A 56995-nucleotide genomic window follows, 5' to 3' on the forward strand; every position below is an offset into this window, starting at 1 on the left:
TTCCAGCTTCCAGCTTCCAGCTTCCAGCTTCCAGCTTCCAGCTTCCAGCTTCCAGCTTCCAGCTTCCAGCTTCCAGCTTCCAGCTTCCAGCTTCCAGTGCTTCTAAAGTCATACAAATAGACACAGTTATTTTGTAGTCCGCGCACTAGAATAGGGGCAGTCATTTTTAAGCCAGAGACTCCCGATATGCCAGATCCGGTTGACCCCCGCAGGGTGTCAGAGTTACCGCTGGACGAGTTAGTGGCTTGTCATGAATGCGACCTACTGATGCGCAAGCCGCATCTCGCACTCGGCGAAAAAGCCCAATGCCCGCGCTGCGGTTACGAGCTTTATGCTCATAGACACAATGTTGTTGAGCGTAGTCTCGCCTTGGTCATTGCCGCGCTATTGCTCTACATACCCGCGAACTTTTTGCCCATCATGCAACTCAATTTACTGGGCCAGACGTCACAAGACACCGTCTGGAGCGGTGTACTCGGCTTGTTCAACACCGGCATGCAAGGTATTGCCATTGTCGTGTTCCTGTGCAGCATGGGTATTCCATTGCTCAAACTGCTGTGCCAACTCGCCGTGCTACTGAGTATTCGCTGGAATATTGGACGCAGCTACGGTTTGCTCATTTACCGCATTTATCACCACCTACGTGATTGGGGCATGCTTGAGGTGTACCTGATGGGCGTATTGGTCGCGATTGTTAAATTGGCCGATCTGGCACAGTTGAGTCTTGGGCTCGGCTTAACCTGCTTCGTCAGCTTGTTATTGGTCCAACTCTGGCTGGAGGCGGTGATGTCGCCTCATCAGATTTGGCAGGCACTGTCCGGGGAGGATCTACATGCGGGCGATTGATGCGGGCATTCTGATCTGTGGCGAATGCCACGAGCTCAACAGGCAAGAACCCGACACCGACGAGCAAACATGCACCCGTTGCGCAGCCTTGGTTCATGCGCGGCGCCCTGACAGCCTGATGCGTACCTGGGCATTATTGTTGACCTCGGCCATCCTCTATATCCCGGCTAACCTGCTGCCCATCATGACCGTCAATTCGTTGGGGCAAGGCAGCCCCAGTACCATCATGGCCGGGGTGATTGAATTGGTGCAGCACGGCATGATTCCGATTGCCGCCGTCGTATTCGTGGCGAGTATTTTAGTGCCGACTTTCAAACTGGTCGGCATCGGCCTGCTGCTGTTCTCGGTACAACGCCGTCAGCCATTGTCTGCTCGGCAACGTATCATCATGTACCGTTTCATCGAGTTTATTGGCCGTTGGTCAATGTTGGATATTTTTGTCATTGCCATCCTGGTGGCTGTGGTGAACTTTGGACGAATTGCCAGCATTGAGGCCAATCTCGGCGCAGTGGCCTTCGCCAGTGTGGTGATATTAACGATGCTTGCAGCTGTAACTTTCGATCCCCGACTAATTTGGGATAACACGGAGTCGGACGACGACCATGAGTGATTTGCCAACCGCTAAAACCCGCCCAGCCTCCAACTGGTCTGCCATCTGGGTTCTCCCGCTCATTGCCTTGCTCATCGGTGGATGGCTGGGCTGGCGAGCCTACAGCGAGACCGGGATAGATATTCAGGTCCGCTTCGAAAGTGGTGAAGGCATCGTCGCCAACAAGACCGAAGTGGTCTACAAAGGCATGCCCGTGGGCAAAGTTAAAACACTGGCCTTGGATGACAGTGGTCCCAGCAAAGGGGTTATTGCCACGGTCGAAATGAACAAAGACGTGGAACAATACCTAAAAACCAATACCCGTTTCTGGCTGGTCAAACCCAGCGTGACACTGGCAGGTATTACAGGTCTCGAAACCCTGGTGTCCGGCAACTACATTGCGGTCAGCCCGGCGGACGGTGAGCCCACCCGTAAATTCAAGGCCCTGTCGCAAGAACCGCCACTGTCTGACGACAAACCAGGCTTGCACCTGACACTCAAGGCTGACCGACTCGGTTCGTTGAACCGGGGCAGCCCGGTGTTCTACAAACAGATTCAAGTAGGACAGATCAAAAGCTACGTGCTTTCCGAGGATCAAAACACCGTCGAGATCAAAGTCTTTATCGAACCGACGTACGCCAATCTGGTGCGCAAACACACGCGCTTCTGGAACGCCAGCGGCATCAGCATCGACGCCAACCTCTCGGGTGTAAAAGTACGCAGCGAATCGCTGGCCAGTATCGTCGCTGGCGGTATTGCCTTCGCAACACCCGAAAACCGCAAGGACAGCCCGCCCACCGACTCAAGCCTGCCGTTCCGCCTCTATGAAGACTTCGATGCTGCTCAGGCGGGGATTAAAGTCAAAGTCAAACTCAGTGATTTCGAAGGTCTGCAAGCCGGCCGCACGCCTGTCATGTACAAAGGCATTCAAGTGGGTAGCCTCAAGACCCTGAAGATTGATCCCGACCTGACCAGCGCCAGCGCCGAACTGACCCTGGATCCATTGGCAGAAGACTATCTGGTGCAAGGGACGCAGTTCTGGGTAGTTAAACCCTCGATCTCGCTGGCTGGTATCACCGGATTAGAAGCGTTGGTTAAAGGTAACTACATCGCCATTCGTCCCGGTGACAAAGGCAGTACACCAGAGCGTGAATTCATTGCACGACCAAAAGCGCCGCCACTCGATCTACGATCGCCCGGCCTCCATATGGTGCTCTTCACCGATAACCTAGGGTCGCTAGAAGTCGGCAGCCCGATTCTCTACAAGCAGGTCAAGGTGGGCTCGGTCCAAAGCTATCAATTTTCCCGCACCCAGAAACAACTGATCATCGGCGTGCATATCGAGAAAGAATACGAAAACCTGGTCAACGCCTCGACTCGCTTCTGGAATGCCAGCGGCATCACATTGAGCGGCGGTTTGACCGGCGGCATTCAGGTTAAAAGTGAGTCTTTGCAAAGTCTCATGGCCGGTGGGATTGCCTTCGAAACCCCACAAGCCAAAGCGCCGTTGCAAAAGCGTGTCCCGCGTTTCCGCCTGTTTACCGACCGTGATGCCGCGATGCAGCAAGGCGTGAGCGTGACCATCAAAGTCGCACGCGCAGATGGATTGAGCCGTGGCACACCGATCCGTTTCAAAGGTCTGGATGTGGGCAAAATCGAGAGTGTCGATTTGAGCGATGACCTGCAGTCGGTCCTGCTCAAGGCCCGCATCACTGAAGTACCTGGTCGTATTGCCCGTGTGGGTACGCAGTTCTGGGTGGTCAAACCTGAACTTGGATTGCTCAAAACAGCGAACCTTGAAACCCTCGTCACCGGCCAGTATCTGGAAGTGCAGCCCGCCGTGAAACAACAAGGCCCACAAACCAACTTTGTTGCCTTGGACCAAGCCCCTGAGGCCGTCACTCCCAAAGCCGGGCTAAGCCTGGTCTTGAGTGCGGCACGACGGGGGTCGCTCAAAGAGGGCGTTCCCGTCACCTATCGTGAAGTCACCGTGGGTAAAGTCACGGGTTATGAGCTGGGCAACACCGCCGACCGCGTGTTGGTTCACATCCTCATCGAACCCCGTTACGCACCCTTGGTGCGCAGCGGCAGCCGCTTCTGGAACACCAGCGGCTTTGGTGTCGATTTTGGCCTCTTTAAAGGCGCAACCATCCGTACTGAGTCTCTCGAAACCTTGGTGCAGGGCGGTATAGCCTTTGCTACGCCGGATGACGAAAAAATGGGCAGTCAGGCTCGACCAGAACAAACCTTCCCCTTGTTTGATAAGTTTGAAGAGGAATGGCTGCAATGGGCCCCCAAAATTCCCTTGGCTAAATAAACGCCTTACCTGCCTCTGACACACCGAAGGCCGCGATCCATGATCGCGGCCTTTTTGCATTCAGGGCACGTAGTCCTCAGTCAATAATTTGTGAATCTTCAGGGAATTCCTACGAGCAAATTCGAAAAGCAAGGTTAAAGTCTTCTCAGTTTTCACCAATACAGTTCGATAGGCATCTGAAAAATGAACGCTAGCAACAGTCGACTATATGGGTAAAACGTAACTGTTTCATTTTTAACTGGATAAGTGATCGTAGCGTAATTCGCGTTCGATACTTGTTTGATTAAGGACAATCATTACCTCTTGGGTGTGCAGTTAGGACGGTGCCGCGCTCGACAGTCACTGCGTTGGTGTTGAGGCAGTGCGCGCATTAAAAATGATTCAGTTAATTATCAAATAAACTAAATATGGGAAAAGCTGATGAACTTTGCAATTAAAACGACGCTTGCTTCTTTTGTACTGTTGGCGAGTTCCGGCTCGGCTGTTTATGCTGCCGGTGCGGGCGGCGGTACTGTCACTTTTGAAGGTGCCATTATTGAAGCAGCCTGCTCGATTGATCCAGAAAGTGTTGATCAAACCATTGGCTTGGGGCAAGTCGCCAAGTCGCAACTGGCGGCGGGCGGTAACTCAAGTCCTGAAGAGTTCAAGATCAAACTCAAAGGGTGTGACGTCAGCACCCTGACTGATAAAACCGTCACATCAACCTTTACCGGTGCCGAATCCGCTGCTGTGCCAGGTGCTCTGGGTATTGTGGGTGATGCAAAGGGGGCGGGCATCATGATGGTAGATGGCAGTGGTACTAATGTCGTATTGGGTACTGCAACCAAACCGCAGGTTCTTCAAGACGGTAACAATGAACTGATCTTTGGCGCTTATTTGAAAGGCGCTGCCACGGGGGATATCACGCCGGGTGAGTTCACCGCGGTCACTAACTTCTCTCTGGCTTATCAATAAGTAGTTGTCCTGCCACCGATAGCGCGGTGGCAGGACAACAGTCAGTGGTGATCAGCGTGAAAGTACTTTCAACGTTAGCGGTTACTTCCTCGCTCCTTATCGGCTCAACGCCGTTCCTTATTGCTGATGCGGCCAATCAAGGTAATGGGATTGTGACGCTTGAAGGCCAGATTGTGGACTCTGCCTGTGCCCTGGATACCGGCAGTGCCTATCAACTTATTGAAATGCCCCCCGTGCCTGTCGGGCGGCTTATTCGGGATGGAGACAGTGATCCTCATCCGTTTTCCTTGCGACTCGTGGCGTGCACCTTGACTCGGCCAGACCCTGAAACCCCGGGGGAATACTTGCCGGATTGGCAGCATGTGAGGGTGACCTTTGATGGTTTAACCGACCGTGAGGGTCGTTCGTTTGCGGCTCAAGGTTCTTCGCAGGGCGTGGCGCTGCATATCACCGATATGCAAGGGCGCGAAAGCGTGCCTGGCGTGCCAATGCCCATGGCGCCTATCAGTGCAGATGATCTGTCTCTGCACTACATCGTTCAACTGGTTGGCAATAATCAACCCATGGTTGTTGGAGCACATCGCGCTGCGGTGCGTTTCAGGTTGGAGTATTACTGAAATGTCTCGGCTGTTTTCTCTTATCAACTCGCCAACACTTAAAGTGGTGCTCGGTCCCGGTTTATTGGGTGGGCTAATATCGTTCAGCGTGGAGGCATTTGCTGGCGGGGACGTTCAATTCAATACTGATATTCTTGATTTGAATGACCGCACTAATATCGATTTAAGCCAGTTTTCGCGGAGCGGTTTTATCTTGCCTGGCACTTATCCAATGTCGGTGCAGATCAATAATCAACTGCTGCCTGAACAGCGAGTTGCTTTTTATCCGCCAGAGGATGATCCCAAAGGCAGTGCTGCCTGTGTGTCGCCAGAGTTGGTCGCACAATTAGGGCTCAAACAAGACAGCGAAAAAAATCTAACCTGGTGGAAAGGTGGAGAGTGCCTTGACCTCAACAGTTTGGCCGGAATGGAAGTTGAGGGCGATTTAAGCACGGCCACGCTTTATCTGTCTGTTCCCCAGGCTTATCTGCAATACAGCGCTATCAACTGGGATCCGCCTTCGCGTTGGGATGAAGGTGTTCCGGGTGTGCTGCTCGACTACAACCTGACTGCTCAAGCCATCCATCAAGGGGAAGAATCAGCTCGTAATGAAGTCAGTGGTAACGGCACGGTCGGTGCCAATGCCGGGCCATGGCGCTTACGTGCAGACTGGCAGGGGCGCGTCGAAGGCCGCGAGCAAAGCCATCAAAAGATGGAGTGGAGCCGTTTCTATGCCTATCGCGCCTTACCCGCCATTCAGTCACGCCTCACGCTGGGGGAAAACTATTTGTATTCGGATTTATTCGACAGCTTCCGGTTTACCGGTGCTGCGCTGAACTCCGATGACAGTCAGCTACCTCCCAATTTGCGGGGCTACGCGCCTGAAGTGGTCGGCGTAGCGAAAACCAATGCCAAAGTCGTCATCAGTCAGCAAGGCCGTGTGTTGTATCAGGCATTGGTGGCGGCTGGCCCGTTTCGTATTCAAGACTTGAATGACGCCGTGAGTGGCTCGCTGGACGTGCGAATAGAAGAGCAGGACGGCAGCGTCACCACGTTCAAGGTTGAATCAGCCAGCGTTCCGTATCTGACGCGTCCGGGAACCGTGCGTTACAAAGTGGCCGCAGGTCGGCCGTCAGACCTGAGTGATGGCGGGCAGGGTAATACCTTTGGTACAGGTGAGTTTTCCTGGGGGGTCAGTAACGGATGGTCACTGTATGGCGGCGGCATCACTGACAACAATTACAGAGCACTCTCCCTGGGGGTGGGGCGCGACTTGCTGGCTTTCGGTGCCTTGTCATTCGATGCCACACGGGCTCGAGCCACGCTGCAAGATGAAAATTACTCAGGGGCTTCTTATCGTCTGAGTTATTCGAAAAATTTCGAAGAGTACGACAGTCAAGTGACCTTTGCCGGTTACCGCTTCTCGGAAAAAAACTTTCTCAGTATGAGTGAGTACCTCGATGCCAGTCGCTTTGGCGGCCCTATTGGCGGTAGCAAATCGCTCTATACCGGCACATTCAACAAACAGTTCAGAGATGCGGGACTGTCCGTCTACCTCAACTACAGCAATCAATCCTATTGGAATCGTCCTGACAGTGAGCGCTGGAACCTGTCGCTGTCACGCTATTTCAGTGTAGGAAACATCAAAAACATGAGCCTTTCGATGAACCTGTTTCGTAACCAGGAGCGGGATCAGCGCAGCGGTGTGCAAAACAATAGTACCGGGATGTACCTGTCGGTCAGTTTGCCTCTTGGGAGATCCGGCACGCTCAGCAGCAGCTTCAACAGGACTCAGAACCAAAATCGTTATACCACTCGATTTAGCGACAGATTGGATGCGCGTAACAGCTATCAACTGACGGCCAGTGACTCTTCAGTCAGCGGTTATTTGAGCCATGTTGGTGAACAAGCCGATCTCGACATCAGCGCCAGTATGCAAGAAGACGATTACACCAGCTTGGGCATTTCTGCCCGTGGTGGCGGCACCCTGACGGCCAATGGCGGCGCATTGCACCGCACCAGCAGCATGGGCGGTACTCGCTTGCTCGTCGATACGGCGGGGGTCCCGGATGTTCCTGTGCGCGGTTATGGCATACCGACCCGCAGCAATGCCTTTGGCAAGGCTGTGATCTCGGATGTCAGCAGTTACTACCGAACAGCGGCAAGCGTGGATCTTGAAAACCTGCCAGCCAACGTGGAAGCCACGCAGTCCGTCACTCAGCTGACGCTTACAGAAGGCGCGATCGGTTACCGCAGCCTGGACGTAATTTCCGGTCAGAAAGCCATGGCGGTACTGCGCCTTTCAGAAGGGGGATACCCGCCCTTTGGTGCAACCGTGAAAAACGAAAAACAGCAAGACACCGGCATCGTGAATGAGGATGGAAGCGTGTACCTGAGTGGTATTCAGCCTGGCGAAACCATGAATGTCAGTTGGGGCGGACAGCAACGTTGCACGCTGACCATGCCAGTCAAATTACCGGCTGACGGGCTTACCTCGGCTCTCAACTTGCCTTGCCATAAAACAGTCCCTGACGACTTGTCCGCGCCCAGATCGCTGACGGGCAAGGGCGACAAGACGGAGAAAAAAACCTCATGACTCTCAATGTTCGGCTAACCCCGCTGGCAATAGCGCTGATGGCGTTTTGCTTGATCCGCAACGCTGATGCGGCCATTGGCCTGGATCGAACTCGAGTTGTTTTTGATGGCAGTAAAGACGCTGTCAGCATGAACATTACCAACAACAACACCCAATTGCCCTATTTGGCACAGGGCTGGATTGAAGATGAGCAGGGCAACAAGATTTCAACGCCCCTGACCGTGCTCCCCCCTGTGCAACGTCTGGAACCGGGTAAGAACAGCCAGGTGAAAGTTCAGGCACTGCCAGCGGCCAAGTTGCTCGCGCAAGACAGGGAGACCGTTTACTACTTCAACTTACGAGAAATCCCACCTCGTACTGATAAGGCCAATACGCTGCAAATTGCCCTGCAGACGCGCATCAAACTGTTTTATCGGCCAGCATCGCTCGTGCCCAGCCAACAGGAGCGGTCTAACCCTTGGCAGCAAAAGTTGACGTTGACCCAGGTCGCGGGCCGTTATCAAGTCAACAATCCTACCCCTTACTACGTGACGCTGGTCGATGCCAAAAACAGCAAGGGTGGCAAAACAGCCGCAGGTTTTGAGCCACTCATGGTTCCCCCCAAAGGTTCGCTGACATTGGGGCCGACAGCTGCGGCGCTGGGGGCGACGCCCTATTTGACTTACGTCAATGACTACGGCGGGCGTCCGGTCCTGGCCTTCAGTTGCAGTGGCAACCTGTGCAAGGTGGATCTTGATGCATCCCCGCGTAACGAGTAGCGCATGGCGCTGGAGAGATTCATGAATCCCAACGTTAAGACGGCTTTGGGCAGTTTGTTACTGATGTTTCCAGTGCTCCAGGCGCAAGCCGAGACACCGGGAATGGGCGGTTTATTAGACATCACCGGCTCTTTGCATCATGCCCCATGCGTGCTCGACATGACGTCGGCGTACCAGACCGTAGAGTTGGGCAATCTGCCCCGCAGTCACTTGGAACGTCCTGGCGATCAAGCTGCGCCCGTTGCGTTTCAATTGCGCTTGCAAGAGTGTCGCCGGGCTTCGGGCAGCCTTGAGGATGAGCGCAAAGGTATCTTGGTCTGGAGCGCCTATCAGCCTGTCGTGTCGGTTTCGTTCTTGGCGCCTGCCGATGCTGACGACCCTCGGTTGGTCAAGGTTCAAGGCGTCACTGGATTAGGTTTGCGTCTGACCGATGCCGAGGGGCGCGATGTGCAGTTAGGTTCACGGGGGCATCCATTATTTGTGGCTCATGGCAGCGATACATTGGTTTGGCATGTCCATCCCACGCGCACGGCAGCGGCGCTGACTAACGGTCAGTTCCGGGCTGTTGTGGATTTCAGGCTCAACTATGAGTGAGGGCAAGGTGATGGCCAAATCTGTTACTTCAGGTGGCGTAATCGTCTGCAGTTGGCTGCTTTTGACAGTCAGCCCGGCCGTAATGGCGCAAGTCGATGTGCAAATCCGCGGCGTCATCGTGGCGCCACCAACCTGCGTTATTAACGGTGGCAAAACGCTCAATGTGCCATTCGGGAACGACCTGCTGACGACCCGGATCGACGGGGTTAATTACCGGCGGGAAGTGCCTTACAGCGTGACCTGCACAGGGCAGACCTCCAATGACATGACCTTGAAACTGCAGGGCGCTGGCGCTGCGTTTGATGCCTCGATACTGACAACCAGTCACCGTGATTTAGGGGTCCAGTTATTCATTAATGGGGCTGCCTGGACGCTCAATACCACCACCAAGTTTACCTATCCGACCCTGCCAAAGATGGAAGCAGTGCCGGTTAAAAAGCCCGCCAGTACGCTGAGTGCCGGTGAATTCACGGCCTCGGCAACGCTGGTCGTTGCGCTGCAATGAGAAGGAAGTACAGATGAAGTTCTGGAATCAGCCTGCTCTGTTTGCACTGTTCATTCTTGGATATGGCAACAGCGCCATGGCTAACCTCACCTTTGAAGGCACGCTCAATGAGCCACCGCCCTGCACCATTAATGGTGGTAGTGCGATAGAGATCGACTTCAAAGAGGTGGGGGTTAACAAGGTGGACGGGGCGAACTATCTCAAGTCGATTAATTACACCATCACCTGCTCGCCGGGCACGCTGCCTTGGGAAATGGTACTGACCATCAAGGGTGCCGCCACCTCCTTTGAACCCTCGGCTTTGCAGTCCAGTGTCGCGGATCTGGGTATTCAGCTTCTGCAAAACGGAGTGCCCCTTAATCTCAACACCCTGCTGCCTATAAACCCGTCAACGCCGCCGGTGCTGGAAGCGGTGCCGATCAAGCGCCCGGGTGCCGTGCTCGGACCGGGCGGTTTCGCAGCGTCAGCGACGTTGCTCGCCCAATTTCAGTAAGAGTGCGCATGACATGAACAGTGAAATTAAAAAAACGGGTCTGGGGCCCGTTGTATGGGGCCTTGTGCTGATGCCACTCATGCTGAGCCCCACAGCACAGGCTGCCGACAACTTGGGTTTCAAGGGCAATCTGGTCGCTGAACCCTGCACGCTTCGTCCGGGCGACGATGCGCTCTCGCTGGACATGAAAGAGGTTTCACCCCGAGAGCTGTACGCCAATACCCGTACGGCTGGCCGGGCATTCCAGATCCATCTTGAAGGGTGCGACAGCAGCATAGCCGATTCAGTGACCACCACTTTCAGTGGTACGCCAAATGCTGAATTACCCGGGCTTCTGGCGCTGGATGGGGGGAGTGTTGCCCAAGGCATCGCCCTTGGGCTGGAAACCCCGGCGGACGTGCCGTTGCCCCTTAACGTCACCAGTGACAAACAGGCCTTGAGCGATGGCGCCAATGTCATAGAGTTCAAAGCTTATGTCAGGGCCGAGCCACAAGCGATTGCGGACAAATCAATAAAGGCGGGGGCGTTCACCGCCACGTCAACGTTCATGTTGGATTACCCGTAGCGGCATACACCCTTGATGTCTGAACAAACATGGACACTCAGACGGCCTCTACCCTAGAGATCTCCTCATATGAAATATTTGACGGGCATTTTTCTGCTGCTGCTTATGCAAACTGCTACGGCATCACAATGTCGGGTGGACGGCGGTGGTTGGATTGATGTGACCCAGGACTCCGTTTCTATCCAGGTTCCAGTGAAGACGAATCCCGGGACAGGGCTGATTTTATTGGACGGCTATCAACTGGAGTGTCGATATACCCCTGACGGCTTCCCGGCGCTCTTCAGAGACTATTGGCATACGTGGGACAACGCGCTGATACCGGGGCCGAAATTCACCAGTTATCGAATGGGGCTACGTATCAAAAACACCGATTATCCCGTGCCTGTAGGTCGGCGTATTCATATTGCGACAATGCCCAATAATGGCAGGGGCGTTAACTTGAATACCTATATGTACATTCTTATTCAGGGATCGCCCGGCAATCCCATCGATATCGTTCAGGGCGATCTGCTGGGAACAATGGTCTTGAAACAAACCAATAACACGGGTAACCCGCTGGAACCGATCGTCCGGGTTTATCTTTATGCTGACAATTCATTTGTTGTTGAGCCTTCAACGTGCACCATCAATAACGACCAGGCTATTGATGTTAATTTCAATCAGGTAGACCGCACTCGCATCGGCGAAAGTGTAATCAGTACCCCCATAACAGCAAACATTCGCCTGAATTATTCCTGTCCTGATCCCGGGATTACCCTGCCCATTACCATCACGTTGAAGGGCCCCCCGGCAGGCTTTGACTCAGGTGTCCTCAACATGAGTAATCCGGATCTTGGAACTGGGCTGCTCCGAGCCGGGGTTCAAGTACGTCCCGAAGGAGCATTTCAGACGAATATCTACAACAGTTCAGGGGGCGACGATGTGACGTTCGCTCTCACTCGTCGAGTCGGCAGTACACCGGCTACAGGGGATTTTTCCGGGAGCGCTACATTAGTGATGGGCGTGCCTTAATAGATATTTATTCATGTTTCGATAGAGGGGCGTCACGCAATAAAAGCAGCGCCTTTTATTAAGGCGTGCGCGGGTGGGTTTAAGTGTCTGTCTTGTTGGCTATGTGTGTGGTGACGTTAAAAATTTCTAAGAATACTTAGGTGCCTTAATTACTGTTTGCTCTCAGTCGAGTTCTTTATGAAATATATTGCGGGTCTGTTCGTACTGCTGTTTATACACGCCGTTTCAGCTTCACAATGCCGGGTCAATGGTGGGAAATGGGAAAGTGTGGCAGGGGGGTGGTTTCCTTTAACCGTTCCCTTGATTCCCAACCCCAGTTCGGGACGAATAGACCTTGATGGTTATCGAATGGAATGTCGGTATACGCCTGAGTCTGGGCCTGTAGCACGTAAAGATGTTTTGTCTACAAGAAACAACGGCCTGTATGCCCCTTCTTTGGGCAACTACACCGTTGGTCTGCGTATTGGGGGCGTGGACCGCCCTGTCCCGGTGGGCACTGTCCACCTTGCAACGATGTTCAATAATGGTAAAACCCATGATCTAAACACCTACATGTACATCCTCACCAGGGGATCACCCGGCAAACCGATTAATATCCGCGCAGGCGATGAGATCGCAACGCTTCAGTTATTCCAAAAGGGCTCCCATAGCGATCACCCCGTTGACGTCATTCTCATTGCTGGCAACGACCTTATTACCGAACCTTCAACCTGCACGATCAACAATAACCAGCCCATCGACGTTAATTTCAATCAGGTAGACCGCACTCTCATCGGAGAAAGTGTCAACAGCACACCCATAAGAGCAAACATTCGGCTGAATTATTCCTGTCCCGATCCCGGACTGACTCTGCCCATCACCATCACCTTGAAGGGAGCCTCGGCAGGTTTTGACTCCGGTGTCCTCAACATGAGTAATCCGAATCTTGGGACGGGATTACTGCGTGCCGGGGTTCAAGTACGCCCTCAAGGGACATTTCACACCAACATCTACAACAGCTCAGGTGGCGACGATGTCACGTTCGCCCTCACTCGTCGCCCTGGAAGTACACCGGCGACAGGCGCTTTTTCGGGGAGCGCTACGTTGGTCATGGGTGTTCCCTAGGGGCCCCGTATCAAATTTTGCCAGGCGCTGTTGCAGAGCTTGAGAAGGGAACAACCATTCCCTTCGCTCTGCGCCTTGCCAGGCTAAATCTGACCCAGCGACGCGGCTGCAATGAAGCGGGAACAGACCCTGGCCAGTCAAACTGAAGTCAGGCGCAGGCTGCAATCTTTTGAACGTCCACAGGCATGACCGATCGCAGCCTTCATCCCTCGTCAGCGACAACAAGCACGGGGTCTTGCAGATACCTTCATCACACCCGATAGATCTCGATCACTTCCAGCACCTGCGCCATTGCCTCATATTGCTCATCGACGTGCTGAGCCAATTGATGCCACTCGCATGTCAGGCACGCTTGCTCCAGATTTTCACAACACAGCACCAACTGGGTGGCTTTCACAATCCTTGCGCCACTTTTTACCCGATGGGCTATATCACTCAAGCCCGGTAAATCATGTTTGGTAAAGGCTTGAATCAACGCGGCCATATCGTCCTCAAGGCTACTGATCAACGGCTCCAACAAATGTTTGAGGGCTTTCGCATCACCGTGGCTAAGTCGCTCCAAGCCTTCAAGGTCTATCCGCTTGTGTGTCTCACCGGCTGTCAGTTCGCCACTCACCTCGATAGGCGTCAAGTCTGCTGAGGCCAATCGGGCCTCAAGATTGTGCAGGCTGATAGGTTTGAACAGGCAATCATTCATACCCGCCGCGAGGCAGCGGGCAGTCTCTCCGGCTTCGACATTGGCTGTAAAACCAACAATCAATATGGGCGCCAGACTATGCGCGGATTCCTCTGCTCGTATGCTTTGAGTCAGTTCGTAACCATCCATGATGGGCATTGCACAGTCGGTCATGATCAGATCAAAGCGCTGAGCTCTCCAGAGCTGAAGGGCTTTAGCGCCTTCTTCTGCTTCTACCGCCGAATGCCCCAGATACTCCAACTGTTGTGCCAGTAATCGACGATTGGGCAGGTAGTCATCGACCACCAGTATGGTTAACGGGCGTATTTGCCGCGCCGAGAGCTCCGTCGGGGCAGAGGCGGTGTTTGTATCCAGTACGGTCACGATGTCCAGGCTCAGTTTGACTTGCGTTCCTTTACCCACGGTGCTCGTCAGTGTGAGTGCACCGCCCATCAGCTCGCACAACTGGCGACAGATCATCAGCCCAAGACCTGACCCTCCAGGTTGCTTGTGTGCATGGTTAACTTGAGCAAACGGGCGGAAAAGACTTAATTGATCTGCCTTGGAAATGCCGATGCCAGTGTCCTCGACTTGAACGCTGATTTTTAAGCGTTCTCGGTCTTCACCTGCTTTAACGCGAACGCTCAAGCGTACCTGCCCGCGGTCGGTGAACTTAATGGCATTGCTCAACAGGTTGGACAACACTTGTCTGAAACGTAATGGGTCAATCAGCACATCGGTATTGATTTTAGGGTCCAGCTCAAAACTCATGAGTAACCCTTTCTGTTGAGCCATGGCCTCAAATACCCGAGCAGTGGACTCCACAAGCGTCAGCAAATGAGTACGCTGCTGATTGAGTGACATATGCCCGGACTCAATCTGTGCGACATCCAGGATGTCGCCGATCAGTTCAAGCAGGCCGTGGGCGGCATGTGAGGCCAAGGCGATCGACGTTGCATCTGTTACGCCCTGTTCGGCTTTTTTGGTGGCCAGTTCAAGCATGCCAATGATTGCATTCAAGGGCGTGCGAATCTCATGACTCATGGTGGTCAGAAAGTCACTTTTTGCCAGATTGGCCTGATCAGCATGATTCTTAGCCTCTTGCAGTTGCTCCACCAACTGCTGGCGTTCACTGATATCAATCCAGCCGCCAATAATGCCGACCACCGTTTCATCGCTGGCGCGGTACGGCAAAATCCAGTGGTAGATCGTGATCTCGCTGCCGTTTTTCATGACCAAAGTATGGTCACGCATCAATGGACGGCCTTCGCGCATGACCTTCTGATAGTCAGCATGAAAGCCGTCATGTTGTTGCTTGGGATTGAAGGGCAGTTCCAGCAGGGTTTTACCGATCAACGATTCACGCGTTAAACCCACTGTTTGCAGATAGCCCTCATTGCATATCAACAGGCGTCCCTCTCGATCGCGCACATAAATCGGGTGTGGGGTGCCATCTATCAAGGCACGCATAAAGGCGAGTTGATCGCTGAGTGCGCGTTCGGCCCGGCTTCGCCTGCGGATAAGCTGGCGCAAGTACACAATCCACACAATCGCGACCACTAGCACGCCCCCAGCGGTTGCCGTAATCCTTAACAATGAAGTGAGGTGCGATTTTTCCAGGTTATTATCCAGCACCACGGCACTGCGCCAACGATGGGTCATATCGTCCATTTCTTCGGGGGAAATACGCGCCAGCGCTTTACTGAGTATTGAATATAAGCTGTGAGCGCTCTTATCCATGGCCAAGGAAAATTGAGCTGGAACCTTGCCGACCGTGCTGCTGATTTGCAATTGGTCAGCGTACTGTTGCCTGATCAAATAACGAGCACTGATCAGGGCGTTGATCGCACCTTCCACTTTGCCGTGGGCAAGCATCGTCAAGGCTTGGGCCGAGTTTTTGGCCGGGATGATCTCGACCTCTGGATGAAACTCAGACAGGTAAGTGGCCAGGCTGCTATCCGGTATCACCGCCACTCGTTTGCCCTTGAGTTGCTCCAGGGTGACGGCGCCATTGGGTTGAAGACGCGTAATCAACACGTAGGGCGTTGAAAGGTACGGTTTTGTAAAGCGCAAGTCATTCAAGCGACTGCTGCTGGGGGTAAAGGCGGCTATTAAATCGGCATCGCCCTCTTTTACCGAATCCGTCATGACACTCACAGACGGGCTGCTTATGACATCGAACTCCAATCCGGTACTGATGCTGATCCGGTTTAAAATATCCGCGGCCAATCCACTGAATTGGCCGTGATCATCAAAAAAAGTAAAGGGTAAAAAGTCATCGGTCATGACCACTTTCAAGCGTGGGTTTTGCTCAATCCATTGTTGTTCCGCCGTTGTAAACTTCAGTGGTTGTGCTTGGGTATCCGCCATGATGCTAACGCCCCAGCGGCTGAGAATGGCATTGGCCTCGCTGGAGGGGATCAGCGCCAGCGAGGCATTGATCAAGTTCAATAAAGCCGGATTATCCTGATGGACCGCAAACTGAAATCCCTGGGTTTCCAGGAGCGCCAACTCTTTGAGGTATACCGTATTCAAGTAGTTTTTATTGATCAGATTATGGGTACTGATAGCGTCTCCCAAATAGGCGTCTGCCTGGCCAAACGTGACGGCACTGAGTGCCCCTAACGTGGACTCATATAATTGCAGTTCAGCCTCGGGATAAACTTTTCGTACCTTGTCGGGCGGTTGATAGTGATAAAGCATGGCCAGGCGCAGCGCTGTCCCCGCACTGACCTTGGGGCGATCAATCCGGGTAATCAGCAAGGGAGTATCAAGTGCATAAGTCGTACTGAACATTAATTCAGGTTCTTGTTGTTCATAGGCGTTAGCAGTCGCGAGCAGATCAATTTCACCTTTTTTAAGGGCTGTAATCGCTTCGGCGCGCGAGGCATAACGGTACACACTCAACTCGACTTTCAGTAGCTGGCTCAGCAACCCGGCATAGTCTGCGCTGATACCTTCATAGAAATCGCTACCGGTTGAAATATCAAAGGGCGCGTAGTCAGGAGCGGAAGTGCCCAGCACCAATTTTTTTTTAGCCTTGAGCCATTGTGTTTCACGCACGCTGGGATCCAGATGATACTGGCCTACTTGCGAGCGACCGAGTAAGTGCAGGCTGACGGGCTCCGCCCCAACCGTAGAGGGGAGATAAAGCGATAACAAGGTCACCATGTAGGACAGTGACTTTTTATTCATTCGATCAATTTGTTTCGTTTGGCAAACTCGGCCAGATAAACAACCGATTTGATATTCAGCTTATTCATCACCCGTGCTTTATACGTGCTGACGGTTTTTTCACTGAGTAACATGACTTCGGAGATTTTTTTATTCGACATGCCCGCCACTAAATATTGAAGGGTATGTAATTCGCGGTCTGATAACGTATGAATCAATTCCCCGTCCGTCAAATTTTCATTCCGTGCAGAGGGCAGGTCTACCTTGATATCGGCCAAGTAGATTTGCCCGCTCATCACCACATTAATTGCCTTGCTCAGCGCGTCCACATCCTCCGTTTTTTCAATAAAGCCAATAGCCCCGGCCCGAATACAACGATCAGCAAAGAATGGGGCGCCCTTGGAGGTCAGTACCAAGACCTTGATAGGAAGCCCCAGAATGTGCAGCCGCTTTAAAACCTCAAGCCCATCCAGCTTGGGCATGGAGAGATCCAGGACAATCAAGTGAGGTAAATGTGAGCGCGCCAAGTCCAGTGCTGTCGCACCATTATCGGTTTCAGCGGCAATCTGAAAGTTTGACTGCTCCAGAACTGAGCGAACGATCCTGCGAATAAAAGGGTGGTCATCTACAATCAGAGCTTTTTTCATGATATCTCCTACAACTTCTAGGGAATGTTTTGTAGGTCTAGGGGGCTGATCTTTCTCCTTGGGCGTAAGAGGTGAGCTGTTGTTTTTTTTGCCGCTTGGCAGTTTTTATTGAATGGCTACTAATTTCTTTAACGGCAGCGAGGTCGATATATTGAGGGTTAAATATTAACCGCTGGTCTCAATGCTATAAGCTCTAGAAGTTTGCTGCTTGCCGCTGTAAATGTAGGTAGGAATTTTCCGAAATATTAAAATTAGTTTTTCACTTTGGGTTATATGAGCTAAATGAGCTCGACCCACATAGTGCCTTGGCATGCGTGGTGGCCTACACAGACAACGCAAAAAAAAGCCGCGATCAATGATCGCGGCAGTTGAGGCGTCTCAGACCTTTAAGCGTTGTCCAGTTCGGGCAATGGTGCCGGCGTCGCGGCGTCAGGTTTCACCTCGTCATGACGACGAATGTACTTCCAGTCGTCTTCATCAATGTAGATGCCATTTGGACCGCTGCCGCCTTCAAGGTCGATGGCCACATGGGCACACACCTGCGGCTTCACACTCGCCAGGATTGGCACAAAGCCCAGTTGCAAACTGGTTTCCAGCAGAGCGGTTTGGTTCTTCTCATCAATGTCCGCCGCCTCATCCAGGTAATACGGCAAGCGAATGCGCCCGGCCTGATCACGGTCCATCAAGTGCAGTAACAAATACATGTTGGTGAGCGCCTTGATGGTCATCGTTGTCCCGTTGGACGCTGCGCCGTCGATGTCGGTATGAATCACCGGCTGGCCATTGACCTTGGTAATCTCAAACGCCAGCTCAAACAAATCCTTGAGCCCCAACTGGTTATGGTTGGCCGCTACCAGACGAGCCAGGTACTCCTTGGCTTCTTCGTTCTTGTTGTCCTGTTCAGCGCTTTGGCTGAGGTCGAACACCGACAACGTTTCGCCTTCTTCGTACTGACCGGCACTGTGGATAATCTGGTCAATATGCTTGAGCGCCTCTTTGTTCGGCGCCAGCACAATACGAAAGCTCTGCAGGTTGGACACCTGACGCTTGTTGATCTCACGGTTGAACAGCGCCAGTTGATGCTCAAGGCTGTCGTAGTCACTGCGAATATTACGCAAGGTGCGGGCGATATCAGTGACCGCGGCGCGTCGCGCCTTGCCCAGAGTCAGCGCTTCTTCGCTGCGGTGCGCATAAGCATTGATCAACAGTTGCAGGCGGCGCTCCATGTCGTCCTCGCTGTCGAACTTGGCCACGCCTTTCAAGCGCACCTGTGCGTACAAGGCTTCGATCTGACCGTCGCTGCGCAACAAGCTTTGCCAACTGTCCTGATAGTCGTTGAGCAACGGCAACAGGTTGTCCATCGAATCATCGACCGGGTCCATGAACGGCGTACCGAACGGCAGGTCAGCAGGCAACAATTGGCGCCGACGCAGGCTGTCATCCAGCGTGCGTTGCTTGGCTTCCATATCACCCATCTGGCGAGCCACCAACTGCAACTTGGCGGACAGTTGCTGCACGCGCTCAGTGAAAGCATCGCTGGAGCGTTTCAACTCATCCTGCGCGCCTTCGGCCTGAGCCAGTTGCTCGAGTTTTTCGCCTTCTTCGGCGCTCAAGGTCTGGGCGCGACGAAAATCTTCCAGCGCCTTTTGCGCGTCCAGCACGTGTTGATACAGCGACTCGGCTTCGTTCTTGCTCGCAGCGCGGTCCGAGGTGACAGCTTGTTGGGTTTTCAGTTGCTTGAGTTCTTTTTCCAGACGTTCTTTCTGGTCGCGCAATGCGGCGCGGTCAGCCAGCGCTTGCAGGGCTGGCGGCTCAATGTGGCTGAGGTCGATGGACAGGCCGGGCGCTTCAAAGCGCTCGCCCTTGAAGCCATCAAGGATCAATTCCAGGGATTTGACCCACGCGTCGCCGTCATCGAGTGCAATGCCTTGCTCTCCCAGCGGCAGACTGAACAATGCGCTGTTGAACAGCCGCATCAGGCGTTCCACGTCCTGCTGTGAAAATTCTTCGCGCAGACGGGCGTAGCTGTTGTTATCGGCATGATCGAGTTGCTGCTTGACCGACTTCAGGCGTTTTTCCAGATCGCGCAAACGCTCATCCAGATCCTCTGCACTGAATTGTCGCGACTGCGCCAAGGCACCGGCCAGTTCGTCGTGTGCATCTTTGGCTGCCAGTAATTGCTGCTCCAGCACCTTCACGTCATCCACCAACGCAAAGCGATGCTTGAGCACCGAGAGCTCACCCAGCCAACGCTGAATACCGCTGATTTCGCGCTCCAGACGCATCAATTCTTGCGTGCTGCTGCGCTGATCGTTTTGCAGGGCGTCTTGTTCGTTACGGTAATGCTCGGACTGAATCAGCAACTCTTGCTTGCGTGCCCCGGCGTAGTCCTGCCACGTGCCCAGCAACGAGTCGAGCAGCGGCGAGAGGCGATGCAGCTTGCCGCGCAACAGATCACGCTGGCGAACCCCGGCGGCCAGTGCTTCGACCAACGGGCCGGCGCCGACCAGTGCGTTGTAGTCCAGCTCCATGCGTCGTACATCGCGGAAGGCTTCTTCGCAGGCGGCGATGTAGTCCACGCTGCCCGAACGCAGGCTGTGTTCAAACGCATCGAGAAACAACTGCTTGAGCTTGGCCGCGGTAATTTCGCGCATGTGCAGCAAGTTGATAAACAGGGCGCGGAACGTTTTCAGGCTCTGCTCGCTGGTAGAGCGCAGCGGAATCAGGGTCAGGTCCAGCGGGATCGACGTGTGCCCACCGACCAACAAGCGCCGCAGTTCATCGGGCTTGAGTTCGTAGGCTTTCAGACCGTTACGCTCAAGGTTGCTGAACAGCTCTTTTTGCCGCAGGCAAGTGTCTTCTTTCTGATAATGGGCCAGGTCGAGCTTGCCTGCGTAGGCGAAAAACTGGTGACCGAAACCGCCGCCAGGGCCGCGTCCGACCACGCCAATAACATGCGGTCCGTGGGGCAGCGACACTTCGACGAGGATGTAACTGGTATCAGAAGCAAAGTAGAAGCGGCGCGATTGTTCGAGGGTGTATTTGCCGAAGCTCATGTCTGACATGCGCGCCAGAATCGGGAACTGCAAGGCGTTGATCGACGCTGACTTGCCGAGGTTGTTGGCCCCGTACACCGACAGCGGATGTTCCAGCGGGAACAATCCCAGGCTGTAACCGGCGGTGTTCAGCAGGGCAAAGCGGCGAATTCCGTAGCGTTCCTGGCTCATGCGTCCACCTCCTGTTGCTCGGCGGCAATGGCGCGAGCCAGTGACGCTTCTTCGTCTTCTTGCTCAACCTCGGCTTCATCGTCGATCAGCACCGGCGTTGGCAGCGGCAAGATGCTGTGCAGACTGGCAGCCAGATCACGGTCCTGCTGCACCGACAGGCACACATCGAGGAAGCGGTGCATCGGCGGCAGAAAACGGTAGATGCCGTTGTCTTCGCTGGCAAACCCGAGCTGGGTCATGCGGCGCATGATTTTTTCTTCCAGCTCGTCTTGCGTGGTGACTTCGGCTTGAACAAACAGGTCGCGGTATTTTTCCAGCAGCGAGGGCAACTCATCTCGGCCCAGGCTGCCACCATCAAGCACAGCAATCGGGTCGCGGCCCTGATCGGCCAAATGCTCTACGATAATAAAAGTGAACAGCGCCAGACGTTGCGCGGTCTTGTTGACCTGCGCGGAGGCAATGGCGGTATCGGGGACGAAATAATAAAAACCACGGGTGTCACACACCAGCTCAAAACCCAGTGCCTTAAACAGCGCGCGGTATTGGTCCTGGAAGTTCGACAGTTGCGCGTACAGTTCAGGATCGCGGCGGCTCACGTGATAACCCTTGAACAGCTCACGAAAGATCGGTGCCAGTTGGGACAGTTCAGAAAGATCAAGATGCATGGAGAGGGCTCGCAGAAGTCTCGTTCGCGTCATCGCTGCGTGAAAGCAGGGCGAAGGAACGCAGGCTGACCAGATGTTCGTGGGTGTGGTAATCGCGACGCTCAAGGCGTTCGCGCACGAAGCGTTTTTCGCGTGACAGACGCGAGAACCAGTACAGCAATTCGTCGGTGTCGCCGTTGGGCTCCTGGTCCAGTAGCCAGTTCATCAAGTCCGGCATCGGCAACGCATCGCTGCAACGGTCGAGCATTTCCTTGACCGTGCGCGGAGCGTTGGGGGTTTCGCCGCGGTGAACTTTGTGCGCCTTGGGGAAGCGCGCAGGCTTGGGCTCAAAGCGCGCCAGCGCGTAGACATATGCCTCGACCTGGCTTGCACTGCCCAAAAAAGTGCTTTGCGCACGGGTGAACATTGGCATCGCCGCTTGTGGCACCGCGTCCAGGCCTTTGCGGCGGATGGCCGCCAGGGCCAGCGCCGCGCCACGGGTCACGGCGTTGTGACGGCGCGCTTCTTCACGCAGCGGCAGTAACAACTCTCGGGCATGACGCAACGTCAGTTGTGCGCTGGTTTGCATTTCGAGGATGCGCGCATGGGTGCGCAGCAACATGTCATCGTCCACCAGATGGCCGAGGCGTTGCTGCTCGCTGAGCATACGCAGCAGCACGTTCTCAACTTTACGTACGCCTTGTTCGAAGGCGCCGTCGGCGTTCACCAGCTGGATCATCGGTTCGACGTATTCGTCCCACGTTGCCAGCACCTCGGCGTAACGCTGGCGCAGTGGAATCTGCCGGTCGCTGGTTTTGGCGCGTTCGGCCACAGCCACCAGCGCCTGTTCATCATTGGCCAGCTTCTTCAATACATCGCGTACGCGCATGTCGAGCAAACGCAGCTGGCGCGCCAGGTCATTGCCGTCACGAATATCAAAGGCGTCTTGAATGTAACCGGCCAGCCGCTCCAGATGGCGCAGGTAGGCTTCGATCTCCAGACACAGCCCAAGGCGGTGTTCACGGCGCAAGTACGCCAGAAAGTCGTGAATCTGCGCATTCAGTTCAAAGCGGTTCGGGCTCTTGGCCACCGGCACCAGAATGTCCAGTCGGATCCAGCTGTCGAGCACGTTGGTGATGTCTTGCGGTGTGCTGTCCAACTGATGGGCGGCTAATTGCAGGCGCAACTCGCTCAGGCTCAAGGTGCCTTGGTCGAAGTGTTCACACAAAGGCTCAAGGAGTGCCCAGTGTTCGGCGAGGGCACGTAAAACGCGCTTGGGTTCGATCATGGGAGGGCCGGTCGATTGCCAATGAAAGGTCGCGATTGTACTGCAACACGGGTTTGAGTCATTACTTGGCGATCAGAGGCAAGGTTCATCAAATAACCGTTTAGCCATCTACTGCGGGCGGGAAGGGCAGAAGGGCGGTAGAATCGCCGCTCTTTAGTTATCCACAGATGGCCGACCCTTGTTGAACGAGTCCCGCCGCCGCTCCTATTTGACTGCCATGCAGGTGGTCAGCTGGTTACCGCGTACTGAGCTGCCGTTTGCCGCGCCTTCGCGCCCCGAACTGCTGGTGCTCCCTGAACCGCCTGCCGCGCCTGAAATCATTAGGCCTGCGGCCAAAGTGGCGGTGGCCCCGAGCACGCCCGCCCAGCGGCCCAAGATCGAGGTACCCCGGCCATCGGTCACTGCGCGAGCTGTCAGCAAACCGGTGGTTGAAGCCCAATCGGCGCCTGCTCCAGCCAAAGTGGTGCAACTGCCACCCCCGCGTTTTGCGTTGCAATTGCTGCGCGCAGGGCGCTGCCTGGTGCTGGTGGAGTTACCCACAGGCGGCGCATTCCAGAGCCGCGACCCCGCTTATTTATTGTTAAAAGATATGTTGCGCGCCGCCGGCCTGCCCGACAGCCCGCAAATCATTGGCGAGCCTGTGCGCTGGCCGTTGCTCAAACGCGGCAACGTGGATCAAGGCCCGGAGGCGGCGCGTGAGTTTGTGCAAGGGTTTGTCATGGCCCGTCTGGAAGAAGCCGAATGTGCCTGTTTATGGCTGATCGGCCTGCCTGCTGTGCGCTTTGCCGGTGAAGCCGACGCCGAAGCCTTCAACCGTGAACTTGAAATCGAAGGGCTGGGTTGCGCATGGGCGCTGCCGGGTCTGGAACTCTTAATGGAAGAGCCACACCGCAAAGCGGATGTCTGGCAAGCAATGCGCAAGCTTTTGGCGCGCTGGAAACAAAACGATGAGTGACGCTGTAACCTTCCGCCCGATGATCGAAGCGGACCTTGATGCGGTACTGAAAATTGAATATGCGGCCTTCAGCCACCCGTGGACCCGCGGAATTTTTCTCGACGGTCTTGGCAAATACCACATCTGGTTGATGTTTGAAGGCGAGCAACAAGTGGGGCACGGTGTGGTGCAAATCATTCTGGATGAAGCGCACCTGCTCAACATCACCGTCAAACCTGAAAGCCAGGGCCGTGGCTTGGGGCTCAAACTGCTTGAGCATCTGATGTCCATTGCCTACAAGCATAAAGCCCGCGAATGCTTCCTTGAACTGCGCGACAGCAACACCGCGGCCTTCAAGCTGTATGAGCGTTACGGCTTCAATGAAATCGGCCGCCGCCGCGATTACTACCCGGCAGTCGGTGGGCGTGAAGACGCGGTAGTCATGGCCTGCACACTGGTTGACTAACCCGGCTTGAAACGCTCTGTGGGAGCTGCCGCAGGCGGCGATCTTTTGGCGTCACTATCAAAAGCTCGCCGCCTTCGCCAGCTCCCAGGCAATTTAGTGCTTGTGTCGCCCCACCGGATCAATGTCCGCCAACTCCGCTTCATCCAGCCCTTTGCCGGCGCCGATTTCTTCTTCGTCCACTACGCGTAAATCCCAGTCCGCCGCCTCATCGCTGCCCTCTGCGGCCTCTTTGGCATCACGGGCGCCGTCTTCGCGGATCAGCATCTCCTGCTCCAGGTCATCATCGTTGAAACCGGTATCCAGCTCTTCATCCGGCATTGCAGCACCGCTAAGCCCAGCCCGGCGTGAAGGTTGACCGGCCATGTGCTGTGCGCGTTCCTTGTCGGTAAACAGGTCGCTAATACTCTCGTGTGTTTCATCATCTTCAAAGTTAAGCGGCTCGACAGAACCCATGCGGTCTTCGGTGTCGTCGATCTCGGCAGGCTCTTGTGCCCCATACGGGCGACGTGAATCAGTCATGGTCATTCCTCATAGTGTGGGAGCTTATTACGATGGACTGTAGCCACCGATTAAGATTCCACCCGACAGACCGGCGGATTTACGCGCAGATCCACATGGCCCCGACCGGCGGTCGGCCGTTACACGTTGCGCATCAATCGAGCACCACGTGGGGCACAAACCGGCTCGTGTTTTTGGTAATCAGAGTGTCGTCCTCTCGAATACCAATGCCTGACGGCACATCTCCAATGACCCACGACCCGATCAGGGTAAAGCTGTCGTCGAATTTGGGCAGTGGTGAAAATTCCTGAAGGATAGATGGCCCTTCGGTGTAAGGGCCTTCTTCAACAATGTGCTCTCCGTCAGAAGTCCGCAGCTCGATATTCGCACCTTCGCGAGAGAAGAATGGCTTACGCACCCACCCTGTTGGCACAGGCTTCTCAGCAGCTGCGTCGAAAAAAGCAGGCAGCAGATTGGGATGCCCTTTATTGAACTCCCACAGCAAAGGCAGCATGCCTTTGTTGCTCAGAATGGCTTTCCAGGCGGGCTCAACAAATCCGGTACCACTGCCCGTGATGGCCGTGCCATAGCGCTCGTGGAACATATGCTCCCAGGGGTGCAGCTTGAACAGCCGTTCAATCCAATTGCCATCCAGATCAACAAAGCGCCCTGCATCGGTGAGACCAATGTCTTCAATATCGATATGCCTGGCGTCTATACCCGTCAGGCTCGCCATTTTGCGCAAGAAATCGGTGGTGCCGCGGTCTTCGATCGAGCCTGAGATGGCTGAAAAGTAAAAAGGTGTATCCGTTTCGAAGGATGCAAACGCACTCACCAGGTCCTCTGCGAGGGTGTTGTACTGCGTTGCCGTGGGGGGCAGTGTTCCTTGGTGTATCAACTCTTCAAGCCATAACAACTGAATCGAGGCCGCCTCCAGTAGCGAAGTTGGCGTATCGGCGTTGTTTTCAATCATTTTTGCCGGGCCATTTGCATCGTAGATAAAGTCGAATCGGCTGTAGAGGGAGGCGTGTTTTTCTTTCCATGAATCACAGACCAGATCATGAAACCGGGAAGGGATAGCCAACCGTGTGAGCAACTCCTCGCTGTTGACCACCCTGTCCACCAAGTCCATGCTCATCTCGTGAAGCGCTTGAGTCGGGCCCTCGATGTCTTGAGTGATCTGCTCATGGGTGAACTGGTAAAACCCTCTTTCATCCCAGTAGCGCGCCCCCTCGACCGTGTGGAAAAAGAACCCTGCACTTTCCACCTTCTGTTGCCAGTTGGCACGTTCCTCAATTCTGATTTTTTTCACGGTGTGCTCTTTATCCGCCAAAACTGAAACGGCTAGAGCTTGAACTGCTCCAGCCGCTGCGGGCTTTGGCTTGATTGCCAAAGCCGCCACGCGAGATCGCGTGAGAGGCGCTTGAGTGATTGTGGGAGGCGCTTGAGTGATTAATGAGCGAACCATTTGTAAAATTGCGCAGCAACGTTGGACGTGAAGACGTCAGGCGATTGTTACAGGCCTCGTAAACCGGCCGGCTGAAAAACTTCGTGCTTTGTCCCCCGGCCAGCAGGCTAGCCAAAACAAGTTCCGTTTGTTTGTTAAAGGCCTCTAGAGTCCTCACTGCATTTATGCCTATAAGTGGCTGATGGATTTTGTTCCACTCGGACCGTGATAGAGACCCTGAGAGGGTCAGCTCAAATCCTTTCATCTGCGCATTGAGATTCTGCTGCTCGGGATCCAGGCAATCCCCTTGCCGGGTGTGGGGGTTGCTAGCGGTTTGATGGCTGGGCGGGAAAGTGTTCTGGCGATGTTCAGACAGTGCGTGGGTGTTGGCGAGTGAACAGACCTCCATCGGTATTGGCGACTCCGCGCATTCGCGCAAGCTAGAGAAGGTGCTTTTCACCAAAAGGTTGACCGAGGGAGTGGCGGCGGCAGGCTCAGGAGTATCCGCTTGGTGACACGCGCCAAGGGCTAGTGGCAATGTGCTGGTCAGCATAAGTTTTAATGAGCTACGAGGTCGCATCGGGTGTATTCCTGTTTCAGGCAGACGGGGTCATGCACGCAGCGTTCAAGAAACCGACGCTGACAGCGACCGATGCGGTGTAGATCGCTGCAGCGTATTCGCCATTGGCAATACGCATGGCGAGGTTTTTAACCACCAGGCTGGTCGCGATGAATACCATCAGCTGAACCACCGCCGCGATGAATACCCAGACAACGACGTCCATCACACTCACGCTATTGGCGATGATGTTGCCCGCCGGTAAAGCGAAGCCAATCAATGCGCCACCGAGCGCGATGGCAGCGGCCGGGTTATTGGCACGAATAAGCTTGAATTCCTGGTGGGGCGTCATTCGGGTGTAAACGAACTGGAACAGCGCAAAAAGCGAGGTTGCCACCAGGATGTACAGGACGAAATCGAAGACAGCCGTGGCGTTAAGCGACAGCCTGAGCGCGTCGAGCATTGATGTTTCCTTATTGGAAAATGGTGAGATCAGAGAGTTGAAGCGTCACACCGACCGCAGTCGTGAGTGACAGGTTTCCAGGCTCATCGGTTTCAAGCGACAAGAGCAGAAATTCGCGTCGGTTGGCCAGACGCAGGTTGCGGGCGTAAAGCATGCATTGATGGTGAATAGCGTATGACTGCTCTGCAGTGATGACATGTTCAGTCAGGGCCGTCATCTGGGTTTGTCCATCCTCAGTGCCCCACTGACGAACATATTCAACGTGTTCCAACTCGTAGTAGGGCATGCCAATTTTGGCCCCCGGCCCTGTCAACCGAGCTTGTTCTTGCAGGCTGCTGAGGGTTTTGACTTCGTGGTATCCGAACAGGATCAAGGACTCGATGTGGCTTGCGCGCGGCCCGTTCATGAGGCACTGAATAAAATAATGTTCATTGTCGAGGTGGCAGCGAACAAGTCGGCAACCTGACCCGATATCGAGTGTGCCGATGGCCAGGATCTGGCTGTCGTCAGGTACAACGATGTCGCTCTCGCCTGCAAGCTCAAGCCTCAAGGCCGCCTTGATGCTGGCGTGACTGCCCAGTGTCAAACCAAACGGCATGTGTGGTTCACGTGATCGGCTGACGTTCTTTGTGAAGGGCTTTGGCGTATTCCATCCCATGATGTGCTTGACCCAACCCATTGCCACTGTCCTGAATGTCGGAATTAACGCGAGGCCAACGCTCGAATTGATCGTGAGTGAGCGGGCATTCGGGGCAGGACTCTGCATGAGTTTTTTCTGGAGGTATGTCATCCAATTCTATTAATGTTCTGGGAAAACTCTCTTTGGGTGAAGGATTGAATACGCCTGCACGTTCATATCCTAAGCTTGCACGTGACCCCGAACAGCGGTCAGGAGTCAAAGCTTGCGCATCAACTCTCGAGGTTTACCGCATGAACGAACTACAAGATCTGATTGATAACAACGAGCGCTGGGCCGATGCGATCAAGCAGGAGGATCCTGAATTCTTCGCTAAGTTGGCCCGCCAGCAGACGCCGGAATACCTGTGGATTGGTTGTTCGGATGCTCGCGTACCGGCCAACGAGATCGTGGGCATGCTGCCTGGTGATCTGTTCGTGCACCGCAACGTGGCCAACGTCGTGCTGCACACCGACCTGAACTGCTTGTCGGTGATCCAGTACGCGGTCGACGTCTTGAAGGTCAAACACATCCTGGTCACCGGCCACTATGGCTGCGGCGGGGTGCGGGCTTCCATGCAGGACCAGCAACTGGGCCTGATTGACGGCTGGTTGCGTTCAATTCGCGACCTGTACTACGAAAACCGCGAAGTGCTGGCGCAACTGCCTACCGAAGAAGAGCGCGTTGACCGTCTGTGTGAGTTGAACGTGATTCAACAAGTGGCCAACGTTGGGCATACCACCATTGTGCAAAATGCCTGGCACCGCGGCCAGAAGCTGTCGGTTCACGGCTGCATCTACGGCATTAAAGATGGCCGCTGGAAAAGCCTCGACACCACCATCAGCGGTCTGGACCAATTGCCGCCGCAATACCGTTTGCGCCCGGTAAAACCGGTTTAACGCCAATCTCCCTCTGTAGGAGCGAGCTTATCCAGCGATCTTTTGGTTTGCCAAAAGGCTGCGAAATACGCTCGCTCCCGCTGGCTTACGGCATCACCGGCGCCACATACACTAACGTCGTACCCAGCGCCCACAGCAGAAACAACACCAACGGCGTGTGCACCAGCAACTGCACAAACGAAAACCCGATCAAATCTCGCGCCTTCAACCCCAGCACGCCCAGCAGCGGCAGCATGTAGAACGGGTTGATCAGGTTGGGCAACGCCTCGGCCGCGTTGTAGATCTGCACCGCCCAGCCCAAGTGGTATTTCAGATCATTGGCAACTTGCATCACGTAAGGGGCTTCAATAATCCACTTGCCACCACCCGACGGAATGAAAAAGCCCAAAATCGCCGAGTACACACCCATTAGCAATGCATAGGTGTCGTGAGACGCAATCTGTACGAAAAATGTCGAGATGTGATGCGCCAGGGTAACTCCGTCAGTGCCTTTGACCACCGTCATCAGCGCGGCAATCGAGCCATACAGGGGGAACTGGATCATCACCCCGGTGGTGGTTGGCACGGCGCTGGCCACGGCATTCAGAAAACTGCGCGGGCGCCAGTGCAGCAGGGCGCCGAGCATCAGGAACAAAAAGTTGTAGGTGTTGAGCCCCGAAATGGCGCTGATCGCAGGTTTGGTCGAGAACTCGTGATACAGCCATCCGGCAGCCAGCAGCACCAGCAAGATGGTCAGCAGCGGGCTGTATTCCAGCCATTCACCTGGCCGCGTACGTGGCGGCAGTTTTGGCGTGTTAAAACTCGGGTCAATCCCGCAGGCGGTCGCGTCACGCGCTGATTCAGGGCCGGGAGCCGTCGCATAAGCGACGATCAACGAAACCACCACCAACGCGGCGAGCAATACACCGGATTGCCACAGAAAGATGGTTTCAGTGAACGGGATCACCCCGGTAATCGCCAGAATCGAGGGGGGCAAACTGGCCGGGTTGGCCTGCAATTGCGCTGCCGATGACGACAAGCCCAGCGCCCACACCGCGCCCAGCCCCAAGTAGGCCGCCGCACCGGCTGCGCGGTAGTCCATGCGCAAGTGAGTACGCCGGGCGAGCGCGCGCACCAACAGACCGCCAAACACCAGTGACAGCCCCCAGTTGAGCAGTGACGCGACCATCGAAATCAGCGCCACCCAGCACACAGCCTGACGGCCGTTTTTGGGAACCTTTGCCAGCTTGTCGATCAGCTTTACGGCCGGAGGAGAACTGGCAACCACGTAGCCGCCAATCACGACAAAAGCCATTTGCATGGTGAACGGAATCAAGCTCCAAAACCCGTCGCCAAAGGCCATTGCGGCATCGGTGGGTTTGGCGCCCATGAACAGGGTGGCCAGTGCGACCGTGATCACCGCAACGGCGGCAAACACCCACGAGTCGGGAAACCAGCGTTCAGCGAAAGTGGAGCAGCGTAGGGCAAAGCGGGCATAACGGCTGGATTCAAGCTCAGCGGCCATGGGGGGAGTACCTCTATGTTCTTATGATTATGGCGTCGTCTACTTCAGTCACTTTTGCGCACAAAAAACTGAATACAGCGACTGAAAAGGCACAGTAAATCAATCTGCTGAATTTTCCGAAGGTTTATGCGCAACAGGCTCACAACACGACTTTTTTCCTGTTTATGACCGCTCGTCTGGCCGACTTTAGAAAATCACATGATTGCCGATGGCCCTATCGCGTTCTTCCTATCCCTTGGTATTCCCCATGTTTAACAAACGCTTGAAACAGGAGCTGTCAGCTCTTCGCGAAGAACTGTCCTCAATTCAGCAAATCAAGGACAGCTTAGCGAGCGAAATGCTCTGCATGAGCCTGGACCCGGATGGGCGTGTCGAGTCGGTCAACGACAACTTCACTCACGAAATGCACTACTCGGGCGGCCAGCTTCTGGGGCGGCATATTGAGGAGTTGGTGCCGACGCACTTAAAGCAAGACGAGCACCATCTGCGTTTTAAACATGCCATGACCCGTGGCGAGCATTACAGTGGCACCGTGCGTTTGCTGCGTGGCAATGGGCAGGAAGCCTGGCTGCGTTCAATCATGCAGCCAGTGCGCAACTCCCGCGGTCAGATTTTAAGCATCTCGATTTTTTCCAGCGACCTGACTCGCACCATCGAAGCCTCGCGTGACCACGAAAACCTGATGGACGCGCTGATGTGCTCAACCGCTGTCATCGAGTTCAACCTTAAAGGGGAAGTGCTCACTGCCAACGATCGTTTCCTGCGGGGCATGGGTTACTCGCTGGCGCAGATTCAAGGGCGGCATCACCGTATGTTCTGTACCGCGCAAGAGCAGAACAGCGCTGAATATGAAGCCTTCTGGAAGCGCTTGAACGCAGGCGAGTTTGTCGCTGATCGTTTTAAACGCATCGACAGCCACGGTCGTGAAGTCTGGCTTGAGGCGTCCTACAACCCTGTGCGCGACGCCAATGACAACCTGTATAAAGTGGTGAAATTCGCCACCGTCATCACCGAGCAAGTGCAGCAGGAGCAAGCCGTGTGCGAGGCAGCCGGGATCGCCTACAGCACCTCGTTGCAGACCGACAACAGCGCGCAACGCGGAACCATCGTAGTGACGCAAGCGGTCGATGTGATGCGTGAGTTGGCCAAGCACATGCAGCAAGCGGGCGATGGCATCGAAGCACTGAATGAGCAGTCGCAGGTCATTGGCAGCATCGTCAAAACCATCAGCGCGATTGCCGAGCAAACCAACTTGCTGGCGCTTAACGCCGCGATTGAAGCTGCCCGTGCGGGTGAGCAAGGGCGTGGCTTTGCTGTGGTGGCCGATGAGGTGCGCCAATTGGCTTCGCGCACCAGCAAGGCCACCGAAGAAATCATCTCGGTGGTGCGTAAAAACCAAGACATGGCAAGCCATGCCGTGGCGTTGATTGCAGACGGCAAACGGCAAGCTGAAGAGGGCCTGTCTCTGGCGGCAGAAGCCGGCACGGTGATTGTCGAAATTCAGGATGGCGCGCAAAAGGTGGTAGATATTGTGGGGCGTTTTGCTAATCAGCTATCAGCCTAAGACTTGATCCACATAGGGCGTGGGCCAACAAAGATAACCTTCGGTATCCGAAAAGTAGCTGGTGAAGAGTAAACTCTCGGCTTTCCCGAAGGAGTTTCTATGAGTCTTTACCAGCCTGGCATCCTCGCCACACCCGTGCCGCCGCAGGCGCGCTACATGTTTTTCGCCCTCAAGTCTGTAGAAGCACTGCCGGCTGCACTCGACACCTTGTCGCAGTGGGTAGACGGCAAAAGTGTTGTGGCAGGCTTGGGTTCGCCGCTGGTACTGGCCTTGGGCGCAAAAGTGCCGGGCCTGCGCGTGTTTCCGGCACTCAATGCGGTGGTTGAAAACCCGTCGACCCAACACGCACTGTGGCTGTGGTTGTGGGGGGATGATCGCGGCGAACTGTTGCATCGCAGCCAAGCGATTGAGACCGCGCTGGCGCCTGCGTTCAACCTGCGGCAAGTGACCGAAGGTTTCCTCTACAACACCGACCGCGACCTGACCGGCTATGAAGACGGTACCGAAAACCCGGTGGACGAAGCGGCGGTTGACGCGGCTATCGTTACCGACGCCGGGCCTGGCCTGGACGGCGGCGCTTTTGTTGCCGTGCAGCAGTGGCAACACGATCTCAATGGCTTTGCCGCCCGCCCGCAGGCTGAACAAGACAACATGATTGGCCGCCGCAAAAGCGACAACGAAGAACTCGACGACGCGCCGGAATCGGCTCACGTCAAACGCACCGCCCAAGAAAGCTTCTCGCCTGAAGCCTTTACCGTGCGTCGTTCCATGCCCTGGATTGAAAGCGGCAAATCGGGACTGATGTTTGTTTCCTTCAGCCGCACCCTGAATGCATTTGAAGTACAACTGCGGCGCATGAGCGGCATGGAAGACGGCATCGTTGACGCCCTCTACAGCTTTAGTCGCCCGTTGAACGGTGGCTACTACTGGTGCCCGCCGCTGAAAGACGGCTATCTGGATTTGAGCGCGCTTCGCCCGGCATAACGCCAAGCTAAGACGCCTGGAGCAAAACGCCTTTTTGCTCCAGTTCACACAACTGGCGACCTGCTGGTGATTTCAGGAATCGTCTGATTATTTTTTTCATGCTTAAGCATCAGGCTGGCAGCATGAAATCGACTCCCAAAGCCGCCCGAAAACTTCTCCACTTATTTGCCTATGGCTTGATCATCACAGTCTTGGCGGGCTCGTTCGTTTATTTGCGCTCCGTCTTTTATCAAGAAGTATCCCTTCGCCGTAGTGTTATGAACGAGGCGGTATTCAACGCTAAGGAGTTTTTTGTCAGCCGTCAGACCTTGCTCAAGAGTCTGGTGTTGGCTGCTGTGCCTGATAAAACCGGGCATGACTCATTTATCAGTGTTGCTCCGGAAGAGGAAATGAACATCAGTCTGGGCAGCGAGGCAGGCCACTGGAGCATTGGGTTGCACCTGCTCATTAGGCGCATGGATAGTCGGCTGATCACACCGGGTGAACAACACATACAAGCATTGATTGAAAGTGAGGCATTCAACCGCGCCGTATTGCAAGTTGCCCCGATTGCCTTGTGCGTAATTCGTCAGCGGCTACAGGTGCGAGTTTTTTAATCTGGGGAATTATCGACAGGCACAAAAAAGCCCGCACTAGGCGGGCTTTCTCGTTGGTTTCATTTCATCTTGCGATGTGGTGAAACCGGTGTTTGGTGGCTACACAGTCATTTGAACTTGGATTTAAAGTGATTGTATTTAAAGGGTTTTGTTTGGTATTTGTATTATTGGGATACATCAGGGGATACACAGAGCTCGCTGCTGGGCCATTTTTACCCGTTTTCGCTCTTTGATCGAGACACCTACAAAATGAGGGCGAATTAGGCTTTTCCATCGGATGAACGGCTCGTTCACCCTATGGAGATTCAACCGGGATTGGTTCGATTGTCTGATGCATCACTTTTTTTGGGGGGATCCGCTTGATGGATCGGATTTAGGTCATCAGGTATCTGAGGAATTACCAAGGGCGGACGGTCGCTCAGCAGCACCAGTATCAGAAGTACAAAGAATGCAATCACGGGGAATGATCCTAGCCACAATACGATGCGGCGTCGGTGCTGGTCTTCGTTCATCCTTGCTGGTCCTTGCAGCTCGATAGCTGCTAAATGAAAAAATTGTCATCACCGTAGTTTCTATCGTTGATGATTGCCAATCCATCACTTATCTAGCCGGACTCTGAATCAAGCTCCGGTCGGTCAGATTTACCGGCTACACAAAACTGTGCAGACGATGGTGCTCTAGGCTTAGAGTGCCTAGTTCTTTCAGGCTGCATTTTCCTTTGCTCGCTGTGCGCGCAACAGGTCTTTGGCTTTAGGCAGCCGAGCAGCAATAGCAATTGATCGAGGGCCCTTGTGGACTAAAGCTGCGCGCCCACCTCTAACCATTGGCTGAGACTTGTAATCACCGATAATCGCCTTCCAGCGTTCTATTACTCTGATTTCGCTGGTGTAGTCCTTTTTTTTTCGATTGAGTATGGCGACACGCTCAAAATAAAACGGGGCAGCACAAATCCGAGCACCCTTGACCTGGCTCCAGTAGTTCAATTCCTCTGCGTCGCAACAGAGGCGCATCACATCAATGTTATTTTTGCCGAATTCGGCTAACTCATATGTCGGTTTACCATCAAGTTGAGCCAATATCTCCATTTGGCGCATTAAATTTTCAGAGGTTAAATCCATGACGGTCCGCTCCTTCGTGCTGGTTGTCTAGCTCATAACTAGAGTCTAGCGCAAGGCACGATAGCTCTTAGCGGTTAGAGTAGGTATTGGCGGTCTTTCATGGAGTGTTTTCGCAAGCAGGCGTTCGGTCAGTAAAAGGCGCAATACCGTGTCAACCACAGTGGAAGGTAACCATAGCCAAGCTCGCGCCAGCACACATAGGAGGGTGCGAGCCAGAAGTGCGAACCTCGGTGCGTACTTTTGCTGCGTACCAGCGTGCGCACCGATGCCGTGCGTACCTGCTGGTGTCATCCGTCATCAGGCTTTCAAACATTCCAGACCGCGTGAAGAAACTACGAGATCGCTGTGCTGGAACCTGCCGTGGTGGTTTGCACGCATTTCAAAATGTGCCCAGTCACTGCGCGAAAAGGTGCACGAAGCCCCAGCCTGAAACAGCGCGTTTGCTGTTACCCCGTCTGTTACAGGGTGGAGTGTTACAGGGTTATGGGTGGTAACTGCGCTGGTAACAGTCGTTTGGTTACCGCTTTCGACTGGTTACTTTTAGTGGTTACCGCTGTGGTTACCATGACGGAAACCGATTCAATGTTAACTTTTGCTAGGCTCTCATGGGGTTACGATATGTCATGCGCTGGCTCTGTGCCCAGGCTTGCTCTTTTCGGCCCGGTAGACGGCCCGCCATGCAGACGACATCGGCCAGAGATATACAAGTCCCGACGTTTGCAAAGCGTTCCGGCTCGGGTCTTGGCGCCACAGGTCAGGCTGCGCAACTCATCGGGAAACGGCGTGCTCTTCGATGGCTGATACGGGTAGTCATGTTCAGCCCATTCAGTGTGTGTGGCTTCTGACTTTTCCCAATACTGCCGCCACAGCTTGCGCAGTTGGTCTAGGTGATTGGTCATACCCCCTCCAAAGTGTGGCGCTTTTACTGGGCCGAGGGCTTGCCCCGAGGTCACCCTCATCAGAAACCCACGGTTACGGGTGAAACCTTGGGCGGTAAACGATCCGTAAATCTGGTGGCAGCTTCGGGCCGAATGGCGCACCTGGCGTGAATGGGTCTGGTAGCTGGTACTCGGGGCATTCCTTGATGAACTGGATCATTGCGGCGTGGCAGGCGCGGAATAGTGGGCCACCAGCGCCCCAGTCATCGCCATAGCTGGTGCTGCTGTCCTCCAGGCGGGATATGAAGGCCACGCCGCGCAGGCTGGTGTCACCATCCGTGTGCGCCTGCTGTCGGTGTGTGGGGTTTACGCCCAGCAGCTCGCACATGCGCTCGAACCCCAAAGCATCGGCCAGCCCTTCACTGTCGAACATTAGCGACGTGCCAAATCCTATTAGTACGTTGCGTGCGCCTGCGCGGGCGTCTTCCCGGTGGACCAGCGCCTGCTGCTCCAGGTCTGCAATCGCTTGTCGGGTGAATGGCAGGAACGCTTTCAGCTTGCCCGCTTGGCGGCGCATGGCTCGCCGTTCGGCGTGGATAGAATCGAGCTGGTGAGCAATGGCGCGACAGATACGCCGGGTAGTGGTGAGCTGGGTGGTGGCGCTGGTGTCTGGCTTCAGTGCGATATTGCACAAGCGAATGATTAGGCGAGGTGTCATGGGTGCGCCTCCATAGGCGTGGTGTCGTAGGTGGTGCGCAGATTAGCGCCAGCTATGCAATGGCGTCCGATGGGCGCATAGCAGGCGAGGCACGCCATAACGTGGTTGGTGTATTGGTCACGGACGTGGCGCCACTCAGGCGTGGCACGGGCGGCATTGGTGTAGTTGCCATTAGGTGCGCTCATGCTCCGGCCACTCCACGACGAACTCTGGCGGGGTATCGCTCTCAGCGAACATGGTCACTACGAACGGAGTAGCGGCTTTCAGCAGGTCGAGGCGGTTGTAGCTGTCAGTGGTGGCGCCAGATGCCAGCAGCGCGTCCTCCACATTCGCCATCATCACCACGAGCAAGTCTGAAACTAGGTTGGGGGCAAAGTGACGGGGCGGCACTACCAGGCGCTTAGGGGTGGGCGCGTGGTTGTCCGACTGGTGCGATGTGTTTTCGGTGTGGGTCTTGGTCATGATTCAGTTCTCAATATGTAATTTGTCGAGGGGACAGAGGGGGCAGAGGGGACAACCGCCAACTGCGCGGGCTGTAGCTGTCCCCTAGGTGTTTTTCAGTGAGGGGACAGAGGGGACAAAACCATCCATGCGCTCCATTTGTCCCCTCTGTCCCCTTGGGGTTTTGGGGGTGGGGACAGCTACAGGCCGCGTATTTCCTGGCTGTCCCCGATGTCCCCTCTGTCCCCAGTGAAAAAATCAATGCGCAATCACGTTTCCGGCTCCAGCTTTGCCGGGTCGATGAAATACAGCTTTGGTCTTGTGCCGTCTGGCAGTCGCTTGGTTACCTGTGCCCGGCCTGCTTCGCGCTTGGTGATTGCCCCGGCTGAATCCAGCGCCAGCACCACGCGGCTCAGGTCGTAACCCTTGGCCGCTTCCTCTAGGCCGGGACGGTTGAACAGGAACAGGCGCCCACTCGGTGCGTCTTCCCAGTAGCCCGCTCGGTCCCTGGCTTCGCCGTGCGGATCGTCGGCACCTGAAAAGCGGGTATCGCCATGCCGGGCGATGAAGTCAGCGATGGCGCGCAATATCTGGCGGTCCTCGCTTGGGCCTTCACCACGGCCAGCGCGCCACACGTCGAACAGCTCCAGCATGGCCGCTTGTACGGTGCCAGGCTGAATGACCAGAACGCCGAACTTAATAGCCAACTCTCCCGCCAATGCGACCAGGGCAAAGCGTTCTGAGGCCCGGCTTTCTTGTCCGCTGGCGCTGGGGAACTTGGCACCCATAGAGGCCAGCCACTGAGGCAGCTTGTCCGCGTCACCAGACGCCAGCAGTTGGCGGATGAACTCAGGCCCGGCATGGCCGTAGTCCGTCACGCTGGCGCGCTGGATGGCGTCGGAAAATTCCCGCCCCCCGGCCATTCCGTGCAAGTTGTCCCAGGCGCCATAGGTGCGGCGCGCTGAAATATCCAGCAGGCGGATTTCTTGCCCGGCGCGGCTGCGTTTGCCGCCTTCGGCCATCAGTGCGGACAACCCAAGTTCGCCCGATGAAAACAGCATGACGCGCCAGCGCTTAGCAGCCCTTGCGGCGCCGTTTCGGCTAGCTCTGGCCTTGCCGGTGCCATTTGCCATGGCGTAGACCACGGCGCCAATCTCGCGGGGGTCTGCCTCCCCTATTTCGTCCAATGCCAACAAGGTGTCATTGCGCTGGCTGGCGATCCCTTCCAGGCCGTTGCCGGTGGCGCGCCATGTGCGCTTGAAGTCTTCACCGTGCCCCCATACCGATGCCCCGGCCAGAATGGCGGAACTCTTGCCGGTGCTGGAGTCACCGACGATATGAAACCCGCCACCTTGGCGTTGAACATGAAACAGCAGCGCACCGGCCAGTGAGGCGCAGACGCTCAGCGCCAACAGCGGGTTGCCTTCACAGCGCGCACCAATGTTCGCCTGCCACCCGGACAAGGTGCCGCCATGCCGATAGTCGTCACCGTTGGCGGCCTCGCTTTGAAAGATCGCGTCACCCGTGCCGATGTTCTGCCGGGGCATGATGAACAGCTCGGAGGTGTGCCAGCCGGTAGACGTGGCAGCGATAACCCGGCGTTTAGGGTGCTGGCTGGCGATGTATTGGCAAACCTGGCTGCGGCGCTTGTAATCAATGTCGAGGCCCATGCTTAACAGCACGGCCAGAATCGAATCAGGCTTACCGGCCAACAGTTCGTTGGGCATGGCCCAGGTCAGCCAGCGATTATCGGCGTTGCGAAAGCGCAACAGGCGACCATAGTCACCGTCTTGGCCTTCGTTGCGGGTTACAGCGTCAACATGTAAAGGCGCGCACAGCCATTCATCGAACGGCAGACGGTCGCCGGTTGCCTTGTCCTCCCTATTGCCGTGAAACCAGACGCCAGCCCGCAACTTGGAGCCGTCCAAGGTGATCGAATGGTCATAAACGCGATACTCCGGGCGGTCTACTGGAGCGGCTGCGGAGTCAGGCACCAGCGTGGTTATGGTTGCGGCTGTCATTGGCAAAGCTCCCGCCATTGGCGCAGGTCGTTGAAGTCGGAAAGGTTTGGCGGTGCGTCTGTGGGCCACTGCGGGAACACCAGCCCACAACCAAGCGCGGCGGCTGCTTTGATGGCGTAGCTGCGGCCCGGATTGCCCTCGGTCTGCTGGTCATCGTCACCGGCCACGATCAGCACTGCGTCGGGGTGCTGGCGCTGGAGTAGCTGGCCAGCCTCCAGCAGGTTCCCGGCATTCATTGCACAGGCCACGGGGGCGCTAGTTTCGGCGTGGATCGTCGCGCCGGTAGCCCAGCCTTCGCACAGGTACAACGGCCTGCCTGGCGTGATGGCACCCAGTGGCGAATAGGCGCCCTTGATCCGGCCCCCAAACAAGAAACGCTTGCCGCCGTCCGGCCCGATCCGTTGCAGGTTGACCAGCACGCCACCGGCATACAGTGGCACCAGCAGTTCGTCCCCACGTTGGCGCAGGCCGTGGGAGCAAACGTCCTTAGCGATTAAATAAGCGTGGGCAGGATCAGCACGGCGGGCGCCACTCCACCAGCGTTGAGCCTGTTCTGCCGCCGCAAAATTGCGTCGGCGCTGCTCGGCCTCTCGTTGCCGGCGGGCCTGCTCGATGCTCTGGCGTACCTGCTCGGCTTCACGGTGGTCGGCAGGTTCGCGGCTACACCAGGTGCTGGTGCCACCAGCCTTCCAGCTACCGAACGCACCTGATGCGATGCCGTCCAGATGCAGGACGTACCAGCCGTTGTGCGTGCCCGACTTGTCGCCGGGGACGTGGAAGCGGTGAATGGCGCCATCGGGCACGGGCAGCCAATCGAGCGTCCCATAGACCGACTGGAGCGCATCACGGAAAAGGATCGTGGCGTCTGTCAGAAGCGCCCGTTCAGCCTTCGGATGGGTGACATGAAGCATCTGGGCAATTTTCTTCGGGCAAGCCTTCGGCGTACCTGGCGTTTTGCAGGTTTGATTATCCATGGTGAGTTACACCTTTCGCTGAGCTGCGCGGACGTGGTACTTATCGTCAGGTACGGCAGATTCAAGAACGCGTGCTTTCGACATTTGGGCGTTGTAGCGCTTGAGGCGAACGCTCAGCGACGAGTCGGCATGAAGGGCGGCCATAGCCATAGCGCGGTGTGCGGCAGCCCTGCCGGTTGAGGTGGACGGATTGAGGATGAGTTTCATGGGTACAGCTCCTTTTGCTGGGGAGCCGCCACCTTCGTGACCAAACGACTGGAGGCGGGCTGTATGCGGGTTGGTCAACCGGGGCAAAAGGAACCCGGCAGGCGCGAACGCCTCCCACACACAGCCGCCATAACTCGAAACGACAGGCACAAAAAAGGCGCCTGAATTCTTATGGGGCGCTTGTGCGCCTTTTGCATTATCGAGTGACCAAACCCGAGTCGCTGAATTTGCAGCGACGGGCGAAATGTATCCCCGTACATTCGGGAGCGCAACACCTCGTTTCAGATTGGCGTTGGAAATTGCGGTACAGGTGAAGGTGGTCATAGGCGAACGCCCTCTAGTTCGCGCGGGAACTTCAGTTGCTCTCTCAAGTGGGCGACATGCTGTTGCATATCCAATCGGGGGCTCAGCCCCGACAAGGGTCAACATGACTTTGTTCATGCAGCGTCCCTCGCCTCAATTTTGGCTTGGAGCCATGATTGAACTTCGGCGACAACGTAATAAGCAGCAGCTTGGCGGGAGTCGCCAAATTTGATTGGTTTTGGGAAGGTAGGATCTTTCTTTTTCAGTTTGTCCAGACCGCTGCGGGATTGGCCTATCCAGTTGCATAGCGCAGGCTGAGGAATCAGTGCTTGGTTCGAGGATGTATTGGTGTGCATATGAGCATCTCCGTGTTGGTGATGCGCCTATTATTCACATGGAGGTTGAGTTAAAAACTCTTGGCCGAGTCGGCAAATGTATTTATCGACTCGACCAATACAAATTATTTCTTTCTGCTCGGTCCGCGCTTTTGGGCGTGAGGAAATTCGGCAGCAACCTCTCTTATCCAGCCTTTAAGCCCCAGCGTGGTCTCTGGTCGATGTTCACGTAGGTGTTTGTGCTCGGCCATCCACGCCCAGACAATATCCGTCATTTCGCTGGTTCTGATCTTTTCCTCTTTGTCTTCAGACCATTTCTTCCTCGCGTAGTCGCAGGCAAAGTATCTGGCGACTTGAGATCCAATTATCCTATCTTTGTTTGATCTTAGTAGGCTGGAGTATACTTTGGCCTGTGTGAGTTCCCGCTGGAGCGCTTTAAGCTTCAGCTGTCTGGGGAATTCTTCTTCCTGAGCGGACCGAGCAGAAACGCCTAGCATGAACATGGCCACAAGGGCTTTCCGGTATCCCTCATCAGACTTGTCCTCGCGGTACTCTCCATCAGCCGCCAGAAACCGATCAACTAGGGCCAAAAGCTCTGTGGCGTGACTCGTAGTGTCGTGGTTCGACATGAGATGCGGGGCAGCTTCGACAAGGTAATTGAGAATTGCCTTGGGGTTATCAAAGGTGAACGGGTTATCCAATCCTGGCGTCCAGCCATAGGCGCTGAACTTCTGTGTTTCGTCTTTCAATTCTGATTCTGGGGTGGCAGTTTCCGCGCCATTTCCATTTCCATTTCCATTTCCATTTCCATTTCCATTTTTCATGCTAGCTTCATCTTCGCTACGTTGCCTTTGGCCAAGGTGTCCTGATGGTCGGCGTACCATTGCATCATGGTCGTGCGCTGGGTCAGGTACTGGGCTTTGTTATATATCCCGGCTACGCCTTCCTTGACGTGTGATAGCTGCGCCTCGATATGGTTTTCGTCGAACCCGTTCTCGTTGAGGATTGTTGATGCGATATGGCGGAAACCGTGGCCGGTCTGGCGGCCTTCGTAGCCTAGGCGGCGCAGAGCCATTAAAAACACGGTGTTGCTGCGCGGCTTGGTGGTGTCGCTGCGGCCAGGGAACAGCAGCGGATAACCTCCAGTGAGATTGCGCAGGCTACGCAGCAACTCGATGGCTTGGCGGGGCAGGGGAACCAGGTGTTCGCGGCGACGTTTCATTCGTTCGGCGGGTATCGTCCATAGCGCTTTGTCGAGGTCGAACTCATCCCATCTGGCTTCTCGCAGTTCAGACGGACGACAGGCGAGCATGGAAAGCAGATGTAGGCCGATTCGAACGTCTATGGCGCTAGGGTAGGAGCGTATGGCGCGCAGCAGTGGCGGCAACTCATCCATCGGGACGTGGGCGTAATTCTCAGATGGCTTGGTCTGGAGAAACCTGTGAAGCCCTTCCAGCGGGTTGTGGGTGGCTCGGCCAGTGACGCGGGCTAGGTCGTAAATCTCTTGGCACCGGGCGCGCACTCGGCTGGTCTGCTCGATGATGCCTTTTTGCTCCATGCGGCGCAGAAACTCCATCCACTCCATTGGCAGTATCTCGGTGTAAATACGCTTGCCGAAGATAGGGAACACATGAAGCTCCAGCGCGCCGATGGTTCGGGTTGCCGTTCCATCCGTCCAGCTTTTGCGTTTGGCGGCGTACCACTCACGGGCTAGATGTTCGAAGGTGTTGTTGGTGACTTCAATCTCAGCGGCCTTCCTCGCCCGCTTGGTGGCGAGAGGGTTTCCACCTTTCGCGGCGTCCTCTCTCAGCACAGCGGCTTTCTGTCTTGCCTGTGCTCCTGATAACTGATGGTCGCCAGTGCCATAGCCTCCCAGTCCTAGCCATGACCATTTGCCGTCCGGCTTCTTGTAGCGCAGTTGCCACGATTTGCTACCGTCTGGGCGCACGCGTAGGTACAGGGCGTTTCCGTCCAGCTCCCTGTACTCCTTGGTCTCTGGTTCCAAGGTGGCGAGCACAGTATCGGCCAAAGGGCGGCGTTTTATCTCGCGGCGCTTCATTTTGCTTGTATCCCTCAGTTTCAATTATTTTTCAAGGTACATGAGGGGATACATGGAGGGCAATAGTGTGCGGGATCATTGGGGGGCATTCGGAAACAAGAAAGCCCGCACTAGGCGGGCTTCTTGTGTTGTTTTCGATCATGTCGGAACATGTGAAAACATCTATATGGTGGCTACACAGGGACTTGAACCCCGGACCCCAGCATTATGAATGCTATGCTCTAACCAACTGAGCTATGTAGCCAATGGCGCGCATTATTCCCTCGTGCGGGGGATGTGTCAAGCAAATATCTTAAAATTTTCTCTGTTCTATCAAACGCTTAAGGTTTTTCGGCCTTCTAATGGCAATATCTTGTCAAAAAGTGGCACATTGACGGACTTGCTCGTGCATTCATCTGTTGTCCGGAAACCCTTATGGCTCTTAGCAACGCTCAAATAAAAACAACGCCTGACACCCAACTTCCTGAATCCAGCCCGCTCGTTATGCGCATTATCGGCGCTGTGGCGCTGGCGCATTTGATCAATGACTTGATCCAGGCGGTGCTGCCGTCGATCTATCCGATGCTCAAGGCCAAATATGACCTGACCTTTACGCAGATCGGCCTGATCACCCTCACGTTTCAAATGACCGCCTCTTTGTTGCAGCCGTGGGTCGGTTATTACACGGACCGTCACCCCAATCCTTTGTTATTGCCAGCGGGCATGGTCTGTACGCTGATCGGGATTTTGATGCTGTCCCAGGTGGGCAGTTTTCCTTTGATTTTGCTGGCGGCGGCACTGGTCGGTGTCGGCTCGTCGACCTTTCACCCCGAAGCGTCTCGGGTGGCGAGGCTGGCGTCGGGCGGGCGTTATGGCTTGGCGCAGTCGACCTTTCAGGTGGGCGGTAACGCAGGTTCTGCGTTTGGACCGTTGCTGGCAGCCGCCATCATCATTCCTTTTGGTCAGGGCAACGTTGCCTGGTTCGGTTTGTTTGCGCTGTTTGCGGTCGGGCTGCTGTACGTGATCAGCCGCTGGTATCGCAACCACCTGAACCTGTTCAAGCTCAAAGCAGGGCAGAAGGCGACCCATGGTTTGTCCAAGCAGCGTGTCATCAGTGCGTTGGTGGTGCTCGGCTTGCTGGTGTTTTCCAAGTATTTCTACATGGCCAGCCTGACCAGTTACTACACGTTCTTCCTGATTGAGAAGTTCGACGTGTCGATCGCCAGCTCGCAGATGTATTTGTTCCTGTTCTTGGGTGCGGTGGCAGCGGGCACGTTCTTTGGCGGCCCGATTGGCGACCGTGTCGGCCGCAAGGCGGTGATCTGGTTCTCGATTCTGGGTGTGGCGCCGTTTACCTTGCTGCTGCCTTATGCCGACTTGTTCTGGACCAGCGTGCTCAGCGTGGTCATTGGTTTCATCCTGGCGTCGGCGTTCTCGGCCATTGTGGTGTACGCCCAAGAGCTGGTGCCGGGCAACGTGGGGATGATTGCCGGTATCTTCTTCGGCTTGATGTTCGGCTTCGGCGGGATTGGTGCGGCGTTGCTGGGGCACCTGGCTGACATTCACGGCATCGAATACGTGTACAAACTGTGTTCGTACCTGCCGCTGTTTGGCGTGTTGGCGATCTTTTTGCCGCGAACGAAAAAGGTCTGATCCCAATAACCTAAGGTCAATCAGTTAAGAGGAAGCTGTTTAAATACAGCCAAAACCTGTGGGAGCCTGGCTTGCCAGCGATGCGGCTTGCAATGAGACGGGAGCAGACCCTTGCGTAGTAGCTGTCGCAGGCTGCGATCTTTAGATGTTTAAAGTCAAAAGATCGCGAGGCAAGCTTGCTCCTACACGGGCCGCGTGGGGGCTGGTTTGTCGCTTTGGGTGGTAAAGCCAAACGTCACCAGGGCGCTTTCAACGGTAGCCAAGTGCTGCAGGCAGATTTGCCAGGGCGCCGAGACGGCATCGGCCAGTTGATTGTCGGAGACCGGGATCAGCATCGGCTTTTCGCCGTCGCTGGCAATCGCTGCGCAGCCGCAGGCAACGTTGGCCAGTCGCTCATACAGCGAGGCGGGCGGTGGGCCCTGTTCCTTGCGTAATGCATCCGCAAAGGCCTCAGAGAAGAGCAGGGCGCTGGCATACAGGCGCACAGCATGGCGTTCGTAACGACTGGCAATGTCTTTGACTTCTCGAGATACGAATCTGCCGCGCAGGGTCCAGCGCGCGGTATTGCGTGCGCTGCTGATACCGTTTTCCAAGGTAATAAGGCTGTCGTGAGCACGTGAAAAAATCAGCACGGCATTTTGCGCGTCTTTTGAATTGTTCTCTTCCAGCGCCTTAAGGCTTTTACCGAAGCCTTTGGCGAGCTTTTCCAGCAAGTCCTTGGCTGAGTTATCAATGATGCCGATCGGGTTTGGGGTCAGTAGGATCTGACTGAACATCAAGCCAACCCCGGCACCCATCACCACATCCAGCATGCGCACAACGCCCGCGTTTTCGGGACCGACCGCCAACATCAAGATGGCCGATACGCCTGCCTGAATTGCCACGACCGGGCCCAGGCCATACAGGGCAGCAATGGCAATGGCGGAGAACGAGGCAAAACCGATGCGCAGCAACGGGTAGGCATCGGGCAGCCAGAGCGCCGCTTCACCGATAATGATCCCGGTGGCGACACCGACCATCAACCCTACCGCCTGCTTGCCATGGCTGGGCAGGCCGGGTGCAAGGCAGACGACGGCACTGATGGCGGCAAACACCGGGTGCACGTGGCCTAAGAAATGCTTGGCCAGAATCCACGCCAGGGCAGCGGCGATCGCAGAGGCCAGGGCGTCGCGCCAGGCCGACGACCAGCGAAAGGATATGCGTTCGATCAATGGGGCAGTAAAGCGATTGAAGAACACCTTGGCGAGCATTGAGACTCCCGTCATTCAGTCTGAGGTTATGCGACTAACCATAGACCGTTTGCTCGCCCGATGGTTTGGCTTGCCGTTTTACAAGAGGGCGCGCGAGCTGAGCAGCAGCAGTGCAAAGCCCATGTCATCAAGGTTTGAATCAGGACGTTGAGCGTTGAAGGCTTTTAACTCTGACTCAAAAAAAGCGCCACGAATCTCGCCGTCACTTGCAATGAAGGCGGCGGCATCGTTTTGCGCTGATTTTTTGAAGTGGTAATTGAACGTTTCAGAGGTGGCGTTTGAAGCCGCGGGAATTGACGTTAAAAGGCCGATCCCTGTCAGCAATATTGAAGCGGCACTCACCTCGAATGGATTGTCTGATGCCAGACCGCACACAAAGGAGTTTTGACAGGTCTCGGCCTCGGCAGTGGCTATCGGTGTGATGGTTAACAAGGGGCCAAGGATAAGGGCGCCGATCATGGTGCGAGCGTTCATGGGGAGTCCGTTCAGGGGCGACTGGAGGTGCGGTGTAGAGTGCCGCGCAAGCCCCAAGGCGACAATGCGGGGTCGCGTCTTAAAGACCTTTCCGCGAAATCTAAAGATCGCTCCTACGCGTACTGGTGCTTGATCGCCCTGTCAAAAATCCTCGCCCAAAAAAAACCGCGCCTGAGCGCGGTTTTTTGTACGTGTGGTGTTTTACACGTTGAAGCGGAAGTGCAGGACGTCGCCGTCTTTAACGATGTATTCCTTGCCTTCCAAACGCCATTTGCCCGCTTCTTTCGCGCCCGCTTCACCCTTGTACTGGATGAAGTCGTCGTAGGCGATGACTTCGGCACGGATAAAGCCTTTTTCGAAGTCGGTGTGGATCACGCCAGCGGCTTGCGGAGCGGTCGCGCCTACTTTCACGGTCCAGGCGCGCACTTCTTGAACGCCAGCGGTGAAGTAGGTTTGCAGGTTGAGCATTTCGTAACCGGCGCGGATCACGCGGTTCAGGCCTGGCTCTTCCAGGCCCAGCGCTTCAAGGAACATGTCCTTTTCTTCGCCGTCTTCAAGCTCGGCAATCTCGGCTTCGATCTTGTTGCAGACCGGAACCACGATAGCGCCTTCTTCTTCGGCGATGGCCAGCACCACGTCAAGCAACGGGTTGTTCTCAAAGCCGTCTTCAGCCACGTTGGCGATGTACATCACCGGCTTGGTGGTCAGAAGGTGGAAGCCCTTGATGATTTGTTTCTCATCGGCGTCCATGTTCTTGATCAGGCTGCGTGCTGGCTTGCCCAGGGTGAAGTGAGCAATCAGTTGCTCCAGCAGGGCTTTTTGAGCGACGGCTTCTTTGTCACCGCCTTTGGCGTTGCGCGCGACTTTTTGCAGTTGCTTTTCGCAGCTGTCGAGGTCGGCGAAGATCAGCTCAAGGTCGATGATTTCGATGTCCCGCTTAGGGTCAACGCTGTTGGAAACGTGAATCACGTTTTCGTCTTCAAAGCAGCGGACAACGTGAGCGATGGCATCGGTCTCACGGATGTTGGCCAGGAACTTGTTGCCCAGGCCTTCGCCTTTCGACGCGCCGGCTACCAGGCCTGCGATGTCAACGAATTCCATCGTGGTTGGCAGGATGCGCTGGGGGTTAACGATGGCCGCCAGTGCTGCCAAACGCGGATCCGGCATCGGCACGATGCCGGTGTTCGGCTCGATCGTGCAGAAGGGGAAGTTCTCAGCCGCAATACCGGATTTGGTCAGGGCGTTGAACAGGGTGGACTTGCCGACGTTAGGCAGGCCGACGATGCCGCAGTTAAATCCCATGGTGTTTTCCCCGAGGAGTAGAGTCAGGCCTTCTGGCTGTGCAGGTTTTTCATCGCACGGTTCCATTCCCCGGCGAGGATATCCGGCAGCACGCCGAGGGCAAAATCGATGCTGGCGTCCAGTTTTTCCTGCTCGGCGCGTGGCGCACGACCCAGGACAAAGTTGGACACCATGCTCGCGACGCCTGGGTGGCCAATGCCGAGCCGCAGACGATAGAAATTATTGTTGTTTCCCAGTTGCGCAATGATGTCACGCAATCCGTTATGACCTCCATGGCCGCCGCCCAGCTTGAGCTTGGCAACGCCCGGTGGGAGATCGAGTTCGTCGTGGGCCACCAATATGGATTCGGGCGCAATGCGGTAGAAACCGGCAAGCGCCGCAACGGCTTGGCCGCTTCGGTTCATGTAGGTGGTGGGAATCAACAGACGAACATCCTGACCTTGATGGCTGAAGCGCCCGGTCAGGCCAAAATACTTGCGATCAGCAACCAGGCTAACGCCTTTTGCCGATGCGAGACGCTCAACAAAAAGGGCCCCTGCGTTATGCCGGGTCTGTTCGTATTCGGTGCCTGGATTTCCCAGGCCAACGATCAGTTTTATGGCGGTCACGACAAGGGCCCTTCTATAGAGTTGTGGATAACATCGCCGCTAACGGTAGCGGCGAAAACGAACAAGAAAGCGGGTTTACGTGAGTAAACTTCGCGATCATGTCCGCTTTACTCGCTGCGTGTTAGCTCGCGATGTTTCTCAAAACTCCAACGACAGAGTAATGAATTACTCAGCGTCTGCTTCTGGTGCAACACGTGGAGCGTGAACGTTGGCTACTGCCAGGTCGTTACCGTGTGCCAGAGCTACGAACTCAACGCCTTTAGGAGCGGTGATGTCCGACAGGTGAATGATCGAGCCGATCTCGGCATTAGCCAGGTCAACTTCGATGAATTCAGGCAGGTCTTTTGGCAGGCAGGAAACTTCGATTTCCGCAACAACGTGCGAGATCTCGCCGCCTTTCTTGATCGGAGCAGCTTCACCAACAAAGTGAACTGGAACGATTGCAGTCAGCTTTTGACCAGCAACAACGCGTACGAAGTCAGCGTGCATCACGTGGCCTTTAGCCGGGTGACGCTGCAGAGCTTTGATGATTACATTTTGCTTGACGCCACCAACATTCAGTTCGATAACGTGGCTGTAAGCAGCTTCGTTTTCGAGCAGTTTGGCAATTTCTTTAGCCAGCATGCTGATGGATTCAGGGGCTTTTTCGCCACCGTAAACTACAGCTGGAACCAGGCTTGCGAGACGACGCAGGCGGCGGCTCGCACCTTTCCCCAGGTCGGAACGCGCTTCAGCATTCAGAGTAAAATCGTTCATGTTGTATCTCCAAAATAACCACATCCGGCCTAGCGTTTGCGACCAGCGCTATGGACGGTATGGGCAAAAAAGCCCCGCCCCAACAGGGTGTTGGGGCGGGGCGCTTTTCGTCAACTGACGTCTGATAAGGGCAGGGCCCTTATCTGAACATCGCGCTGATCGATTCTTCATTGCTGATGCGGCGAACCGCTTCAGCCACAACCGGTGCGATATCCAGTTGACGGATACGCGAACAGGCTTGTGCAGCTGCGGACAGCGGAATGGTGTTAGTCACCACCAGCTCATCCAGCATGGAATTTTCGATATTCTCGATTGCCCGACCCGACAGCACAGGGTGTGTGCAGTAGGCGAACACTTTGGCTGCACCATGCTCTTTCAAGGCTTTAGCCGCGTGACACAGAGTGCCGGCGGTATCGACCATGTCATCAACCAAAATACAGGTACGCCCTTCGACATCACCAATGATATGCATCACTTCCGAGTGATTGGCTTTCTCACGGCGTTTGTCGATGATCCCCAGATCGACGCCCAAGGATTTGGCAACAGCACGTGCACGCACGACGCCGCCGATATCCGGGGACACAATCATAAGGTTATCAAAGCGCTGATCTTCGATGTCATCCACCAAAACTGGGGAGCCATAGATGTTATCTACAGGAATATCGAAGAAACCCTGAATCTGGTCAGCATGCAAATCAACCGTGAGAACACGATCGATGCCGACTACGGTAAGCATGTCAGCAACAACTTTTGCGCTGATAGCCACACGTGCGGAACGCGGACGGCGGTCCTGACGGGCATAACCAAAGTAAGGAATAACAGCAGTAATACGAGTCGCTGAGGAGCGGCGGAAGGCATCAGCCATCACGACGAGTTCCATCAGGTTATCGTTGGTCGGAGCACAAGTCGGCTGAATGATGAAAACGTCTTTACCGCGGACATTTTCATTAATCTCAGCGGTAATCTCGCCGTCGGAAAACTTACCGACAGAAATGTCACCGAGTGGGATATGCAGCTGACGTACGACACGCCGAGCCAGATCGGGGTTAGCGTTCCCCGTAAAGACCATCATCTTGGACACGCGCAGTACCTGAAGGCTGAGGGTAACCTGGATGAGTATAAGAAATGGCAGGGGCGGCTGGATTCGAACCAACGCATGGCAGGATCAAAACCTGCTGCCTTACCGCTTGGCGACGCCCCTGTATCTGTTGCTACGAGTACCGTGTACCCGTTTCCTGTGACAGATTCTGTAGCGTGCGGTGCAATATCGAGACATTGCTTCCTTTTGCTACAAACCCTGTAAGGGTGTCTGTCAGAAGGTGCAGCACTTTATCAGCACTTGCTTCGTTTGGGAAGGCCCCAAATATACAACTTCCAGTTCCAGTTAATTTTGCTTCGGTGTATTTACCTAGCAAATTCAAAGCGTTACGTACTTCTGGATAACGCTCCTTCACTACTGCTTCGCAGTCGTTTCGGCTGTTTCCCTTGGGAACGGGGCGCACTTTAATGGGCAAAGAGTCACGTGTCAACAAAGGATGTGAAAAAATTTCTGCTGTGCTTACAGAGACTTGCGGCACAAGTACCACGTACCAGGGTTCTTCCGGGTCAACGGGAGTCAGAATCTCACCAATACCTTCAGCGAAAGCGGCGTGCCCACGGACGAAAACCGGAACGTCGGCCCCCAGGCTCAGGCCCAATGCTGCCAGTTGGTCTTCGTTCCAGTTCAATTGCCAAAGGTGGTTAAGCCCCAGCAAGGTGGTGGCCGCATTTGAGCTGCCGCCGCCGATGCCGCCGCCCATGGGCAATATCTTGTTGATCCAGATATCGATGCCAAGCGAGCAGTTGGATTGCTGTTGCAGTTTTTTCGCGGCTTTCACAATCAGGTTGTCGTCATGTGCCACGCCGGGGAATTCGGTGTGCAGACAAATAACCCCGTCATCGCGCACGGCGAAGCTCATTTCATCGCCGTAATCGAGAAATTGAAACAGGGTTTGCAGTTCGTGATAGCCATCTTCGCGACGACCCAGAATGTGCAGCATCAAGTTCAGTTTTGCCGGAGAGGGCAAAACCAGTGCCTCTTTTTGCATCTTTATTGTCCCAACTGACGTGGCTGCCAATCCTTCACGACCAGCGTGACATCCAGATCGTTGCCATGCAGTTTGACCCGCTCAGGCAGCCAGAAGCCGTTTTGTTCGACGTAGCTCAAATATTCGATTTGCCAGCCGTCTTGTTCCAGGCTTGCCAGGCGGCTATCAGCGTTCAAGGTCACACGGCTTTTGCTGTCAGGGGCGGGTAGACCGCGCACCCACCAGACCAAATGCGACACGGGTAAGCTCCAGCCCAATTGTTCACCTAGCAGTTCTTCCGGGGTTGCGGCTTCGTAGCGACCTTGGCTGGCCACTTCCAGGCTGACATTTCCCGGGCGACCGGTCAGGCGGGCGGCGCCTCGACCCAGTGGCCCCGAAAGGCGAATGTCGTAATAGTCCTGGCGCTGCAGCCAGAACAGCGTCGCGCTGCCGGAATCTTTAGGGGCGCGAATGCCGACCTTGCCGTTGATTTGCCAGCCGTCGAGTTGGCTCAATTGCTGTTTATGCTGCGACCACAAGGCAGGGCTGCCGTGGCCTTCAACCGATTCGCGAGCGCCGAAGCCCGCACAACCGGCGAGCACGGCGATGAGGCTAAAGGCGATCAGGTGGCGTACATGACGAAAAAGCATCATTTAAAGATTCTCGGATCCGGTCAGGCGCAATAGGGTTTTGCGCAGAATAGGGCTGTCAGGATTGTCTTTCAAAAACGTTGCCCAAATGTGTTTGGCTTCACGCTGTTTGCCATTGGCCCACAGCACTTCACCCAAATGCGCCGCTACTTCCTGGTCGGGGAAGCGCTCCAGCGCCTGGCGCAACAAGCGTTCTGCCTCATCCAGATTGCCAAGGCGGAAATTCACCCAGCCCAGGCTGTCGAGCACAGCCGGATCGTCCGGGTTCAAATCATAAGCTTGCTGGATCAGCACTTTGGCTTCGGCGTAGCGGGTGGTTCGATCCGAAAGCGTATAGCCCAGCGCATTCAAGGCCATGGCGTTGTCCGGCTCACGCTGGATGATGGTGCGTAAATCGCGCTCCATTTGTTGGAGGTCGTTTCGCTTTTCGGCCAACATGGCCCGTGAGTACAGCAAGTTCAGGTCGTCGGGGTATTGCTTGACGGCTTGTTGCAGAACGCTCCAGGCACGATCGGTCTGATTGTTCGCAGACAGGGTTTCGGCTTCAATCAAATACAGCTGAATCGCATAGTCCGGCTGGGCATCACGGGCCGCCGCCAGTTTTTGCGACGCTTCTGTGCCACGACCATGGCTGATTAAAATGTCGGCCTGGCGCAATTGTGCAGGCAGATAGTCATTGCCAGGACCTACCAGGGCGTATTCGATCAGCGCGCCTTGGGGATCGTTACGCTCTTCAGCGATGCGGCCCAGGTTCAAGTGTGCCGAGTCGACGTGGCTGTCGCGGTCGATCAGCTCTTGCAGATAGCCTTCGGCTTCGTCCCACTGCTTGCCTTCAAGGCACACCAGCGCCAGGGAAAAACGCAACTCATCGTCTTCCGGGTATTGCTGAACCAGGCTGACGAACTGGGTTTTGGCTTCGGGGATGCGGTTTTGCTCGACCAGCGTACGGGCGTAGGTGAGCCCCAGGCGCTTGTCTTGCGGGTATTGGCGAATGGTTTTTTGCAGCAGCGGCAGGGCTTCGTCACCACGATTGAGGCTTTGCAGCAAGCGGGCGCGCAGCAGGATTGGGGCTAATTCACCGTCGTGTGGCGGATTTTTTTCCAGCAGCTTCAAGGCGCCGGCAGCATCACCGTCCTGTTGCATCAGCAAGGCTTTGCCGAAGATCAGTTGGTCATTGTCCGGGTGCTTGACCAGCAAGCGATCAAAGCTGTTTTGCAGGCCCGCCCGTGTGTCGGCATCGGTTTCGAGGGCCGATAAGGCTAAAAAGTCGAAGTGCGTGTCGCCTTTGGCTTGCAGGACTTTTTCCATATAGACCATGGAGTCGTCGTAGCGGCCATTGCGTGCCAACTGAATGGCAGCAGCGCGCTGCGCCTCCAGGTCATCCGGTGCGTTTCGTGCCCAAATCAGCGACGTATCAAGGGCCGCCTGATCGGCGCCCAGGTACTCGGCAATATGCAAAGCGCGCTCGGCAACACCCGGATCTTGTGTATTGATCGCCTGGGTCACGTAGTTGTCCAGAGCGATATCCAGGCGATTGCGTTGGCCGGCCAACTCTGCGCTCAGCAAGCTGAACAGCGTTTCTTCGCTGAACGAGCCATAGACAGTAGGCTTTTGCGGGGTGGAGGTGGTGTCTTCGGCCGCAGATGAATCATCCGGGGACGTGGGAGCCATGGCTTGGCAGCCACTCAGGAGGACGAGAGCTAGGAGCAACGCGGAGGATCTATTCATATAAGAGAAGGGCGACTTACCTGCGGTCTGGGCATCATGACACATGCGATGACGCAAACCCTAGCGGCCGCGACTATCGTTATAAGGGTCTGATGATGCGAGAGAAGAGGAGTTCAACAGACGTTAACTATAGAGACAATAGTCAGCAATGGTTGTTCTCGATCTGACGAAGTAGGACAATTGTCGGCTTCTCGTCATCATCAGCGATCTTGAATGGCCTTCCTCGCACTCGGTATTAACCACAAGACTGCTTCAGTAGACGTCCGCGAGCGCGTGGCTTTTACTCCGGAGCAGTTGGTTGAGGCCTTGCAGCAGCTCTGCCGCCTCACCGACAGTCGCGAAGCTGCGATCCTCTCCACCTGCAATCGCAGCGAGCTTTACCTCGAACAGGATCAGCTCAGCGCTGATGCTGTGCTGCAATGGCTGGCACAATTTCACAATCTGAGCATCGAAGAGCTGCGTGCGTGCGCTTATATCCATGAAGATGATGCGGCCGTTCGTCACATGATGCGCGTGGCATCCGGTCTCGACTCGCTGGTGTTGGGCGAGCCGCAAATTCTCGGCCAGATGAAGTCTGCCTACGCCGTGGCGCGTGAGGCGGGCACCATCGGGCCGTTGTTGGGGCGCCTGTTTCAGGCGACCTTCAATTCGGCCAAGCAAGTGCGTACCGACACCGCCATTGGTGAAAACCCCGTGTCAGTTGCGTTTGCTGCCGTGAGCCTGGCCAAACAGATTTTCAGCGACTTGCAGCGCAGTCAGGCCTTGCTGATCGGGGCGGGCGAGACCATCACCCTGGTCGCCCGTCACCTGCATGATCTTGGGGTAAAGCGCATCGTGGTGGCCAACCGTACCTTGGAGCGGGCCAGCAGTCTGGCCGAACAGTTCGGCGCCCACGCCGTGCTGTTGTCTGATATTGCGCAAGAGCTGGTGCACAGCGACATCGTGATCAGTTCCACGGCCAGCCAATTGCCGATTCTGGGCAAGGGCGCAGTTGAAAGCGCCTTGAAGTTGCGCAAGCACAAACCTATTTTCATGGTCGATATTGCTGTTCCCCGCGATATCGAGCCAGAAGTTGGCGAGTTGGACGACGTTTATCTCTATACCGTCGATGATTTGCACGAAGTGGTGGCCGAAAACCTCAAGAGTCGTCAGGGTGCAGCCCAGGCGGCGGAAGAGTTGGTCAGCATTGGCGCCGAAGATTTTATGGTGCGTTTGCGTGAATTGGCGGCCGTTGATGTACTCAAGGCCTACCGCCAGCAAAGCGAACGCCTGCGCGACGAAGAACTGCAAAAGGCTCAACGGTTGCTCGCCAATGGCAGCAACCCGGAAGACGTGCTGACACAACTGGCGCGTGGCCTGACGAATAAATTGCTTCACGCGCCCAGCGTGCAGCTTAAAAAGCTTTCCGCCGAAGGCCGCCTTGATGCGCTGGCCATGGCCCAAGAACTTTTTGCCCTCGGTGAGGGCTCATCGGATAGCTCTGCGGATAAAAAACTGTAATGAAAGCGTCACTGCTTAATAAGCTGGACATCCTCCAGGATCGTTTTGAAGAACTGACCGCCTTGCTCGGCGATGGCGAAGTTATTTCAGATCAAACCAAGTTCCGTGCCTATTCCAAGGAATATGCAGAAGTTGAGCCCATTGTTGCCGCCTACGGACAGTGGCTCAAAGTGCAGTCCGACCTTGAAGGTGCCCAGGCGCTGCTCAAGGACAACGACCCTGACATGCGCGAAATGGCAGTTGAAGAGGTCCGCGAGGGCAAAGAACAGCTGATTGAGCTGGAAAAAGACCTGCAACGCATGCTGCTGCCTAAAGATCCGAATGACGGGCGCAACGTCTTCCTCGAAATTCGTGCAGGCACCGGCGGTGATGAAGCGGCTATTTTTGCTGGCGATCTGTTTCGCATGTACTCCCGCTATGCCGAGCGTCGTGGCTGGCGAGTAGAGATTCTGTCTGAAAGTATCGGCGAACATGGCGGCTATAAAGAAGTCATCGCCCGTGTTGAAGGTGAGAATGTTTACGGCAAGCTTAAGTTCGAGTCAGGTGTACACCGCGTGCAGCGGGTGCCTGCGACTGAATCCCAGGGCCGTATCCACACCTCGGCCTGTACCGTTGCCGTATTGCCAGAGCCGGACGAGCAGGAAGCGATCGAGATCAACCCGGCCGATTTGCGGGTCGACACCTACCGTTCTTCTGGCGCTGGCGGTCAGCACGTCAACAAAACCGACTCTGCGATTCGTATCACTCACTTGCCTTCGGGCATTGTGGTGGAGTGTCAGGAAGAGCGTTCCCAGCATAAGAACCGGGCGCGGGCGATGTCCTGGCTATCCGCTAAATTGAATGACCAGCAAACCAGTGCCGCGGCCAATGCCATTGCCAGCGAGCGTAAATCGTTGGTGGGTTCGGGGGATCGTTCCGAGCGCATCCGCACCTACAACTTTGCGCAAGGCCGGGTGACGGACCACCGTGTGAACTTGACTTTGTACTCGCTGGATGACGTATTAGCGGGCGGTGTTGATGCCGTTATTGAGCCGTTGTTAGCCGAATTTCAGGCTGATCAACTGACAGCCCTGGGTGAATAAATGACCATTATTGCCAGTTTGTTACGTGCCGCTGAACTGCCCGATTCGCCAACGGCCCGTCTTGACGCTGAGCTGTTATTGGCGGCTGCCTTGGGAAAATCGCGCAGCTACCTGCACACCTGGCCCGAGAGAATTGTCAGCAGCGAAGCGGCGTTAGCCTTCTCCGAGTTCCTGCTGCGACGCCGTGCAGGTGAGCCCGTGGCTTACATTTTGGGCCAGCAAGGCTTCTGGAAACTGGACCTGGAAGTGGCGCCCCACACGTTGATTCCACGTCCAGACACCGAATTGCTGGTTGAAACGGCGCTGGACTTGCTGCCCGAAACCCCGGCCCGTGTGCTGGACCTGGGCACCGGCAGTGGAGCGATTGCCTTGGCTCTGGCCAGTGAGCGTGCGGCCTGGCACGTCACGGCAGTTGATCGAATCCTCGAGGCCGTGGCGCTTGCCGAGCGCAATCGCCAGCGTCTGCAACTTGAAAACGTCACCGTGCTCACCAGTCATTGGTTCAGCGCCCTGGCCTATCAACGCTTTGACCTGATCATCAGCAACCCGCCGTACATTGCCGCGGGCGACGTGCACCTGGCCGAGGGCGATGTGCGCTTCGAGCCGCAAAGCGCCCTGGTGGCTGGAGCCGATGGCCTCGACGACATCCGCGAAATTATTGCCGCGGCCCCTCAGCACCTGAATGCGGGAGGCTGGTTGATGCTTGAACATGGCTACGATCAGGCCGCCGCCGTTCGTACTTTGTTGCAAGGTGCAGGATTTGAGCAGGTTGAAAGCCGCAAAGACCTGGGCACCCACGAGCGCATCACTTTGGGCCGCCTACCGTGCTGACCGATCAGGAGCTGTTGCGCTATAGCCGACAGATTCTGTTGCAACAGGTCGACATCGACGGCCAGCTCAAGCTGAAAAACAGCCGTGCACTGATCATCGGTTTGGGCGGACTGGGCTCGCCCGTAGCGCTCTATCTGGCGGCGGCGGGCGTTGGTGAGTTGCACCTGGCCGATTTCGACAGCGTCGACGTGACCAACCTGCAACGCCAGATCATCCATGACACGGCTAATGTCGGCGAGAGCAAAGTGGACTCGGCCTCGCGCCGACTGCGCCTGCTCAACCCTGAAATAAAAGTGATCGTGCATCGTTCGGCGCTGGATGCGGGCTCGCTGGACGAGGCCGTCTCAGCCGTGGACGTGGTGCTTGATTGCTGCGACAACTTTGCCACCCGAGAAGCCGTCAACCGAGCCTGTGTCAGCGCCCGCAAGCCTTTGGTCAGCGGCGCGGCGATTCGCCTTGAAGGGCAGTTGTCGGTATTTGACCCTCGCCAGCCAGCCAGTCCCTGCTACCACTGTTTATACGGGCACGGCAGCGACGATGAGCTGACTTGTAGCGAAGCAGGGGTGCTCGGCCCGTTGGTTGGGGTGGTCGGCAGTCTGCAAGCTCTCGAGGCGCTGAAAGTGCTGGCCGGTTTTGGTGAGCCTCTGGTCGGACGCCTGTTATTGATTGACGCCTTGGGTGCGCGGTTTCGCGAGTTGCGGGTCAAGCGCGACCCGGCTTGCAGCGTGTGCGGTACGGCCCATGAGTGACGCGCCGATTGGTGTGTTCGACTCCGGCGTCGGCGGCTTGTCGGTGCTACGGGAAATTAGCCAGTTATTGCCCAACGAGTCGCTGCTGTATGTGGCTGATTGCGGCCATATCCCCTATGGCGAAAAAAGCCCGCAATTC

At 55.5% G+C, this 56995-nt stretch carries 56 protein-coding genes, 2 tRNA genes and 2 pseudogenes (1 of these 60 cut by a window edge); 26 read left to right on the forward strand and 34 right to left on the reverse strand.

Features of this window, described 5'->3' with window-relative positions; translation table 11 throughout:
• Positions 1-186: 186 nt before the first annotated feature.
• The 13 genes from ACIQYF_RS08400 to ACIQYF_RS08460 all read left to right on the forward strand — a co-directional run bounded on the left by ACIQYF_RS08400 (position 187) and on the right by ACIQYF_RS08460 (position 12928).
• Positions 187-846, forward strand: a complete 660-nt coding sequence (locus tag ACIQYF_RS08400) for a paraquat-inducible protein A (RefSeq protein WP_402859402.1) — start codon at positions 187-189, stop codon at positions 844-846.
• Positions 833-1456 carry a paraquat-inducible protein A gene (locus tag ACIQYF_RS08405; protein ID WP_402859405.1) on the forward strand — a complete coding sequence of 208 codons (624 nt, stop codon included), beginning with the start codon at positions 833-835 and terminating at the stop codon, positions 1454-1456. The genes ACIQYF_RS08400 and ACIQYF_RS08405 overlap by 14 nt, the downstream gene beginning before the upstream one ends.
• A complete protein-coding gene (locus tag ACIQYF_RS08410) occupies positions 1449-3752 on the forward strand; it encodes an MlaD family protein (RefSeq protein ID WP_402859408.1) in 2304 nt (767 codons plus the stop codon). Before ACIQYF_RS08405 ends, ACIQYF_RS08410 begins: the two co-directional genes overlap by 8 nt.
• Positions 3753-4172: 420 nt before the next feature.
• Positions 4173-4706: a fimbrial protein gene (locus ACIQYF_RS08415; RefSeq protein ID WP_402859410.1), complete on the forward strand. Its 534-nt coding sequence runs from the start codon at positions 4173-4175 to the stop codon at positions 4704-4706.
• A gap of 56 nt (positions 4707-4762) precedes the next feature.
• Positions 4763-5323 carry a fimbrial protein gene (locus ACIQYF_RS08420; RefSeq protein WP_402859413.1) on the forward strand — a complete coding sequence of 187 codons (561 nt, stop codon included), beginning with the start codon at positions 4763-4765 and terminating at the stop codon, positions 5321-5323.
• Position 5324: 1 nt separating this feature from the next.
• Positions 5325-7898 carry an outer membrane usher protein gene (locus tag ACIQYF_RS08425; protein WP_402859416.1) on the forward strand — a complete coding sequence of 858 codons (2574 nt, stop codon included), beginning with the start codon at positions 5325-5327 and terminating at the stop codon, positions 7896-7898.
• On the forward strand, positions 7895-8656 hold the full coding sequence (locus tag ACIQYF_RS08430; protein WP_402859419.1) for a fimbria/pilus periplasmic chaperone: 762 nt from the start codon (positions 7895-7897) through the stop codon (positions 8654-8656). The genes ACIQYF_RS08425 and ACIQYF_RS08430 overlap by 4 nt, the downstream gene beginning before the upstream one ends.
• A gap of 21 nt (positions 8657-8677) precedes the next feature.
• Positions 8678-9250, forward strand: coding sequence for a fimbrial protein (locus ACIQYF_RS08435; RefSeq protein ID WP_402859422.1), 573 nt, complete (start codon positions 8678-8680; stop codon positions 9248-9250).
• Positions 9251-9260: 10 nt separating this feature from the next.
• The gene (locus tag ACIQYF_RS08440) at positions 9261-9755 is read left to right on the forward strand and encodes a fimbrial protein (protein WP_402859425.1); all 495 of its coding nucleotides are present in this window, start codon (positions 9261-9263) and stop codon (positions 9753-9755) included.
• Positions 9756-9768: 13 nt separating this feature from the next.
• Entirely contained in the window at positions 9769-10248 is a 480-nt protein-coding gene (locus ACIQYF_RS08445; RefSeq protein ID WP_402859428.1) for a fimbrial protein, read from the forward strand.
• Positions 10249-10327: 79 nt separating this feature from the next.
• Positions 10328-10813 (forward strand): fimbrial protein, encoded by a 486-nt coding sequence (locus ACIQYF_RS08450; RefSeq protein ID WP_402859431.1) that lies wholly within the window; start codon positions 10328-10330, stop codon positions 10811-10813.
• A 69-nt stretch (positions 10814-10882) separates the two neighbouring features.
• Entirely contained in the window at positions 10883-11824 is a 942-nt protein-coding gene (locus tag ACIQYF_RS08455; RefSeq protein WP_402859434.1) for a fimbrial protein, read from the forward strand.
• Positions 11825-12001: 177 nt separating this feature from the next.
• Positions 12002-12928, forward strand: coding sequence for a fimbrial protein (locus ACIQYF_RS08460; RefSeq protein ID WP_402859437.1), 927 nt, complete (start codon positions 12002-12004; stop codon positions 12926-12928).
• Between the two features lie 250 nt (positions 12929-13178).
• Here the strand turns inward: ACIQYF_RS08460 and ACIQYF_RS08465 are convergent, their stop codons facing one another.
• From ACIQYF_RS08465 to mksB, 5 genes are all read right to left on the reverse strand, one after another.
• The gene (locus ACIQYF_RS08465; RefSeq protein WP_402859440.1) at positions 13179-16667 is read right to left on the reverse strand and encodes a transporter substrate-binding domain-containing protein; all 3489 of its coding nucleotides are present in this window, start codon (positions 16665-16667) and stop codon (positions 13179-13181) included.
• A gap of 128 nt (positions 16668-16795) precedes the next feature.
• The gene (locus ACIQYF_RS08470; RefSeq protein ID WP_402859443.1) at positions 16796-17425 is read right to left on the reverse strand and encodes a response regulator; all 630 of its coding nucleotides are present in this window, start codon (positions 17423-17425) and stop codon (positions 16796-16798) included.
• A 386-nt stretch (positions 17426-17811) separates the two neighbouring features.
• Positions 17812-20652 (reverse strand): Mks condensin complex protein MksF, encoded by a 2841-nt coding sequence (gene mksF / locus ACIQYF_RS08475; protein ID WP_402859446.1) that lies wholly within the window; start codon positions 20650-20652, stop codon positions 17812-17814.
• Positions 20649-21317, reverse strand: coding sequence for an Mks condensin complex protein MksE (mksE, locus tag ACIQYF_RS08480; protein WP_402859449.1), 669 nt, complete (start codon positions 21315-21317; stop codon positions 20649-20651). The genes mksF and mksE overlap by 4 nt, the downstream gene beginning before the upstream one ends.
• Positions 21307-22584, reverse strand: a complete 1278-nt coding sequence (gene mksB, locus ACIQYF_RS08485) for an Mks condensin complex protein MksB (RefSeq protein WP_402859452.1) — start codon at positions 22582-22584, stop codon at positions 21307-21309. Before mksB ends, mksE begins: the two co-directional genes overlap by 11 nt.
• Before the next feature lie 178 nt (positions 22585-22762).
• On the opposite strand from mksB, the gene ACIQYF_RS08490 reads away from it, so the two are divergent.
• Both ACIQYF_RS08490 and rimI read left to right on the forward strand, forming a co-directional pair.
• A complete protein-coding gene (locus ACIQYF_RS08490; RefSeq protein WP_402859455.1) occupies positions 22763-23539 on the forward strand; it encodes an energy transducer TonB in 777 nt (258 codons plus the stop codon).
• A complete protein-coding gene (gene rimI, locus ACIQYF_RS08495) occupies positions 23532-23984 on the forward strand; it encodes a ribosomal protein S18-alanine N-acetyltransferase (RefSeq protein WP_402859458.1) in 453 nt (150 codons plus the stop codon). Before ACIQYF_RS08490 ends, rimI begins: the two co-directional genes overlap by 8 nt.
• A gap of 93 nt (positions 23985-24077) precedes the next feature.
• Here rimI and ACIQYF_RS08500 read toward each other — a convergent pair whose 3' ends face one another.
• The 5 genes from ACIQYF_RS08500 to ACIQYF_RS08520 all read right to left on the reverse strand — a co-directional run bounded on the left by ACIQYF_RS08500 (position 24078) and on the right by ACIQYF_RS08520 (position 27630).
• Positions 24078-24503: a serine kinase/phosphatase gene (locus tag ACIQYF_RS08500; RefSeq protein WP_402859461.1), complete on the reverse strand. Its 426-nt coding sequence runs from the start codon at positions 24501-24503 to the stop codon at positions 24078-24080.
• A gap of 133 nt (positions 24504-24636) precedes the next feature.
• The gene (locus ACIQYF_RS08505) at positions 24637-25794 is read right to left on the reverse strand and encodes a glutathionylspermidine synthase family protein (protein WP_402860118.1); all 1158 of its coding nucleotides are present in this window, start codon (positions 25792-25794) and stop codon (positions 24637-24639) included.
• A gap of 10 nt (positions 25795-25804) precedes the next feature.
• Entirely contained in the window at positions 25805-26509 is a 705-nt protein-coding gene (locus ACIQYF_RS08510) for a hypothetical protein (RefSeq protein WP_402859464.1), read from the reverse strand.
• Positions 26510-26525: 16 nt separating this feature from the next.
• The gene (locus tag ACIQYF_RS08515) at positions 26526-26951 is read right to left on the reverse strand and encodes a DUF350 domain-containing protein (protein ID WP_402859467.1); all 426 of its coding nucleotides are present in this window, start codon (positions 26949-26951) and stop codon (positions 26526-26528) included.
• Positions 26952-26961: 10 nt separating this feature from the next.
• Complete coding sequence (locus ACIQYF_RS08520) at positions 26962-27630, reverse strand: DUF2491 family protein (protein WP_402859470.1); 669 nt, start codon at positions 27628-27630, stop codon at positions 26962-26964.
• Positions 27631-27881: 251 nt separating this feature from the next.
• On the opposite strand from ACIQYF_RS08520, the gene can reads away from it, so the two are divergent.
• Positions 27882-28526 (forward strand): carbonate dehydratase, encoded by a 645-nt coding sequence (gene can / locus ACIQYF_RS08525; RefSeq protein ID WP_402859473.1) that lies wholly within the window; start codon positions 27882-27884, stop codon positions 28524-28526.
• Positions 28527-28611: 85 nt separating this feature from the next.
• Here can and ACIQYF_RS08530 read toward each other — a convergent pair whose 3' ends face one another.
• A complete protein-coding gene (locus ACIQYF_RS08530) occupies positions 28612-30030 on the reverse strand; it encodes a short-chain fatty acid transporter (RefSeq protein ID WP_402859476.1) in 1419 nt (472 codons plus the stop codon).
• Between the two features lie 346 nt (positions 30031-30376).
• On the opposite strand from ACIQYF_RS08530, the pseudogene ACIQYF_RS08535 reads away from it, so the two are divergent.
• From ACIQYF_RS08535 to ACIQYF_RS08550, 4 genes and pseudogenes are all read left to right on the forward strand, one after another.
• Positions 30377-31054 (forward strand): annotated as a pseudogene (locus ACIQYF_RS08535) (PAS domain-containing protein); the annotation flags it as partial.
• Between the two features lie 108 nt (positions 31055-31162).
• Positions 31163-31594 (forward strand): annotated as a pseudogene (locus ACIQYF_RS08540) (methyl-accepting chemotaxis protein); the annotation flags it as partial.
• Positions 31595-31693: 99 nt separating this feature from the next.
• Positions 31694-32578, forward strand: coding sequence for a Dyp-type peroxidase (locus tag ACIQYF_RS08545; RefSeq protein ID WP_402859479.1), 885 nt, complete (start codon positions 31694-31696; stop codon positions 32576-32578).
• Between the two features lie 122 nt (positions 32579-32700).
• Positions 32701-33174: a hypothetical protein gene (locus ACIQYF_RS08550; protein ID WP_402859482.1), complete on the forward strand. Its 474-nt coding sequence runs from the start codon at positions 32701-32703 to the stop codon at positions 33172-33174.
• 305 nt (positions 33175-33479) lie between these two features.
• Here ACIQYF_RS08550 and ACIQYF_RS08555 read toward each other — a convergent pair whose 3' ends face one another.
• The 13 genes from ACIQYF_RS08555 to ACIQYF_RS08615 form a co-directional block, all read right to left on the reverse strand.
• Positions 33480-33686, reverse strand: coding sequence for a hypothetical protein (locus tag ACIQYF_RS08555; RefSeq protein WP_402859485.1), 207 nt, complete (start codon positions 33684-33686; stop codon positions 33480-33482).
• 189 nt (positions 33687-33875) lie between these two features.
• Positions 33876-34292 carry a hypothetical protein gene (locus ACIQYF_RS08560; RefSeq protein ID WP_402859488.1) on the reverse strand — a complete coding sequence of 139 codons (417 nt, stop codon included), beginning with the start codon at positions 34290-34292 and terminating at the stop codon, positions 33876-33878.
• A gap of 611 nt (positions 34293-34903) precedes the next feature.
• A complete protein-coding gene (locus ACIQYF_RS08565) occupies positions 34904-35191 on the reverse strand; it encodes an HGGxSTG domain-containing protein (protein ID WP_402859491.1) in 288 nt (95 codons plus the stop codon).
• 73 nt (positions 35192-35264) lie between these two features.
• A complete protein-coding gene (locus ACIQYF_RS08570) occupies positions 35265-35888 on the reverse strand; it encodes a hypothetical protein (RefSeq protein WP_402859494.1) in 624 nt (207 codons plus the stop codon).
• Positions 35885-36073, reverse strand: coding sequence for a hypothetical protein (locus ACIQYF_RS08575; RefSeq protein WP_402859497.1), 189 nt, complete (start codon positions 36071-36073; stop codon positions 35885-35887). Before ACIQYF_RS08575 ends, ACIQYF_RS08570 begins: the two co-directional genes overlap by 4 nt.
• A complete protein-coding gene (locus ACIQYF_RS08580) occupies positions 36060-36350 on the reverse strand; it encodes a hypothetical protein (RefSeq protein WP_402859500.1) in 291 nt (96 codons plus the stop codon). The genes ACIQYF_RS08575 and ACIQYF_RS08580 overlap by 14 nt, the downstream gene beginning before the upstream one ends.
• Positions 36351-36598: 248 nt before the next feature.
• Positions 36599-38350 (reverse strand): DUF927 domain-containing protein, encoded by a 1752-nt coding sequence (locus tag ACIQYF_RS08585; RefSeq protein WP_402859503.1) that lies wholly within the window; start codon positions 38348-38350, stop codon positions 36599-36601.
• The gene (locus ACIQYF_RS08590) at positions 38347-39261 is read right to left on the reverse strand and encodes a toprim domain-containing protein (RefSeq protein ID WP_402860120.1); all 915 of its coding nucleotides are present in this window, start codon (positions 39259-39261) and stop codon (positions 38347-38349) included. The genes ACIQYF_RS08585 and ACIQYF_RS08590 overlap by 4 nt, the downstream gene beginning before the upstream one ends.
• Positions 39262-39330: 69 nt before the next feature.
• A complete protein-coding gene (locus ACIQYF_RS08595; RefSeq protein ID WP_402859507.1) occupies positions 39331-39531 on the reverse strand; it encodes a hypothetical protein in 201 nt (66 codons plus the stop codon).
• A gap of 437 nt (positions 39532-39968) precedes the next feature.
• Entirely contained in the window at positions 39969-40190 is a 222-nt protein-coding gene (locus ACIQYF_RS08600; protein WP_402859510.1) for a helix-turn-helix transcriptional regulator, read from the reverse strand.
• 104 nt (positions 40191-40294) lie between these two features.
• The gene (locus ACIQYF_RS08605; protein WP_402859513.1) at positions 40295-40993 is read right to left on the reverse strand and encodes a hypothetical protein; all 699 of its coding nucleotides are present in this window, start codon (positions 40991-40993) and stop codon (positions 40295-40297) included.
• Positions 40990-42228 (reverse strand): tyrosine-type recombinase/integrase, encoded by a 1239-nt coding sequence (locus ACIQYF_RS08610; protein ID WP_402859516.1) that lies wholly within the window; start codon positions 42226-42228, stop codon positions 40990-40992. Before ACIQYF_RS08610 ends, ACIQYF_RS08605 begins: the two co-directional genes overlap by 4 nt.
• Before the next feature lie 167 nt (positions 42229-42395).
• Positions 42396-42472, reverse strand: a tRNA-Met gene (locus ACIQYF_RS08615).
• A gap of 170 nt (positions 42473-42642) precedes the next feature.
• Between ACIQYF_RS08615 and ACIQYF_RS08620 the strand changes: the two genes are divergently transcribed.
• Complete coding sequence (locus ACIQYF_RS08620) at positions 42643-43860, forward strand: MFS transporter (protein ID WP_402859519.1); 1218 nt, start codon at positions 42643-42645, stop codon at positions 43858-43860.
• Positions 43861-44042: 182 nt separating this feature from the next.
• On the opposite strand, the gene ACIQYF_RS08625 is transcribed toward ACIQYF_RS08620, so the two are convergent.
• The 10 genes from ACIQYF_RS08625 to ACIQYF_RS08670 all read right to left on the reverse strand — a co-directional run bounded on the left by ACIQYF_RS08625 (position 44043) and on the right by ACIQYF_RS08670 (position 52694).
• Positions 44043-45110: an aromatic acid exporter family protein gene (locus ACIQYF_RS08625; protein ID WP_402859522.1), complete on the reverse strand. Its 1068-nt coding sequence runs from the start codon at positions 45108-45110 to the stop codon at positions 44043-44045.
• 78 nt (positions 45111-45188) lie between these two features.
• Entirely contained in the window at positions 45189-45584 is a 396-nt protein-coding gene (locus tag ACIQYF_RS08630) for a DUF2388 domain-containing protein (protein ID WP_402859525.1), read from the reverse strand.
• A 201-nt stretch (positions 45585-45785) separates the two neighbouring features.
• Entirely contained in the window at positions 45786-46886 is a 1101-nt protein-coding gene (gene ychF, locus ACIQYF_RS08635; RefSeq protein WP_402859528.1) for a redox-regulated ATPase YchF, read from the reverse strand.
• 23 nt (positions 46887-46909) lie between these two features.
• The gene (gene pth / locus ACIQYF_RS08640) at positions 46910-47494 is read right to left on the reverse strand and encodes an aminoacyl-tRNA hydrolase (RefSeq protein WP_402859531.1); all 585 of its coding nucleotides are present in this window, start codon (positions 47492-47494) and stop codon (positions 46910-46912) included.
• 165 nt (positions 47495-47659) lie between these two features.
• Positions 47660-48250, reverse strand: a complete 591-nt coding sequence (locus tag ACIQYF_RS08645; protein ID WP_402859534.1) for a 50S ribosomal protein L25/general stress protein Ctc — start codon at positions 48248-48250, stop codon at positions 47660-47662.
• Positions 48251-48389: 139 nt separating this feature from the next.
• Positions 48390-49331, reverse strand: a complete 942-nt coding sequence (locus ACIQYF_RS08650; protein WP_402859537.1) for a ribose-phosphate pyrophosphokinase — start codon at positions 49329-49331, stop codon at positions 48390-48392.
• A 45-nt stretch (positions 49332-49376) separates the two neighbouring features.
• Positions 49377-49451, reverse strand: a tRNA-Gln gene (locus ACIQYF_RS08655).
• A gap of 10 nt (positions 49452-49461) precedes the next feature.
• The gene (gene ispE, locus ACIQYF_RS08660; RefSeq protein ID WP_402859540.1) at positions 49462-50337 is read right to left on the reverse strand and encodes a 4-(cytidine 5'-diphospho)-2-C-methyl-D-erythritol kinase; all 876 of its coding nucleotides are present in this window, start codon (positions 50335-50337) and stop codon (positions 49462-49464) included.
• Positions 50338-50339: 2 nt separating this feature from the next.
• Positions 50340-50966, reverse strand: coding sequence for a lipoprotein insertase outer membrane protein LolB (gene lolB, locus ACIQYF_RS08665; RefSeq protein ID WP_402860123.1), 627 nt, complete (start codon positions 50964-50966; stop codon positions 50340-50342).
• Between the two features lie 3 nt (positions 50967-50969).
• Positions 50970-52694 carry a tetratricopeptide repeat protein gene (locus tag ACIQYF_RS08670; protein WP_402859543.1) on the reverse strand — a complete coding sequence of 575 codons (1725 nt, stop codon included), beginning with the start codon at positions 52692-52694 and terminating at the stop codon, positions 50970-50972.
• A gap of 213 nt (positions 52695-52907) precedes the next feature.
• Here ACIQYF_RS08670 and hemA point away from each other — a divergent pair, with 213 nt between their 5' ends.
• The 5 genes in view from hemA to murI are tightly spaced (each overlapping or abutting the next) and all read left to right on the forward strand, a layout consistent with a single transcriptional unit that may run on beyond the window.
• Positions 52908-54194: a glutamyl-tRNA reductase gene (gene hemA, locus ACIQYF_RS08675; RefSeq protein WP_402859546.1), complete on the forward strand. Its 1287-nt coding sequence runs from the start codon at positions 52908-52910 to the stop codon at positions 54192-54194.
• Entirely contained in the window at positions 54194-55276 is a 1083-nt protein-coding gene (gene prfA / locus ACIQYF_RS08680) for a peptide chain release factor 1 (RefSeq protein ID WP_402859549.1), read from the forward strand. Before hemA ends, prfA begins: the two co-directional genes overlap by 1 nt.
• Positions 55277-56107 carry a peptide chain release factor N(5)-glutamine methyltransferase gene (prmC, locus tag ACIQYF_RS08685; RefSeq protein ID WP_402859552.1) on the forward strand — a complete coding sequence of 277 codons (831 nt, stop codon included), beginning with the start codon at positions 55277-55279 and terminating at the stop codon, positions 56105-56107. It abuts the gene before it with no gap.
• Positions 56101-56856, forward strand: coding sequence for a molybdopterin-synthase adenylyltransferase MoeB (locus ACIQYF_RS08690; RefSeq protein WP_402859555.1), 756 nt, complete (start codon positions 56101-56103; stop codon positions 56854-56856). Before prmC ends, ACIQYF_RS08690 begins: the two co-directional genes overlap by 7 nt.
• Positions 56849-56995: the beginning of a glutamate racemase gene (murI, locus tag ACIQYF_RS08695; protein ID WP_402859558.1), read on the forward strand. 645 nt of this gene lie beyond the right edge of the window; only the first 147 of its 792 coding nucleotides appear in the window; it begins with the start codon at positions 56849-56851; its stop codon lies beyond the right edge, outside the window. Before ACIQYF_RS08690 ends, murI begins: the two co-directional genes overlap by 8 nt.

The organism is Pseudomonas sp. NPDC096917 (assembly GCF_044762555.1).
Lineage (GTDB): Bacteria > Pseudomonadota > Gammaproteobacteria > Pseudomonadales > Pseudomonadaceae > Aquipseudomonas.

Coding starts and splice junctions, on each gene's coding strand:
- ACIQYF_RS08415 (WP_402859410.1), top strand. CDS start 4,173: ATGAACTTTGCAATTAAAACGACGCTTGCTTCTTTTGTACTGTTGGCG.
- ACIQYF_RS08445 (WP_402859428.1), top strand. CDS start 9,769: ATGAAGTTCTGGAATCAGCCTGCTCTGTTTGCACTGTTCATTCTTGGA.
- ACIQYF_RS08410 (WP_402859408.1), top strand. CDS start 1,449: ATGAGTGATTTGCCAACCGCTAAAACCCGCCCAGCCTCCAACTGGTCT.
- ACIQYF_RS08530 (WP_402859476.1), bottom strand. CDS start 30,030: ATGGCCGCTGAGCTTGAATCCAGCCGTTATGCCCGCTTTGCCCTACGC.
- ACIQYF_RS08570 (WP_402859494.1), bottom strand. CDS start 35,888: ATGACACCTCGCCTAATCATTCGCTTGTGCAATATCGCACTGAAGCCA.
- lolB (WP_402860123.1), bottom strand. CDS start 50,966: ATGCTTTTTCGTCATGTACGCCACCTGATCGCCTTTAGCCTCATCGCC.
- ACIQYF_RS08600 (WP_402859510.1), bottom strand. CDS start 40,190: ATGCACACCAATACATCCTCGAACCAAGCACTGATTCCTCAGCCTGCG.
- ACIQYF_RS08625 (WP_402859522.1), bottom strand. CDS start 45,110: ATGCTCGCCAAGGTGTTCTTCAATCGCTTTACTGCCCCATTGATCGAA.
- ACIQYF_RS08575 (WP_402859497.1), bottom strand. CDS start 36,073: ATGAGCGCACCTAATGGCAACTACACCAATGCCGCCCGTGCCACGCCT.
- ACIQYF_RS08630 (WP_402859525.1), bottom strand. CDS start 45,584: ATGAACGCTCGCACCATGATCGGCGCCCTTATCCTTGGCCCCTTGTTA.
- ACIQYF_RS08460 (WP_402859437.1), top strand. CDS start 12,002: ATGAAATATATTGCGGGTCTGTTCGTACTGCTGTTTATACACGCCGTT.
- prmC (WP_402859552.1), top strand. CDS start 55,277: ATGACCATTATTGCCAGTTTGTTACGTGCCGCTGAACTGCCCGATTCG.
- ACIQYF_RS08590 (WP_402860120.1), bottom strand. CDS start 39,261: ATGCTTCATGTCACCCATCCGAAGGCTGAACGGGCGCTTCTGACAGAC.
- ACIQYF_RS08645 (WP_402859534.1), bottom strand. CDS start 48,250: ATGAACGATTTTACTCTGAATGCTGAAGCGCGTTCCGACCTGGGGAAA.
- ACIQYF_RS08580 (WP_402859500.1), bottom strand. CDS start 36,350: ATGACCAAGACCCACACCGAAAACACATCGCACCAGTCGGACAACCAC.
- mksE (WP_402859449.1), bottom strand. CDS start 21,317: ATGCATCTTGATCTTTCTGAACTGTCCCAACTGGCACCGATCTTTCGT.
- ACIQYF_RS08455 (WP_402859434.1), top strand. CDS start 10,883: ATGAAATATTTGACGGGCATTTTTCTGCTGCTGCTTATGCAAACTGCT.
- ACIQYF_RS08440 (WP_402859425.1), top strand. CDS start 9,261: ATGGCCAAATCTGTTACTTCAGGTGGCGTAATCGTCTGCAGTTGGCTG.
- ACIQYF_RS08620 (WP_402859519.1), top strand. CDS start 42,643: ATGGCTCTTAGCAACGCTCAAATAAAAACAACGCCTGACACCCAACTT.
- ACIQYF_RS08500 (WP_402859461.1), bottom strand. CDS start 24,503: ATGACTGATTCACGTCGCCCGTATGGGGCACAAGAGCCTGCCGAGATC.
- ACIQYF_RS08515 (WP_402859467.1), bottom strand. CDS start 26,951: ATGCTCGACGCGCTCAGGCTGTCGCTTAACGCCACGGCTGTCTTCGAT.
- hemA (WP_402859546.1), top strand. CDS start 52,908: ATGGCCTTCCTCGCACTCGGTATTAACCACAAGACTGCTTCAGTAGAC.
- ACIQYF_RS08585 (WP_402859503.1), bottom strand. CDS start 38,350: ATGACAGCCGCAACCATAACCACGCTGGTGCCTGACTCCGCAGCCGCT.
- mksB (WP_402859452.1), bottom strand. CDS start 22,584: ATGATCGAACCCAAGCGCGTTTTACGTGCCCTCGCCGAACACTGGGCA.
- ACIQYF_RS08520 (WP_402859470.1), bottom strand. CDS start 27,630: ATGGGTTGGGTCAAGCACATCATGGGATGGAATACGCCAAAGCCCTTC.
- can (WP_402859473.1), top strand. CDS start 27,882: ATGAACGAACTACAAGATCTGATTGATAACAACGAGCGCTGGGCCGAT.
- ispE (WP_402859540.1), bottom strand. CDS start 50,337: ATGCAAAAAGAGGCACTGGTTTTGCCCTCTCCGGCAAAACTGAACTTG.
- ychF (WP_402859528.1), bottom strand. CDS start 46,886: ATGGGATTTAACTGCGGCATCGTCGGCCTGCCTAACGTCGGCAAGTCC.
- ACIQYF_RS08555 (WP_402859485.1), bottom strand. CDS start 33,686: ATGAACGAAGACCAGCACCGACGCCGCATCGTATTGTGGCTAGGATCA.
- ACIQYF_RS08595 (WP_402859507.1), bottom strand. CDS start 39,531: ATGAAACTCATCCTCAATCCGTCCACCTCAACCGGCAGGGCTGCCGCA.
- ACIQYF_RS08550 (WP_402859482.1), top strand. CDS start 32,701: ATGAAATCGACTCCCAAAGCCGCCCGAAAACTTCTCCACTTATTTGCC.
- ACIQYF_RS08400 (WP_402859402.1), top strand. CDS start 187: ATGCCAGATCCGGTTGACCCCCGCAGGGTGTCAGAGTTACCGCTGGAC.
- ACIQYF_RS08565 (WP_402859491.1), bottom strand. CDS start 35,191: ATGACCAATCACCTAGACCAACTGCGCAAGCTGTGGCGGCAGTATTGG.
- ACIQYF_RS08670 (WP_402859543.1), bottom strand. CDS start 52,694: ATGAATAGATCCTCCGCGTTGCTCCTAGCTCTCGTCCTCCTGAGTGGC.
- ACIQYF_RS08605 (WP_402859513.1), bottom strand. CDS start 40,993: ATGAAAAATGGAAATGGAAATGGAAATGGAAATGGAAATGGAAATGGC.
- mksF (WP_402859446.1), bottom strand. CDS start 20,652: ATGAGCCAGGAACGCTACGGAATTCGCCGCTTTGCCCTGCTGAACACC.
- rimI (WP_402859458.1), top strand. CDS start 23,532: ATGAGTGACGCTGTAACCTTCCGCCCGATGATCGAAGCGGACCTTGAT.
- ACIQYF_RS08435 (WP_402859422.1), top strand. CDS start 8,678: ATGAATCCCAACGTTAAGACGGCTTTGGGCAGTTTGTTACTGATGTTT.
- ACIQYF_RS08405 (WP_402859405.1), top strand. CDS start 833: ATGCGGGCGATTGATGCGGGCATTCTGATCTGTGGCGAATGCCACGAG.
- prfA (WP_402859549.1), top strand. CDS start 54,194: ATGAAAGCGTCACTGCTTAATAAGCTGGACATCCTCCAGGATCGTTTT.
- ACIQYF_RS08610 (WP_402859516.1), bottom strand. CDS start 42,228: ATGAAGCGCCGCGAGATAAAACGCCGCCCTTTGGCCGATACTGTGCTC.
- ACIQYF_RS08430 (WP_402859419.1), top strand. CDS start 7,895: ATGACTCTCAATGTTCGGCTAACCCCGCTGGCAATAGCGCTGATGGCG.
- ACIQYF_RS08560 (WP_402859488.1), bottom strand. CDS start 34,292: ATGGATTTAACCTCTGAAAATTTAATGCGCCAAATGGAGATATTGGCT.
- ACIQYF_RS08545 (WP_402859479.1), top strand. CDS start 31,694: ATGAGTCTTTACCAGCCTGGCATCCTCGCCACACCCGTGCCGCCGCAG.
- ACIQYF_RS08510 (WP_402859464.1), bottom strand. CDS start 26,509: ATGCGACCTCGTAGCTCATTAAAACTTATGCTGACCAGCACATTGCCA.
- ACIQYF_RS08450 (WP_402859431.1), top strand. CDS start 10,328: ATGCTGAGCCCCACAGCACAGGCTGCCGACAACTTGGGTTTCAAGGGC.
- ACIQYF_RS08470 (WP_402859443.1), bottom strand. CDS start 17,425: ATGAAAAAAGCTCTGATTGTAGATGACCACCCTTTTATTCGCAGGATC.
- ACIQYF_RS08425 (WP_402859416.1), top strand. CDS start 5,325: ATGTCTCGGCTGTTTTCTCTTATCAACTCGCCAACACTTAAAGTGGTG.